A 47,431-nucleotide genomic window follows, 5' to 3' on the forward strand; every position below is an offset into this window, starting at 1 on the left:
GCACCGCCTCGCACCCCGCCAGCACCACCCGCGCCCGAAACCCCCGATCCGTCCCCGGCAGCGGCGAGGCAATCTCCAGCCGCGCGCCCATCTGCCCGGCAATGCTGGCGGCAATCGCCAGCCCCAGCCCGCTGCCGTCGGCGGCGCTCCCGCCGCGCACGAAGGGCTCTGTCAGCCCCGGCAGGATCGCTTCCGGCAAAGCACTGCAATCATTGACGATATCCACCACCCCATTCCGCGAAACCGTCACCGCGATCACGGCATCAGGCGTGCCATGATGGGCCGCATTCTCGATCAGGTTCCGAAACAGGATGCCCGCCGCGTCGATATCCCCGCGCGCGAAGAGCGCCTCCATCCCGTCGCAATCCACCGTGACGACGGGAAAGACCGGCGGCATGTCGGCAAATTCCTCCGCGAGGATCTGCAACACCGCAATCAGGTCGAACCGGTCGTCCCCCATCGCCGCTCCCGACGACGCGCGCGACAATTGCAGCAATTTCTCCGTCATCCGCCCCAGCCGGCGGATCTGCCCGATCATGGCCGCCACCCGCCCCGGCGCCTCGGGTTCATGCAACTGCTCGCGCAGCATCTGCGCCTGCGCCAGCAGCGCGCCGATCGGGTTGCGCAGTTCATGCGCCGCATTGGCCGCAAAGGCCCGTTCGGATGAAAGCGCCTTTTTCAGCCGGTCCAGCAGAAGATTCACCGCCATATGGATGGCCGCCAGTTCCTCGGGCAGGTCCAGCGCGGGAATCGGCGTCAGATTCCCGCCCCCGCGCGCGCGAATTTCCGCCTGCAACGCCGTCAGCGGCCGCAACGCCCGCCGCACGACCCAACGCACCAGCAGCCACACCGCCGGCAGAAACACGATCATCGGCAGGATCGAGATCAGCGTCGCCCGCCGCACCGCCTCGCGCCGATGAAAGGTCGGCTCTCCGACCAGAATATAATGCCCGCCATCCTGTGCCTTGACGACATAGACGCGAAAGCGCGGCCGATCGTAAAACCCGCCCCGCACCACCGGCACGAAGGTTTCGACGGGCGCGTTCTGCGAACGCAACAGCAATGTCCCGTCCGGCATCGCGATCTGATAGGCCAGCGTGCGCGGCCCCACTTCCGGCAGCAGCGCGACCGTCCCCCCGGCGGGGCGCACGGCGTGGGCCGCAATCACGAATTCAAGCCGCTCGGCTACTTCCTGCAACGAATTATCCAGCCGCTCCGTCACCTCGTAGCGCGTAAACCCCGCCACCAGCACACTCAGCAGCGCCAGACAGCCCACCACCACCACCAGCACCCCGGCCATGATCCGGGTGGCCAGGCTCCATCGCCCGTCGCCGCGCCTCATGCCCCGCCCTCGCGCGCCAGCCGATAGCCGCGCCCGCGCACGGTCAGGATCAGCCCCGCCCCCACCTTCTTGCGCACGCGGCTGATAAAGACCTCAATCGCATTGCTCTCGATCTCCTCGCCCAGCCCGTAAAGCGCGTCCTCGATCTGCTCGCGCGAGCAGATCGCCCCGGCCCGGCGGGCCAGCAGCGCGATCACCGCCCATTCCCGCGCCGTCAGGTCCACGTCCTGCCCCTGCCGACGCAGGCTGCGCTGGCCCAGATCGATCTCGACCTCCCCCAGCACCAGCCGGTTGCTGGCCAACGCGCCATAGCGGCGCGACACGGCATCAAGCCGCGCCAGCAATTCATCGAAATCATAGGGTTTGACGATGTAATCGTCCGCCCCGTCCGAAAGGCCGGCAATGCGGTCGCTGATCTGGTCCTGCGCGGTCGCGATCATCACCGCCATCACCGACCCACCCCGCCGGATCTCCCGCAGCAGGTCCCGCCCGCTGCCATCCGGCAACCCCAGATCCAGCAGCAGGAAATCATAGGCAATGGCCCCCAGCGCGGCCCGCGCGTCAGCCAGCGTGGTAAACCAGTCGGCGGCATGCCCGGCGCGGCGCAACCGCTCCTGCACCGCCGACCCCAGCGGCCTCTCATCCTCGACAACCAGGATCCGCACAGCATCCCCTTCCGACACAAACGAACGGGTTTCCAAAGGGCGACTGCCCTGTGGCGGGGTTCGGGGCAGCGCCCCGAGAGCCTACCCCGTCTTCCGCTCCCGCATCACCCGTGCATAGAGCGAAGGCAACACCAGCAGCGTCAGCACGGTAGACGACACCAGCCCCCCGATCACCACCGTCGCCAGCGGCCGCTCGACCTCCGCCCCCGCACTGGCCGAAAACGCCATCGGAAAAAAGCCGAGACTGGCCACCAGCGCGGTGGCGATCACCGGCCGAAACCGCTGTTCCGCCGCCTCGAACGCCGCCCGCGCCACCTCCATGCCGGCGCGGCGCAGATGCTGGATGGCACTGACCAGCACCACCCCGTTCAGGATCGCCACCCCGAACAGCGCGATAAACCCGATCCCGGCCGAGATACTGAACGGCAACCCACGCACCGCCAGCGCCAGAATCCCCCCCGTCGCGGCCATCGGCAGATTGACGAATACCAGCGCCGCCGACACCACCGACCCCAGCGCCAGCACCAGCAGCCCGAAGATCAGCGCCAGCGCGATCGGTACCACGATCTCCAGCCGCGCCATGGCCGATTGCAGGTTGCGGAACTGCCCCTCCCACGTCAGCCGATAGCCGGGCGGCAGATGCACTTTCGCCGCCACCGCCGCCTGCGCCGCCACCACGTAGGAACTCAGATCCCGCCCCCGCACATTGGCCTGCACGATCAGCCGGCGCTGGATGCGGTCGCGGCTGATGCGCGGCGGCCGATCGACCACCGACACACGCGCCACCTGCGACAGCAGCACGGCCCCCGTCCCATCGGCCCGACGCACACGCAGACCCGCGATCTGCTCCACCGAGCCCGCCTGCTCCGGCGCAAAGCGGATCTGCGTATTCACCACCGCATCATCCATGATCACCGGGCGGCCGATATGCCCCCCCACCGCCTCGACGGTGTCCAGAATGTCCGTCATCGCCACATTCAGCCGCGCCGCCCGCTCGCGATCGACATCCACATGAATGAAGGGCACGGTCCCATCCCCCTGCGGCGCCACATCGGCCGCCCCACGCACACTGTTCAGCGCCACCGCCACCTGGTCGCCCAGCCGCGACAGCATCTCCAGATCAGGCCCGTAGATCGACACCGCGATCTGGCTGCGCACGCCAGACAGAAGATCGTCCATGCGCATCTGCACCGGCTGGCTCCACGAGAACCGCGCATCGGGCAACCGCTCGCGCAGGGCGCGGTCAAACGCATCGACCAGCCCTTCCTGCGTGCGGGCGGTATGCCAATCCGCCGGATCCTTCAGGAAGACGAACGTATCGGTCTCGTTCACCCCCATCGGGTCGGTGGGAATCGCCGAGGTGCCGGTATTGCTGACCACAGTGGCAATTTCGGGAAAATCCATCAGAATCCGCTCCTGTTTCTGAACGGATTCCAGCACCGTGGGCAGCGAGGCACTGGGCAGGCGCGTCGCGGTCACGACCAGCGCCCCCTCCCCAAGCTGCGGGATGAACTCTCCCCCCAGCCGGGTCGCCAGCACGATGGCGACCAGAAACACCGCGATCGTCCCACCGAACAGCGGGCCGGGATGGCGCTCCCCCCAGCGCACCGCCGGCCCGTAGCGCCGCCGCAGCACCGCCACCAGCCGCGTATCCCCGTGCGACCGACTGCCACGCATCGCCAGCGCCGCGATCACCGGCACGCAGATCACGCAATAGGCCAGCGAGGCCAGCAGCGCCATGATGACGGTCTGTGCCATCGGGCGGAACATCTTCCCCTCGATCCCCTGCAAGGTCAGGATCGGCAGGTACACCATCACGATCACCAGAATGGCGAAGGTCACCGGCCGCAGCACCTGCGCCGTCGCCGAAACCACCTGCGCCCGCAGGTCGGTCGCCCGGTCGATCTCGCGCATCGCCAGCAGATGCTCCACCACCACCAGCGAACTATCGACGATCATGCCGAAATCGATGGCACCGAGACTCAGCAGATTGGCCGAAATCCCGAACTGCCGCATCCCCGTCATGGCGCAGACCAGCGCAAAGGGAATGACCGAGGCGATGACCAGCGACGCCCGCCAGTCCCCGATCACCACCACCAGCACAACCACGACCAGCGCCGCCCCCATCAGCAGGTTCTCACGCACGGTGGCGATGGTGCGGTTCGTCAGGTCCGACCGGCTGTAATAGGGCTCCAGCGTCACACCCGCCGGCAGCGTGCGGCCAATGCCCGGCAGCGCGGCGCGAATGGCCGCCAACGTGGCGTCCGAACTCGCCCCCTGCCGCATCATCACCACACCGGTCACGATCTCGCCCCGCCCATCGCGCGTCACGGCACCCAGCCGGGTGCGCGGCCCCATCGACACCGCGCCGACATCGCGCAGGCGGATCGCCGTCCCGTCCGCATTGCTGCGCACCGGCAGAGCACCGAAATCCTCCAGGGTACGGATCAGCCCCCGCCCAACCACGATCTGCTGCTCGGCATGATGCTCGATCCATCCCCCGCCCGAAGCCGCGTTGTTGGCATCCACCGCCCGATAGACATCGCCGACCGAAACGCCATAGGCATTCAGCCGCGCCTGATCGAGCGCCACCTGAAACGTCTCCTCGGCCCCGCCATTGACGTTCACGTCCACCACGCCGGGCACCAGCTTCAGTTGCGGCACCACGCTCCAGGTCATCAGCCGGTTCAGGTCCATCAGCGACCGTCCCGCGCCATGGATCTGGACCTGCATGATCTCGCCCATGCCGGTCGTCAGCGGCCCCATATTGATCGAAAGCCCCGGCACCGCGATCAGCGACCGCGCCTGCTGGATACGCTCATTGACCCGCGTACGGTCCAGATCGATGTCGGTCCCGTCATCGAACTGCACATAGACAACCGAAACACCCGACCGCGAGACCGACCGCAGATCCACCATCCCCGGAATCCCCGCCATGCTCGCCTCGACGGGAAAGGTGATCAGCCGCTCGACCTCCTCGGTCGCCAGTCCGGGTGCCACGACCGACACCAGCACCTGCCGGGGCGAGATATCGGGCACCGCCTCGACGGGCAGCCCCACCACCGCCACCATCCCGGCCAGCATCAGCGCAACAGCGGCCCCCAGAACCAGGAAACGGTTCGCCTGGAGCAGGTTCAGCAGGGCAAGCATGTCAGTCGTCCCCGCCCATCCCGGCCAGCAGAACCATGGATTTCAGGGCAAAGCTGCCATGGGCAGCCACATCCTGCCCCGCCGAAAGGCCGGAAAGAACGACCACCCGCCCCTCACTCTCCACACCGACCGTCACCGGCACCGGCCGATAGCTGTCCGCCCCCTCGCGCACGAACACCACGTCCCGGCCCGCGATCTGCTGCACCGCTTCGGCCGGCACCAGCATCCCACTCCGGCTGTCGGCAATCTCCAGTTCCGCATCCAGCATCATGCCCGGCCGCAAAGCGCCATCCGGATTGGGCACGACGCTGATCACGCGCACCAGCCCCGTGGCAGGCGACGCCGCACCGCTGACCGAACTGATCCGGGATTCGATCCGCCGCCCATCCAGCAGCACGCTCTGCCGCCCGCCCACCACCAGCCGCGCGGCATCCTGCGGCGACACGTCGGACACGATCCAGACCGACGACAGGTCGATCAGCGTCACCGCCATCTGCCCGGCCTCGATATCGCCACCGGCCGACACCCCCACATCCTGCACCATGCCGTCGATCGGGGCGAGCAACCACGAGGTCTCGTCCTCGCCGGTGGTCGTCCGCTCGCTGACGGAATTGAATTCCTCCTCGAAGCGATGCGCCATGGTGCCCACATCCGCCTGTCGGGCCGCCACGGTGCTGCGGGCCTCCTGCAACACCGCAAGCCGGCGCCGGACCTCACCCTGCGACACGGTACTGCCCGCCAGCACCTGGGCCCGCTTCCACGCCGCCTCGGCCTCGGCCCGCGCCGCCAGCGCACCCGCCAGTGCCGCCTGCATCTGCACCGCCTGCAAGCGCGCGACATGCAGTGAATGATCCAGGTAATCGACCAGCACGCTATCGCGCGCCACATGCTGCCCGGCCATGACATGCACCCGCAGCACCTTGCCCGCCCCCACGGGCCGCACGCGCACGATCCGCGTCTCGTCCGCCATCACGCTGGCCAGCACCGGCAGCATCCGCGACAGGCTCCCCGGCCGCGCCACGCTGTCGGTCAGCCCCTCGGCCCGCCGCGCCTCAGCCCCGATCGTCACCGGCTCAGGCCGCGCCGGCACGTCGGCTCGGACGGCGGAAGACAGGAGGAGGCACCCCGTCCCGACCACGCACGCCAGGCGTGCCCGCACATCCCTCATGGCGTCATCCCGGTCGCGATGGCAGCGCGCAAGATGGCCGCATGCCAGCCGATTTCGGCTGAATTCAGCGCCAGAATGGCATTATAGGCCCCCAGCCGCGCCCGCAACGCCTCGATCAGCGCCGTTTCCCCCACCTGCCAGGACTGTTCCAGTTCGTCGGCACGCCGGTTCAGCGCGGCGGCCGATGTGCGGGCGCTCTCCAGCGTGGTCCGCGCGGCATCCAGCCGGGCGCGCACCTGCGCCAGTTCCACCCGCACCATGCGCCGCGCCTGCACTTCCTGGCTGCCGGCCGCCGCCAGCCGGTTGCGGGCTTCGGCCATCATCGGCACGTTGCGCGCCTCGCTGGGCAGAGGCACCGAGATCTGCACCCCCACCCGGTTGTCCCACGGGCTGCCATACGACCCTTCATGGATCGCCCCAACCCCAACCTCCGGATTGGGCATGAACGAGGCCCTGGCCAGCCGCACCGCCTCCTGCGCGGCCACCACGTCACGATGGGCGGCCCGCACGCGCGGATCGTTATCCTCCACCACCTGCGGGGTATCGAGCCGCGTACGCGCCAGAAACCGCGCATCGTAAGAAAGGATATCGGGCAGACCGGGCCGGCCGAGCAGCACCGCAAGCGCCGCACCGCTGGTCTCCACCTGCTCGCGCGCCAGTCCGGCCTCAGTCCGCGCCGCAGCCAGCTCGGCCGCCGCCGCCTGCTGGTCCGCAGCGGTCGATTCCCCCGCCCGCCCGGCGCGGTCGATCGCGGTACCGACGCGCTGCATCGCCTGCACCAGCGACAATGCCACCGCCAGCCGGCGCTGGGCGATCACCTGGGCCGAGGCCGCCTCCAGCACCCGCACGGCAACAGCCATATGCGCGACATTCAGCTTTTCCTGCACGCTGGCCGATTCCGCCTGCGCCACCCGTCGCGTCGCCGTACCCTGCCCCGGCAGCCACAGCGGCACCGAAACCGTGCCCTGATAGGTCGTGTAACCGATATTGGTGCCGATGAAATGGTCGTCGAAATACTGCGCCGACACCACGGGTCCACCGGGAAACCACGATTTCGCGGCATCCGCCCGCGCATCGGCCGACTGCCGGTTGGTCGTCAGTTCCGCCCGCGTCGGATCGACTGCCCATGCAGCACTGACCGCCTCGTGAAAGGACAGATCAGCCGCCCGCGCCCCACCGGCCGTCCCGACAACCAATCCGACACCGAGAATCCCGACGCCCAGAATCATGGCCGGCATGGCACCCCGGCCCGGCTTTCCGACATCATGCCGACGCAACAGGCCCCCTGGCATCCATCCGTCCCCGCGCTCCGGATGGCCCGCTGCCATCCCTGCCGAAAGCGCGCTCTAACACACCAAGCTGACAGGACCCTGAACGCGCGGCGGGGGCGCCGAAGCCACGGGAGAATTTACGCGCGACCCGCTGACTTTCGTGGGGTTTTGGCCTATGTCTGCGCCCATGACCGACACACCGCTCTCGCTGATCCGCAATTTCTCGATCATCGCCCATATCGACCACGGCAAGTCGACGCTGGCCGACCGGCTGATTCAGGCCTGCGGCGCGCTGACGGCGCGCGAAATGACCAACCAGGTCCTGGACAATATGGAGCTGGAGCGCGAGCGCGGCATCACCATCAAGGCGCAGACGGTGCGCCTGACCTACCCGGCCAAGGACGGCAAGACCTACGTCCTCAACCTCATGGACACCCCGGGCCATGTCGATTTTGCCTACGAAGTCAGCCGCTCGCTGGCGGCCTGCGAGGGCTCGCTGCTGGTGGTCGACGCCTCACAGGGCGTGGAAGCCCAGACGCTGGCCAACGTCTACCAGGCCATCGACGCCCATCACGAGATCGTGCCGATCCTGAACAAGGTGGACCTGCCCGCCGCCGAGCCCGAGCGCGTCAAGGCGCAGATCGAGGAAGTCATCGGCATCCCGGCCGACGACGCGGTCCAAATCTCGGCCAAGACCGGGCTGAACATCGAAGGCGTGCTGGAAGCCCTGGTCACGCGCCTGCCCCCGCCGGTCGGCGACGACACCAAGCCGTTGCAGGCCCTGCTGGTCGATAGCTGGTACGACCCGTATCTCGGCGTCATCATCCTGGTGCGCGTCAAGGAAGGCCGGCTGAAGCGCGGCATGCGCATCCGCATGATGTCGAACGGCTCGGTCTACAACGTCGATCAGGTCGGCGTCTTCGCCCCGCGCATGACGCAGGTCGACGATCTGGGGCCGGGCGAGATGGGCTACGTCAACGCCGCGATCAAGACGGTGGCCGACTGCAATGTCGGCGACACGCTGACCGACGACCGCCGGCCGGCCGAAACCCCGCTGGCGGGCTTCAAGCCGTCGATCCCGGTGGTCTGGTGCGGCCTGTATCCCGTCGATGCCGACGATTTCGAGAAGCTGCGCGACAGCCTGGCCAAGCTGCGGCTGAACGACGCCTCGTTCCATTACGAGGCCGAGACCTCGGCAGCGCTGGGCTTCGGCTTCCGCTGCGGCTTCCTGGGCCTGCTGCACCTGGAGATCATCCAGGAGCGCCTGAGCCGCGAATTCAACCTGGACCTGATCGCAACCGCGCCGTCCGTGGTCTATCGCCTCTACCGCACGAACGGCGAGATAGAGGAACTCCACAACCCCGCCGACATGCCCGACGGCTCGGTGATCGAGAAGATGGAGGAACCCTGGATCGTCGCCACCATCATGGTGCCCGACGAGTATCTGGGCGCCGTGCTGACCCTGTGCACCGAGCGGCGCGGCATCCAGAAGGACCTCACCTATGTCGGCAACCGGGCGATGGCGGTCTACCGCCTGCCGCTGAACGAGGTGGTGTTCGATTTCTACGACCGCCTCAAATCGGTGTCGCGCGGCTATGCCAGCTTCGACTACCAGATGGACGGCTACGAAGAGAGCGACCTGGTGCGGATCTCGATCCTGGTCAATCTGGAGCCGGTGGACGCCCTGTCCTTCGTCGCCCACCGCTCGGCGGCCGAAAGCCGCGGCCGTTCGATCTGTGCGAAGCTGAAGGAACTGATTCCCCGCCAGCTCTTCAAGATCGCGATCCAGGCCGCCATCGGCAGCCGCGTGATCGCCCGCGAGACGATCGGCGCGATGTCCAAGGACGTGACGGCCAAATGCTATGGCGGCGACATCTCGCGCAAGCGCAAGCTTCTGGAAAAGCAGAAGGAAGGCAAGAAGCGCATGCGCCAGTTCGGCAAGGTCGAAATCCCCCAGAGCGCCTTCCTGGCCGCCCTGAAGATGGACCACTGACGGAACAACTGACGCACTACAGCCCCGACCAGGGCCCCCATCACAGCCCACTCCACCCCCCGTGCGCCGCCGCAGAATCGGCGCACCTTTACCCCCTTGCGCCGGCCGGAATTATTGCTATGTTCCCGCCCCATACCGACGGGCTGGCCGACAAGGCAGTCCCGCCAGTGCGCCGGAGAGATGGCCGAGCGGCTTAAGGCGCACGCTTGGAAAGCGTGTGTGCGTTAATAGCGTACCGTGGGTTCGAATCCCACTCTCTCCGCCATGCCGTCTAAGGCATTGATTTTACAGCGAAAAATTTATGGGTTCCCGCCTTGTGTCACATGTCAGTGTCACATGAGGGACGCCAGATTTGCAGACGCCTTCCATGCTCAGACGGCATCACACGTGGAGGGATCGAAGAACCGTTGATTGATGTGTCTGGCTTATGATTTCAGCCTTTTTTCGTTCTGATTGACGGTTCCCCGGGGTGACCTTCGATCTGTGTTTTGCGCAGATCGGGCGCTGTTGCCATTGGGAATGGCTGAGGATCTGCCACTGATCCGGATTTCGTGCCCTTGTCCACCGTTCGTGCTCTTGATCTCCCCTCGTCCTTGTCGTCTGGTCGTGCGGTCATTGTAGCCGACAGTATGCAGGTCGAGACGAAATCCCGTTCTCATGGAGCAGCCTGTCTGGATTGTGGCACGCTATCGCATCGGCTTCACAGTCATTACGTTCGCAAGCTCGCCGATATGCCGGCGCATGGACGTCGTGTTTCCCTGTCGATGACGGTGCGGCGTTTCCGTTGCACCGATAAAGGATGTCGGCGCCGCACTTTCGTCGAACCATTGGGGGATTCGCGGCTCCCCACGCGCGGCAGACGTCCCGGCTGACAGACCTCCACTTCGACGTGGCCTGCGCACCGGGCGGGAGCGCGGGCGCCCGTATGGCGATGCGCCTGTGCTGCCCGGTCAGCGCCGACACGCTGATACGGCGTATCGTCAGGATGGCCCCGATTACCGAACGGCATGAAACGCCCCGTGTTCTCGGCGTCGACGACTGGGCCTGGCGGCGTGGTCATCATTATGGCACCATTCTCGTGGATCTCGAACGAAACAAGGTGGTCGATCTGCTGGCCGATCGGCAGGGCAGCACACTCGCGGCGTGGCTCCGCGATCATCCCGGCATCGAGATTGTCGCCCGCGATCGCGCAGGCGCCTATGCCGACGGCATTCGGCAGGGTGCCCCAGCAGCCATCCAGGTCGCGGATCGATGGCATCTGATCCGTAATCTCCATGATGCCTTCCTGACCGTCGTCGATCGGCACACCGCCCTGGCCAGACGCATCATGGCCGATATCACGAATGAGGTATCTCCGGTTGAACAGCCGATCGACGCGGAAATAGTGAGCAATCCGGGTGAGGCCGGGCTCGTTGCGTCCAGTCACGCCCGTCATGGAGAGAGAAGAGCAATACCGGCAGGCAGTCGCCATGCGGGCGAAGGGACAGACGATCAGCCGTATCGCGCAGACAATCGGCGCGGAACGCAAGACTGTCCGGCGGTGGTTGCGACAGGGTCACCCCTCGACATGGCAGCGTCGCATCTTTCGGCCCGGTATCATGGTTCCCTATGCCGCCTATCTCGATCAACGCCTGATGGAAGGATGTCACAATGCAGTTCGTCTGCATCGCGAAATCATGGCCATGGGTTTCTCCGGCCGATATGGCAGCGTCAGGGACTGGATTGTATCGAGACGATCCTCGGCTGCTGCATGTCATCCTGTGTCAGCCAAGCCCATGGGCAGAAACCTGGCACGGATGCTTACGACCGAATCCGACAATCGATCGGAAAAAGAGGTCCTGTTTATCCAACGCCTAATGACGGCTGCGCCAATGCTTGCGCAAGCCACAGCTTGGGTAAGAAATATGCAGGATCTTTTTACCAAAAAAACACAAGCATCTCTGGAAAAGCTTCTCGAAGAAGGGAAAAAAACGCCTTTATCCCGTTTTGTAAATGGCTTGCGGCGAGACCTTTCTGCCGTTCAGGCCGCGTTGCACACCCCCTGGACCACCAATCCCGTCGAAGGGCAGATCAGCCGCCTCAAGATGATCAAGCACACCATGTTCGGCAGAGCAGGCTTCAAACTCCTCCGCGCCCGCGTCCTGCACGCAAAGTGCGCATGATCCCCCAAAAGGGGTCAATTCTCAACGCAAATCAACAATCGTGGCGACCACAGCCGACGCGACCAGCTTTGCCGACAGGATCCTGGGGATGGAGGGAAGGATCGGCCTGCCGCGAACCGTCCTCGCCGATACGGGCTTTGCCAGCCGCAAGGCCGTCGAAACATTGCAGGCCAGGGACGTGGACCCGCTGGTTGCCATCGGACGCCCCGTGGATCGGCGCTCTTATGATTTCCGGCCAGAGCCATCACCCAAGGAGCCGCGTCGGATCACCGAGCCCTGGCGCGTGAAAATGAAAGACAGACTGCAACAGGAGCCGGCAAAAACCCTCTACGCCTTAGGCAAGCAGACCGTCGAACCGGTCTTCGGTATCTTCAAAAGCGCCATGGGCTTCACCCGATTCCACCTCCGGGGCCTCGCCAACGTCGCAACAGAATGGACCCTCGTCGCCCTCGCATATAACTGCCGCAGGATCACCCGACTGTCCGCCGCATGAACAACGCTGCATGCGTCACCCATCACTGCCACAGCGCCCAACCCGACAGCTTGCTAGGGGCTACTCAATGCCGTCCCATAAGCCCTGACGGCGGACATATTTATCCAGACATGTTACATGCATGGCTATATACTATAAATTTAATGTAATTATATATTTATAACTATTTATAATCGTATTATGTGGAGTGGAGTCGAGTGCGCGCCCTGCGGAGCACGCCCCCCCCCTCCAGACGCGCCGCCCTTACTGCGTGTTCATCAGTGCCTGCGGAAATTGAATTATGCTAAATATGCATCATCATACATTTTTGATGCGTTTTATGAAAAATACCTTGCGATCGCTGCTCGTGGGGATTATTATATCGAATAAGAAACAACATCGTGCCTTACCGCGGAGGTGAGGAATGGTGATTCTTCTGATATTCTCTTGAGACTTCTCTCGACACCCGCTCGATGCCCGCAAACTAGATTCCCTGTCGGCACCTGACGGTTTTCCCGACCAGGGCGCATTAATGATGCCCATTGCGCATGATTATACGACTTTAATGCGCCATATGAAAAATTAGTTGCGGATGTTCCACGCAGGAGATATCGTCGCTACGAATATGCTCATAATATGGTGTATATTTTGTATTAAGCGATTCCTTTTGTAATTTGAAAGGTCAGCCTGATGCCTGCGACTGTTATCGCCGATAGGACGCGCCCTCCGGCAGGTATGATTACCGCCGTGCGCCATCGCCTCCCCAGCCATGGCTACCGATACGCCTCGCTGCTGCTGCTGGGCTCCACCTTCTTATTGCACGCCGAAGAACCGACTGCCCTTGCCCAGGCGCTGCCCCGCGACAAGGCCGCACACCACAATACGCCCCCGGCGAAGCCCGCCGCGCCAAACACCAAGCCAAGCGCCAAGACGGCAGCGGTCGAAACGGTCGATGTCAGCGCATCGCGCCACGATATCGCAGGAGGGGGACTGCTGCCGCAGCAAACCGTGGCGCGTGCCCAAAGTAGTGTGACGGCGGACTTCATCAACAGACAATCCCCCACCACGAACACGCTCAGCCTGATCGCCACGCTGCCCGGTGCCGTCGTGTCGAATTCCGACCCGTTGGGCATTTCCGACCGCAGTTCGATCAGCATCCGCGGTATGAACGGCAACGAGATCGGCTTCCTGTTCGAAGGCATGCCTGCCGCCGATGCCTTCTACAACTTGCCCGATACGTCCGAATGGGCTGATTCGGAGAATATCGGCCGCATCGACGTCGCTCAGGGCAGCGCGGCGCTGGCTGCCCCGGTCTACAATTCCGTCGGCGGCACTGTGACGCAGGAATTGATCGAACCGTCGGACAAGATGGGTGGCCATTTTGATTTCTCGCTGGGAAATCATATGACGAACAAGGATTTCCTGCGCTTCGACAGTGGCACTCTGGGCAAGACCGGCATCCGCACCTTCACGTCATTTTCCTATACCACCAACAATAACTGGCGTGGTCCGGGAACGAACAATCGCTATCACGTCGATTTCAAGGCGGTAAAGGAATGGGGTGCCGGAAACTCGGCCCACGTCGTCGTGACCTATAACCGTGCCTTCGCCAACAAGGTGACCAATCCGTCGCTGACCCAGTGGAAGAAGAACGGGATTTCCTACAATTATTCCGGTACATACACGCCCGGCGCGACCAACTATTACGGCCTGTTCGGACAGCTACGATCGACCATGCGTATCTCGGCGCCGATTCACTTGGTCGCCACCAGGAATGTCTCCTTCGATATCACTCCGTATTACATGTGGATGAGCGGCGCGGTCGACAGCGGCACGCAATTGTCCGACACCGGCAGCTACAACGGCACGCAAGCGGCCGGTGCGCTGGGACTGGACAACCTCATCGGCGGCAAGGCGACGGTCGCTTCGGTCGCCGGTTACGCGCAATACACGACGGGTGTCTATTCCGCGCTGAACTACAATACGAAATACAACGATTTTTCAGTCGGGTACTGGTACAGTAACCTGACACAGAACTCGCTGACCTCCTACGTGCCCCTCAGCGCGGACGGCACCCCCTCCAGCATGACCGGCAAGGACCCGATCACCACCGCCAACGGCAATGTCCTGGCCAGCAAGGACCTGCATTTCTGGCAGAATCTGCATAGCTTCTTCATTCGCGATACGGTCAAGCTGCTGCATGACAGGCTGGAACTGACCGGCGGCTTCAAGCTGGTCTATCTCGACCGGACGGGCACCAATGAGCTGCCTGGGGCACCTTACAAGATCAGCAGCGCCACCACGACCTATCTGCCGCGTTTCGAAGCGCTGTTTCATGTCGACAGACAGAACGACGTCTTCTTCGACGCGAACACAAATTTTTCGGCGCCGACGTCGGATGCAGCCTATTTCAATTCATATAATATCTCCACCGGAAAAGTCGCCGTTACCGGCACATCGAACCTCAAGAACGAATATGCGATCTCGGAAGAACTGGGGTTCCGTCACCGAGGATTCGTCAATGCGTCGATTTCTCTGTTCAACTATAATTTCACCAACAAGCAGATTTCGACCAGCACCTACATCTCCGGCGCGCTGACCACGGCGTATCTCAATGCCGGCGGCCAGACCACGCGCGGCGTCTCGGCCGAGGTCGCGCTGCGTCCTTGGCATCATATCGCCCCCTACCTGTCGGGGCAGTATCTGCACGCCCGGCTGGACAACGACATCAATGTCGGCGGCTATCCGCTGCCGACCAGCGGCAAAGTCGCGCCGCTCAGCCCGAAATTCGTCGCCGCGATCGGTCTGGCCTATGATGACGGCCGCTATTTCGGCGATTTCAATTTCTCCTATATCGACTCGCAATATTCCACGTTCATGGATGACGAGAGCATTGCCGCCCGCAAGACCGCGAATGTCTCGCTGGGATACAGGTTCAAGGACTATGGCCGCATGCACGACACCAAGCTTCAGCTCAACCTGATCAATATCGGCGACAGCAAGTACCTGTCTGGCGTTTTCAGCATGCCGACCAACGCCAAGGCCGTGACTGTGCAGGGTCACACAATCACGGGTTCCACCCCGACCTATTATGTCGGAGGCGCCTTCGCCGTGGTCGGGGGCTTCTCGACCGGTTTCTGAGCGGGCGCACGATGTCTCGGATCACACGGAAGATATTTTTGAACAGGAGAATGTTCATGACGGGTTCGGCAGCGATCACAGCGATGGCGGCACATGGCGTGACCAGGGCCACCGTGCCGTGGAAGGCCGAACAGTCGGTCGTCACGATCAACGGCGCCCGGCTTGCGATGAGCATGATCGGGCCGGCCGACGGCATTCCCCTGATCGTCCTTCACGGTGGCCGTGGCTTCGGCACGCATGACGGTGTCTTCGCAACCTATACGCCGCTGGCAGGCCGATATCGTGTCATCGGATTCGACATGCGGGGTCATGGCTGGTCCGAGGACGTGGCGCCCTTCACCTTTGCCCAGATGGTCGCGGATATCGAGACGATCCGCCAGACCCTGTGCGGCGGCCGGCGGATCGTGCTGTTGGGCGGTTCGTTCGGCGGCATGATCGCGCTCACCTACGCCGTCGCTCATCCCGATGCGTTGCTGGCGCTGATCCTGCGCGGTACAGCGCCGAGTTGGCATCACGAAGCCGGCGCCCTGGCCAGTTTCAGGGCCAGGGCCGCGCGCGCCGATGGCGACGGAGGGGATGCTGGAAAAGCTGTTCACGCCCACGATCGAAAGCGACGAGGAATTCCGCCTGATCATGTTCGCACTGGCGCCGATGTACGCGGAAGACCCCAAGACACTCGATTACGACAAGATCCTGCTCCACACGGCAAAGACCCGTTACAATGCCCGCGTCCATAACGACCTGTTCGCGGATCATTTCTATGACGTGGTGGGGCGGCTTTCATCGATCCATTGCCCGACGCTGGTCTTCTGCGGCGCGGAGGACTGGATCTGCCCGCCCGACCAGTCGCGGCTGATCGCGGACAGGATTCCTGGCGCCACGCTGGAAATCATTGTCGACAGCAACCATGGCGTGCCCGGCACAGTCGCCCTGCAACACGTCTCGCGCTTTCTGAACGACAAGCTTCCCAAGCCATAAGGGGCGGTGTCAGTCTTCGACGGTGCCCGAACCGTTGAAAGAATCGCCTTCCAGCATGACGGCGCAATCATCATCATGAAGCCTGAGGCCGGGCATCATCTCCGGCGCCTCGCGCCGCAGGATCCGCGAGAGTTCGGCCACGGTCGAGGACATCGCGCCCCCCCCCGGCGTAACGGCCGAGAAGAAATATGGGATACCGACATTCACCGGCCTGACGACAAGATCCGGATGCAGAAAGGTGCGTGCCGTCACCGGGTCGAGGATCGCCACGCCGAGCCCGCGGCTGGCGAGGGTGAACATGACCATCGCCATGTTCGAATCGACAATGGCGGCGGGCTCCACCCCCGCATTGGACAGAGCGTATTCGATGCGGCTGCGAATGCGGAAGGGGTCGGCCATCGTCAGCATCCGGCGCCCGGACAGCGAGGCGATATCGATCACGTCATGCGATGCCAGCGGATCGTCACGATGAATGGCGGCAACGCAGTCCGCCTCGCCCACCCAGGCCAGGTCGACGCCCGGATTGTTGAACGGAAAGCTGACCAGCCCGAATTCCGCTTCCTTGCGCGCAACCATATGGACGACTTCCTGCGCCGAAGCGGACTGGACGTGCAGCCGCCCCGGCAGGGCATGGTCGGACATGCATCCGATGCCCCGCGCGAGCAGCCCGGCGGCCAGGGCAGGCGTCGCCGCCACCACGAGAGAGCTTTCGGCATTACGTGCGATCGCACGGACATTTTCCTGCAGGCGGTTCAGGCTACCCAGCAGCCCCTGCGCCTCGCGATAGAAACGAACCCCCTGATCGGTCGGCGTGATGCGGGGGCCGTTACGGTGAAACAGCGGGAACCCGACCGATATCTCCAGGTCCCGGATCAGGCGGGTCACCATGGATTGCGATCGGCCGAGCAGCTTGGCCCCTCCCGTCATGCTGCCCGCCGTCATGACGGCACAGAAGGCCTCGATCTGCCTCAGGTCGGGAAATTCGTCTGTCATGGCTCGAGGATAATCCTGAAGGCGCGTCAGCGTAAATGGCGGGATCGGCTTCGCGCCGGTGAACCAGAAAGGCGGAGCGGACCAAAATGTCATCATAATGCGCAAAATGCATTATTTATCTTTTAATATTCTTATTATGCATCATAATGACCGAATGACACGGAGAGAAGCATCCAGTGCCGGCCCCCGACGCCCCGACACGGATCCCGCTGTCTATCAAGCTGGATGTTTTGACGAAGGACCGGAGATGTCGATCTGCATGCCTGGGGAAATTCCCGACGGACTGGACCTGCTGAGGCAACGGGTTCGTCAGGATCTGAAATGGCTCGACCAGCCCTCCAGGCCATGGGTACCCGAGCGCTCCGTCGACGGTCAGCCGGTGACCGACGTCGTTATCGTTGGCGGAGGCATGGCCGGCCTGACGGTCTCGGGCTATCTTCGCCGCTACGGCGTGGACAATCATGTCGTCCTCGATCGCGCACCCGCCGGGCATGAGGGCCCCTGGGCGACCTATGCCCGGATGGTGACGCTTCGCTCGCCCAAATCGCTCTCCGGTCCCTGTATGGGCCTGCCCAGCCTGACCTTCCATGCGTGGTACGAGGCCCGTTTCGGGCAGGAGGCCTGGGCCGCGCTGGATAAGATTCCGACCGGTCTGTGGATGGAGTACCTTGTCTGGCTGCGCGACGTGCTCGACCTGCCGGTACGCAACGACGTCACGCTGCGCGGCATTGCCTTCCGCCCGGACGGGATGCTGGACCTGACGGTGCAATCAGGCACGCAGATGCGGACCATGGTCTGCCGGCGCCTGGTCCTGGCCACCGGGCGCGACGGCCTGGGCGGCAGCCATGTGCCGGAGGTGATCCGCGCGCTGCCGCGCCATCTGTGGGCCCATTCGGCCGATATGATCGATTTCGCCGCGCTGAAGGGCCGCCGCGTCGTGGTCGTCGGCGCCGGGGCCTCCGCCATGGACAACGCCGCCGTGGCGCTGGAGGCCGGGGCGGAGCGTGTAGACATTCTGGTGCGACGCAACGACCTGCCGCGCGTCAACAAATTCACCGGGATCGGTAGCATGGGCGTGGTCCAAGGCTTTCAAGGCCTGCCCGACGGATGGAAATGGCGCTTCATGGATTGCGTCCTGTCCGCCCAGACGCCCCCGCCCCGCGCCAGCGTCCTGCGGGTCTCGCGCGAGCCCAATGCCTTCTTCCATCTGGGCTGCGCGCTGCTGTCCCTGGTACCCTGGGGAGATGGCACGCTAATTGAAACCTCCCGCGGCGCGATGGAGGCGGATTTCGTCATCGCCGCGACGGGCTTTTCAGTAGATCTGAGCCAACGGCCGGAACTGGCGGCTATTGCCCCCCATGTGCGCTTCTGGAAGGACAGGTTCACGCCCACGCCCGCCGACATGCCGTCGGGCACGCTCAATGCGGAACTGCGCTATTCCCCCGACCTGGGCCAGGGCTTCGAATTTCTGGAAAAAACGCCAGGGGCGTGTCCGTCCCTGCAATTCGTCCACTGCTTCTGCTTTCCCGCCACCCTATCGCACGGCAAGGTCAGCGGGGACATTCCCGCGATCAGCGACGGGGGCGACCGGCTAGCTCGTCATATCGTCCGGTCGCTCTTTGTCGAGGACCGCGCCATTCACTACAACAATCTGGTGGCGTTCAACGAACCAGAGCTGTCCGGGGACGAATGGACCGATTCGCCACTTCCGATCGTCTGACCCTTATCCTGAGTCTGGGGGACTGAATGGGCCGTTTCCTTGCCAGAAGGACGGGAGAATCCCTCTTCACGATCTGGGGCGTTGTGACGACCGTCTTCTTCATCACCCGGGTCCTGGGGGACCCGGCGACGCTGTTCGTACCCGTCGGCGCGACGGATGCCCAGATCGCGGCTCTCAATCACAGCTTCGGCCTGGACCTGCCGCTGTGGCGGCAATATCTCCACTATCTCGCCCATGTGGTGCGGGGGGATTTCGGCAGGAGCTTCGTCTTCGGGCGCCCCGCCATAGACGTGGTCATGGAACGGCTGCCCGCGACCGCCCTGCTGGCGGCCACCGCCATGGCGCTGGGTTGCGTGCTGGGCTGCACCAGCGGGGCGATCGCCGCCATGCGCAAGGGAAGCCTTGGCGAACTCGTGATCATGACGGTCGCGCTTCTTGGCCAGGCGACGCCTGTCTTCTGGCTGGGGCTGATGCTTATCCTGTGGTTTGCCGTCGACCTGCACTGGCTGCCGGCCGGCGGATATGGCCGCCCGGCCAATCTGGTGCTGCCCGCCGTCACCCTTGCCGTCTTCGTCGCCGCCGCGATCGCCCGCCTGACACGATCGTCGATTCTGGACATCCTGCGCGAAGACCATGTCCGCACGGCCCGGGCCAAGGGCCTGTATCCCGCGACCGTGTTCTTCTGGCATATCGCCCGCAACGCGCTGGTGCCGGTCACAACCATGGTCGGCCTGCTGGGGGGCGAACTGCTGGGCGGATCCGTGGTGACGGAGACGGTCTTCGGATGGCCGGGCATGGGCCGCCTGACCGTCCAGGCGATCGAAAGCCTCGATTTCCCGGTCATTCAGGCGGCCGTCTTCGTGGCGGCGACTCTGGTCGTGCTCATCAACCTCGCCGTCGATCTGCTGTACCAGGCGCTCGACCCGCGCATCCGCGCGCAATGACGGGGCCGACATGACCCGATTCTGCTCCACACTTCTGCATTCGCGCGCCGGACTGGCCGGTTTCGTGCTGCTGGCCGTCTTCGTCGCCGGCGCGGCGCTCGCCCCATGGCTTCATCTACCCGATCCCACTGCCATTGGGCTGCGCACGCGCCTGTCCCCGCCCGACTGGATCGGCTTCCATCCGCTGGGCACCGACCCGCTGGGCCGCGACGTGCTGTCCCGCCTGGCCTTCGGCGGCCGGACGACGCTGGCCGTCGCGCTGACTGCCGTCGTCCTGGGCGCCGTTCTGGGCACCGCGATCGGGATCATTGCGGGTTTCCTGGGCGGTGGAATCGATCGCGTGCTGATGCGCGTCGTCGACATCCAGCTTGCCTTTCCGCTAATGATGCTGGCGCTGCTGGTCGTCGCCGTGCTGGGCCCCTCGATCGGCAATGTCATCGTCGTCCTGGCCGTGACGTCCTGGAACCGCTACGCGCGGATCATCCGCGCCCAGGTGCTCAGCCTGCGCGAACGCGAATTCGTCCTGTCCGCACGAGCCATCGGCGCCTCGTCGCCATGGATCATGGTCCATCACATCCTGCCCAACGTCGCCACGCCCGCCCTGGTCGTCGCCACGCTGGAACTGGCGCGCATCATCGTCATGATCGCAGCCCTGTCGTTTCTGGGCCTGGGCGTGCAGCCGCCGGACCCGGACTGGGGGCAGATGCTGGCCGAAGGACGCCTCTATATCTCCAGCGCCTGGTGGGTGGTCACCTTTCCCGGCCTGGCGATCGTGCTGACGGTACTGGGCGTAAATCTCTTCGGCGACTGGCTGCGCGACTATCTCGATCCCAAGACACGGAGCAACCGATGACCGCCCAGCACTCCCGCATCGTCCGCATGAAGGCAGCAATGGCCCGTCAGGGCATCGACGTCCTGATTTGCTTCAAGCCGGAGAACAGCTTCCTGCTGACCGGCTTCAACCCGATCATCTATTCCCACCCCGTGGTCGCCATCCTGCCGCTGGACGGCGAGCCGGCCCTGCTGCTGCACGCGCTGCGCGACGACCATGGCCGCAGCGAGAGCTTCGTGTCCGACATCCGCCTCTACGGCGCCTGGTCGACCAAAGTGACGATGGGCCCGACCTGGATGGACGGACTGCGCGCCATCCTGGCCGAGAAGACGCTGGACCGCGCCCGGATCGGCATCGAGGAGGACCACATGCCGGTCGCCCGCTATCGGGTGATGACCGACCTGCTGCCCGACGCGACCCTGACGGGTGCCAGCGCGCTGATCGATCGCGTGCGGCTGGTGAAGGACCCCGACGAGATCGTCGATGCCCGCCTTGCCGCCGCCCTGGCCGACGAAGGCATGCGCGCCGCCGTGGACACCCTGGCCGAACGCCGCAGCGAACGCGAGGTCGCGACCCTGTCCATGGCGGCGATGAACCGGGCATGGTGCGCCATGCCCGACATCGAGGCCGCCGATTTCGGCACGCTAGAGGGCGGCGTCCAGAACGGACTATGGACATGGGCCCTGTATGGCGACCGCATGTTCCGGAACTGCGACAATCCGACCCTGCGCCTGCCCGCCGAGGGCGAGGCAGCCTCCATCTTCATCTGGGCCGTCGCCAACGGCATGCATGCCGAAATCGAACGCACCGTGGCGATCGGCCCGCTGCCCGACGCCAACCGCCGCGCGATCGACACCATCCTGGAGATCCGCGCGGCCCAGGCACCGCTGATGCGTCCGGGCACGGCGCTGGCCGAATTGTTCCACCTCACCCGCCGCATGCTCGAGGCAGCGGGATATGCCGCCAACATTCCCGGACGTATCGGCCATACGATCGGCCTGGGGGCGCACGAACATACGTCGCTCGACGGCAGGACGGACGTGGTACTGGAAGAAGGCATGCTCTTTACGCTGGAGCCGAACCTGCGCGTTCCGGCCCATGGCGTCGCAACCCAGATTTCCGACACGATCCTGATCACGTCGGCGGGACATGAATATCTGACGCGCTATCGCGGCGGGTATCTGGAGGTCTGACGCCCGATGGTAGAACCCGTCTTGGATATCCGCAACCTAACGGTGGTCTTCGACACACCGGCTGGCACGCTGCATGCGGTCAACGACCTGTCGTACACGCTGATGCCCGGCGAGACGCTGGGCATCGTCGGCGAAAGCGGGTCCGGCAAGAGCGTGCATGTGCTGACCATGCTGGGCCTGCTGCCCTGCCCGCCGGCGCGGATCGTCTCCGGCGAAGTGCTGTTTCGTGGGCGTGACCTGCTGGCACTGTCCGAACGGGAACTGTGCGATATCAGGGGCGCCGAGATCGGCATGGTGTTCCAGGACCCGATGTCGAGCCTGAACCCGGTCCTGACCATCGGCCGGCAGTTACGCGAGGTCATCCAGCGCCATGCTGGCCTGGACCACGCCCAGGCCAGCGCGCGGGCGGTGGAACTACTGGGGCTAGTCGGCATTCCCGACCCGGCCGCGCGCCTGGCGCAATACCCGCACCAGCTCTCGGGCGGGATGCGGCAGCGGGTAATGATCGCGATCGGCCTGGCCTGCGATCCGACTCTGCTGATCGCCGACGAAGCGACCACCGCGCTGGATGTCACCGTGCAGGCCCAGGTCATCGACCTGATACGTGATCTGAAGAACCGACTGGGCACAACCATCATCTGGATCACGCATGACATGGGCGTGGTGGCGGAACTAGCCGACACGATCCAGGTGATGTACGCGGGACGGATCATGGAACGCGGGCCGATCGCGCCCGTCTTTCACCAGCCCCGTTCGGCCTATAGCTGGAGCCTGCTGCGATCACTGCCCAGCATGGCGCGGCACCGGCGGCTGTACCAGATTCCCGGCAGCCCGCCGAACATGATCCATCCGCCGCCGGGCGACCCGTTCGCACCGCGCAATCCCTTCGCGACCCCGCGTTGCCACCGCGACGTGCCGCCGCTGCGTCAGGTCGCCGACAGCGTGCCGGGTCACCAGGTCGCCGCTTGGTACGACCTGCCTGCCGCCGTGGCCGCGCATCCGGAGATCGCCGATGCCTGAGCCCCACCCTGCTCCCCTGATCGAGGTACGCGACCTGGTCCGCCGGTACGGGCAGGGACGGCTCGGCGGCCACCGGTTGACCGCCGTCAACGGCGTTTCCTTTTCCGTCATGCCGGCCGAAACGCTGGGTCTGGTCGGCGAGAGCGGATCGGGCAAGAGCACGACGGGGCGCATGCTACTGGGCCTGGAACCCCTGGACGAAGGCGAAGTCTTCTTCAACGGCACGCGGATTTCCGGCCTGTCGCCGCGCGCCATGAAACCATGGCGGCGGCAGATGCAGGTTATTTTCCAGGACCCCTACGGCGCGCTGAACCCGCGCCAGCGAGTGGGCGATTTCGTGGCCGAGCCGCTGCGAGTTCACAAGCTCGCCCCCAGCCGGTCCGAACGCGCGGACCGGGTCGCCGCCCTGTTCCGGCAGGTCGGGCTGGATCCCGCGTTCATGCACCGCTATCCGCACGAATTCTCCGGCGGCCAGCGGCAGCGCATCTGCATCGCCCGCGCACTGGCCCTCAAGCCCGCCTTCATCGTCGCCGACGAGCCGATTACCGCCCTGGACGTGTCCATCCAGGCCCAGATCGTCAATCTGTTCCAAGATCTGAGCGAGACGATGGGGCTGGCCTATCTGTTCATCTCGCACGACCTGGCGATGATCCGCTATCTCTGCCACCGCGTGGCGGTAATGCTGCGCGGACGCATCGTCGAACTGGCCCCCGTCGAAACCCTGTTCGATGATCCGCGCCATCCCTACACGCAGTCCCTGCTGCGGGCGATCCCCAACCCCGACCCCGACCATCGACCGCCGGCGCATCCGCGCTTCGACGTCGATGCCCACATTCCGGAGCGGGACATGGAAATGGTCGAAGTCTCGCCCGGGCATTTTGTGCTCCGGCACTGATCGCGCGCATCAAGGATCTCCCCATGCCCGGATATTTCGCGCGCCCTGCCCGCCTGCTCAAGACGCTTCTGCTCGGCACGGCCCTGATCCACACGCCCGCGCTCGCGCGCACCGTGACGATCGCCCTGCCCGGCGACATCAACACGCTCGATCCCGACCAGACAAATTCGATCGGCACCGACCTGTCCGTTCTGAGCAATCTCTATCCCGCCTTGGTCCTGCGCGCGCCGGATGGGGCGCTGGTGCCGGCGCTGGCCACCGAATGGCATGCAGTGGACGCGCGGACCTGGGATTTTACCCTGACGCCGGGCGCCCGTTTCATCGATGGCGAGCCGATCGACGCTGGGACCGTGCAATGGAATGTCGCGCGGGTCCTGAACCGCAGCAAGGTCACGCCCGTCGCCTCGTGGTACGCACAGATCACCGATGTGATCGCCCTGTCGCCCACGCATCTGCGCATCGTCACCTCGACACCCTATCCGGCGCTGCCCGCCCAGCTTTCGATGCTGTTCCTGCTGCCGCCGAAATGGAGCCGGACTCATAATCCGGCCCATGAGGCATCGTCCGGCGGACCCTATATCGTCGACCAGATCGTGCCGGGCGATCATGTCTCGATGCATGCAAATCCCGACTATTTCGGCCCGAAGCCCGCCTTCGACAGGGCCGTCTATCGCATTATTCCCGAGAGCAATACGGCCATCTATGCCTTGGAGGCCGGAGAGGTCGACTATATCGCGCGCCTGCCGACCGACCAGATCGCGCGGATCAACCGGCAGGGCACCGCCATCGCGGGTGCCGTGCCGTCGATCCGATCGGTCTTCATCAAGTTCAATACCGAAAAACCTCCTTTCAACAACAGGATGTTCCGGCAGGCGCTGAACTACGCCATCGACCATCGCGCCATCACCGATGCGCTGTTCGACGGGCAGGCCCTGCCGTCGGCCTGCCAAGTGCTCACCCCGGATTATGTCGGCTACACGCCCGACCTGGCAGGGTACCCGTACGACCCCGACCGGGCGCGCGACCTGATCCGCCGCAGCGGGGTCGATCTGTCGCGGCCGTTCGAATTCGACATTCCGCGCGGCAGCTATCTGCAAGGCGAGGAGGTGGGGCTGGCGGTACAGCAGATGTTCCGTGCCGTCGGCGTGCGGACAACGATCCATCTGATCGATTTCGGCCAGTATATCGCGCGCTATCGCAAAGCCCACGATCTGGCGCCGCTCTCGGTACTCGGCCAGGCGTGGGTCACGCTCGATGCCGACGGGCTTCTGAAACTGTTCCGGACCGGCAATCCCTATTCCTATTGGAGTAACCCCGATTTCGACGCCGCGCTGGATGCCGCCGCCGGCACGATCGACCCCGCCCGGCGCCAGAGCGCCTATGCGACCGCAACGAAAATCATGTGCGCCGAGGCACCAGTCGCCTTTCTTTATATCGAGCCCGCCACCTATGCCTATTCTAGGCGCCTCGCGCTGCGTCCCCGGGGCGATACCTGGATCCGCGCCTTCGACATGCGGCCCGCGAAATGACCGGAGCTGGCACATACGCAATAGCTGAGCAGGGAGGATTTATGACCGACGCCATCGACGAGGCGACAGGGCTGGTTCCGGGCGATGCGCTGTTCGCCCTGCGCCGCCAGCGGCCGGACTTCGTCACCGGGGCCGAACTGTGCCGGCACGCCTTACTGACACCCGCCGATGACCAGGGCCTGGCGCCGCCTCTGCGCCTGGCCCTAGCACGGCGCATGGCGGCACTGAATGCCGACGGCCCGCTGACGGCGACCTATGACGCGGCATTGGACACGGCGGGCGCACGCGACGACCTGACACAGCTGGCCGCCGGGAAAATCCCGTTGCCCGGCCCGTTGCGCGCCATGGCGCTGCACTGCGACCGCGTGACACGGGACAACCGTTCGGCGAGCGAGGCGGATATCGCCGCCCTTGCCGCCGCCAGTCTGTCGACGCCGCAGATCATCGCGCTGTCGGAGTTGATCGCCTTCGTGAATTATCAGTGCCGCGTTACGGCGGGGCTTCGTCTTCTGAAAGATTAAGCGATGCTACCGAAAATCCGCATCCGGACACTGGTCTGGCACCCTTATGTCACACCGATCGATCTGGCCAGGGCAACCCCGGCCCAACTCGAGGCGATGAAGGTCACGCCGTCATCGACCAAGGTCTCGCCCTACGTCCGCACCTTGGCGCACGATCCGGAAAGCTATGTCACCCGCACAGTCCTGTTCAACGCGATCATGTATGCGCAGGGCGGCCTGCCGCGCTGCGACCGGGAGCTGGGCGCCCTGGGGGCCTCGGTCGTCAACGGGTGCGCCTATTGCGCCATGATCCACGGGCAGCGCCTAGCCCAGTTGACGCACAGCGACGATGCCCTCTCGGCATTGTGGTATAGGCGCTACGATCTTCTGTCCGCCCGCGACGCAGCGATCTGGCATTTCGCGCGCGCCCTGTCAGCCGCGCCGCCCGCCGCGGGGCCCCACCATGTCGCTGCCCTGCGGCAGGCCGGCCTGAGCGACGCCGAGATCGTGGACCTGATCCATGCCATCGCGATTTTCGGCTGGGCCAACCGACTGATGCACACGCTGGGCCATTCCGAGCCCACCTCCGGCGCCCCGCCGGCCAGGACATCCGGCCAGGGTAGGAAGGAGCGGTAGCATGCGGATCGCGATCGGCGGCATCGGGCACGAAACCAACAGTTTCTGCCCGGGCGTCACCCCGCTGGAGAAATTTCTTGACGGCGGCGAGATGCCTCCGGCGCTGGAAGGCGCAGCGCTGGTGCCGACACTCGCCACACTTAATTTCGGCGCATCGGGCTTTATTCGTGCCATGCCAACGGCCCATTTCGTGCCGCTGGCATGGGGCCAGGGCGGCGCCGGCGCCCCGGTGGCCGACGCAGCTTTCGAATGGTTCGCCACCCGCATGACCGCGCGCCTGCGCGACGCGAGGCCGGTCGATGCCGTCTATCTGGACCTGCACGGCGCCATGATGACGGAGAGCTTGGCCGACGCCGAGGGCGAATTGCTGCGGCGCATCCGCCCGGTCGTGGGGCCGGACGTACCCATCGTCGCCAGCATGGATTATCACGGCAATCTGACGGTCGCGATGCTGGAGCAACTCGACGCGCTGTCATCCTACCGCACGTATCCGCATGTCGACCGGCATGATGCCGGCGCGCGTGTCGCCAGAATGCTGGAAGAGATCATGCGGCGAGGACGGCCCACGGCAAAACGGATCGCGCGCGGCCCCTTCCTGATCCCGCTGCCATTCGAAAATACCGACCGCGATCCATCCCGTTCGCTGGTCCGGCATGTCGAATCCGGTCCGCCGGGCGTCCTGTCGTTCGAATACGTGCCGGGCTTCGCCGCCTCCGACTTTCCCGAGGCCGGCCCGTCGGTCTTTGCCATAGGCTACGACCAGGACAGGGTCGATGCCGCCGTCACCACGCTGCACGGCCATCTGGTCGCCGCCGAGGACGCTTTCGCCGAGCCGATTCTCGACGCGGATCAGGCGCTGGCCGAGGCCGCGACCATCCGGCTGCAAGGCGCGCGGGGGCCCGTCATCCTGGCCGACACGCAGGACAATCCGGGCGGCGGCGGCACCGGCAACACGACCGGCCTGCTGCGCGCGATGCTGTCGGCGGGGGTGCGAAAGGCCGCGCTGGCCATCCTATACGATCCGCGCGCCGCCCAGGTGGCGCACGCCGCAGGCGTGGGGGCGGAGATCGAAATCGCCCTTGGCGGTCAGGACGGTCCTGTCGGCAGCGCGCCGCTGCATGGCCGCTTCACAGTCATGGCCCTGTCGGATGGCGGTTTCACGGCCACCGGGCGTACCGTGGGCGGCCGTCGTATCGCCCTGGGACTGACCGCCGTGCTGCGGATTGCCGGAATCGACGTCATCGTCGCCTCGATCGCCATGCAGCCTTACGACATCATGGTGTTTCGCCATCTCGGCCTGGAGCCGACCGGCTACGACCTGCTGGCGTTAAAGAGCACTGTGCATTTCCGGGCCGATTTCGCGCCGCTGGCAGCGGCGGTGCTGCTGGTCAAATCCCCCGGCCGGCACCTGGTCGACCTGCCGGACCATCCCTTCACCGCCCTCCGCCCCGGGATCCGACTGGGGCCGGGCGGCCCGGCCTTCGTGGCCCGTGGAGACAGATCTCCGTTGTGATCAGGCGACTTGCAATCATGGTCGGCCGAGTCATGGCGCCGTCAGACCAGGACGTCCCCGGCAGGCGGTTCGCGCCCCTGCGCGATACAGCGCAGATTATGCAGCATCCTTTGCACCGTCGCCGGATAGGTATCGGCTGAGACGGCCGAGATATGAGGCGTGAGAATCGCGCCCTCGGTCCCGATCAGGCGGTGGTCGGAAGCGATGGGCTCGGCCGCATAGACATCGACGGCCGCGCCGCGTAGCGAACCGATGGCCAGGGCCTGGGCTAGGTCCTGCTCGTTTACCAGTCCGCCGCGCGCCGTGTTGACGAGGATCGCCCCTGGCTTCATGCGCGCCAGGACGCCGGCATCGATCAGCCCCCTGGTCTGCGGCGTCAAGGCGCAATGCAGGGAGACGATATCGGCCGCGTCGATCAGCGCGTCGAACGTGGCGAAGCGGGCGCCCAGATCCCGCTCCTCGAGCGCCGGCAGGGGCGTGCGCTTGGTATAGAGGACGGTGCATTGGAAGCCGCGCAGCAGGCGCGCCAGTTGCTGGCCGATGAAACCGAAACCGATCAGGCCCACCGTCTTGCCTGTCAGGAGCATGGAGCGCGCGCCGAGCGGGCCCTTGAGCCACTGGCCGTTCTGCACCCCCACATGGCCGGCCACGATATTGCGTTGCAGGGCGAGGATCAGGCCCAGCGTCGTCTCGGCCACGGCGACGGCGTTGCTACCGGTTGTGCGTAGGACCCGCACGCCGGCGGCCCGCGCCGCGTCGATATCGATATTATCGTATCCCACGCCCCATTTATGGATGGCCCGAAGCCCTTCGGCAGCGCCGGCCGCGATCATTTCAGCCGTGACGGGGACGTCGGCAGTGATGACGGCATCGGCATGCCGCATGGCATCGATCTGATCAACGGGATCGCGGCTGCGGGCGGTCGAGAGCGTGAAATCCGGCGGCAAATGCTCCGCAAAACGCCGCAGGCCCGCCTCCGTCAACGGATCGAGAATGGTCAGGCGGACTGGCATGGTCTTTTCCTCGGGAGTGTCAGGACGGGCGGCCAACGGGGGCGGCGGTCTCGTCGGCGGCTGAAATGTCGGGTGCGCGGTCGGGCCAGAAACGAATGCCGGGCCTGGTGGGGCCACCCCCGAACGCCATGACCGTTCCGTCGGCCCGCCAGCAGGCGGAGCTTTCCATCATGCCGTCGGGGTGAAAAGAAATGACGCTCATACCGCCACCGATATGGGGCTTGCGGCGCACATCGTACCCGCGCGCCGCCAGGGCATCGCGCGCGCCGTCATAGGCGGGTTCCAGTTCGACCTCCTGCCCCTGGGTCCATAGGCGCGGGGCCTCCACGGCGTCCTGCGCGCACATGCCGTGGTCGATCAGGTTGACGATCGCCTGGAACACGGAAGGAAAGATCCGCAATCCGCCGGGCATGCCCAGCGCGAAGCGGGGGATCCCTCCCGCGCAGACGATCATCGGTGCCATCGAGGTGGGCACGCGCTTGCCGGGCACAATCGACAGGGCGCGGCCCGGATGGGGGTCGAAATTGCTCATGTAGTTGTTCGGAATGATCCCGGTTTCAGGGTCCATGAACCGTGCCCCGAACAGGCCGTTGATCGTATGCGTGGCGGCCACGATATTGCCGTCGCCATCGGCGATCGTGATATGGGTGGTATCCGCGCTTTCATGCCCCAGTGGCGGCAGCATCGCCGGCAGGGCACTGCGGGCGCAGCGCCCCAGGCAGTCCATCGCATAGGATTTGGAGATGAGGCGCGCGACCGGAACATCGACAAAGTCGGGGTCGCCGCTGTAGCGACGCCGGTCCTCGAAGGTCACGCGCATGATCTCGGCCAGCAAGCCCAGCCGTTCCGGACTGTCGAACCCCAACCCCGCAACGTCGAAATGCTCCAGCATGTTCAGCATCTGCACGACATGCACGCCCGACGATGCCGGCGGCGGCGGCCCCACGATCTCGAACCCGCGATAGGATCCGACGATCGGGGCACGATCGACCGGGCGGTAGGCGCGCAGATCGTCTTCTGACAGCCAGCCCGGATCGACGGAGCGGGCGACAGCCCGGACCAGCGACTGCCCCAGAGCCCCCCCATGAAGGGCCGCGGCCCCCTCGCGGACAATCAGCTCCAGGGAGTCGCCATAAATGGGCTGTGCTAGGCGGGCCCCCGTCGCAAGCGGCCTGTCATCGGGCAGGAATACCGCGCGCATCGCGGCATCGGCGGCAAGATCGGCGGCATGTTCGGCAATGGCGCCGGACAGATAGGGCGTGACAGCGAAACCGCGTTTCGCGAGCCTGATGGCCGGGGCCACGACATCGCCCAGCGGCAGACGCCCGAAGCGCGCATGCATGCCGCACCAGCCGGACAGATTGCCCGGCACCGCCACCGATGTCGGGCCGACCAGGTTGCGGCGCCCCTTTGCCTCCATGTAACGATCGGGCGCGTCCGAGACCGGTTCATACTGCCCGGGCGTCATCGACGCGGCCGCACAGGACAGCGCGTCGATGACGACATGCTCGCCGGATGCGAGCCGCAGATGCGACAAGCCGCCGCCCGCGATGCCGACCATCATCGGCTCGACAACGGTCAGCGCCAGCAGCGCCGCCACGGCAGCATCGATCGCATTCCCGCCGTCCGCCAGCATCTCCATCCCGGCTGCGGTGCCGAGCGGGTGGTTGGTGGCCACAACCCCCTTCTTGCCGATGACCGGTGTTTTCTGACTGATGAAAATATCCGAAAAATCCGTCACGATTCCAATACCTCCATGCCACGGAACGGTAAGACCCGATTGCTCCGTCAGGGGAAGATGTCGGACACGTCCATCGGCTCGGCGAGAATGTTCTGGACATGCAGTTCGGCGAGGAAATCCGCGATCATAGTCCGGTTGATCTCCACCCCGCCATCATCCCACTCCGGCCTGAGGTTCCGGGCGATCGTCGCAAAATCATCCAGGACCCACGGCGTGGTATCGGCATATTTGAACCGCTTGGCCAGCCAAAGCGCCTTGGCACGCGCGAGCAGGCAGCACAGTTCCGCCGGCAGGTCTGGATGGCGGCTGACGATATCAGGACTCAGGACAAGCAGATGCATGCCCGGCACATAGCCGACCTCGCGATAATAGGTCAGTTCGTGCGTCCTGTAATCGGGCAAGAGATGCCGGAAAGCCGACCCGGAGTCATAGAATCCCGCCGGAAGGAAGGGGGTGAAGACAGCATCCAGGAACCCGTCGGCAAGAAGGGACATCAGGGACCGTTCGTCAGGAGCGGCCTCCAACCAGCCGGGGCGGCCGAAGCCGGACAGGCGGTCGACGACCGGATGCGCGTCGGTCAGTCTTCCTGCGTACCAAGATACCTGCTCCAGGTCGACACCCTCGCGCCGAAGCAGGGCGCGTGTCCAGCTATTGCCGGAATCGGGCCAGCCGGTCACGCCGATGCGCCGCCCAGCCAGATCTGCAATACGGCCGAGCGTGGCGTCCTGCCGGACCAGGATGCAACGATGGCGAAATCCCCGCATCAGGAAATACGGTACGCCATACTCGCCACGGTTGCCACGCGCGCGACGTCGTACATAGCCGCTGAAGGAGAGTTCGGCGCCGTCGAACGCATGCTGTCCCTCAACCGAAGGCAGCAATGTGCCGACCCGCGTGATTTGGACGTCGAATCGTTCCGAACGGACCTCGCCCAGCAGAAGCGGCGTCAGGTAGTCCCAGTCGCGCAGTGCAAGCCTGATCGTTACCGATGCACCCATCATTCCATTCCCTAGCCTCTGTCCGTCGCGCGCCAGCGCGATGCCTTCGTTCCTGCAATGAACGTCACGCGACGTCCGCCCCCTTGCGCACGGGCACACCATCAAGGCGGTCGACGGCACGGGCATGCCGATGCGCCAGTTGCCACACGACTGCCCCCAGCCCCCCCAAAATAGCCACCACCAGGGAAACAGACCGCCAGCCGCCGAAATACTGGAAAGCCATCTCGTATCCCACGGGTGCTGCGGACGATGTCAGGTTTCCCGCCAGAGCGACGACGCCAGCAGCAACCGCCGCGCCCCATTCGAACCGCTGCACCTGGGTCCAGGTCAGCACTTGGCAAAGACCGATGGATAGCATGCATATGGCGAACATCCCGATACACAGGACGAGATCGTCGCACAGGATGCCACCGCCCAGCCCGAATGCAGCGATAACGATGGCGATGCAGCCCATGCGGGTCTGCTGGCGTACCCCGAAGGTCGGATACGCTTTTTTCAGGCTTCTGATTCCTGCCCCCCAACCGATGGCCGCGACGTAAAGCATCAGCCAGGGCAGTGAAAATACATGCCCCGCCGTCGTCGCACTCAGCCCGAATCTGCTCATGACGAAATGAGAGAAGGTGACGTGAAAGAAGCTCTGCATGCAGCAGACGATGCCATAGAACAGTGCGACCGGCGTGACGCTGAGGATCTTCCCCGCGTCGATGCGCGTTCGCGGCTTCACATCCGTCCCTGCTCTGTCGAACGAGGCAGCCCCATACAGCAGCAGGACAAGGATGCTCAGACATACACCCACGGAGCCGAAAATTTCAAAACTGCCACGCCATCCGAAAAGGTTCATGAGCCACGACGTGAGCCATCCGCTGGCGGAGTAGCCGATATAGAGCGATCCCAGCAGCACAGAATTCGCCGCCTCGCGATCCTTTTCGGAAAAAAGGATCTTGAGCGCCAGAATGGACGCCACCCAATCTGGCGCCTGCCCGACGCCCAGGGCGATGCGCGCGGCGGCAAACGTCCAGACGGAGTTCGGCAGCCCGGTTGCTAATGTCGCGAGCGACCATAGGAGGCAGGCGCAGAAGATCGCCCGACGGACACCGATCCTGTGAACCAGCCACCCCGCCGGTACTTGCAGCAGAGCATAGATGGCCGTGGCAGTCGTGATCAGTGCGGCCATGACCACCCCCCCGATCTGCAGGTCACTGCGCACGAGAGGCGAGCATACGGTCAGCGCATTCCTGTCCACCCCCAGCAGGAAGTTGAGCGGCGCGATGATCAGGAACAGAATGGCCCATCGGTTCCTGAGAAGTCCCGACCGTAGCAGCTTCATACAGATCCTCCAGCGGAGTGACGCAACAGATGTCCAGGTTCAGAAATCCGACGACACGTTCATCATGACCCCAAGCGGGGCCGCCATGTAATAGGCAGGCGTACTGGCCGCGATCGCCGTACCGTTCACACCCTTCATGGCCGTGGCCGTGCCCACCACGGTCGCCACTGAACTGAGGTAGCGGACATTGGTAAGGTTCGTGAAATTCAGGCTCAAGGTCGAATTGTGCAGTGGCCCGTATGAGGGGAAATGGTAACCGAATCCCAGATCGACCGTCTTGTAGGCCGGCATGCTCTGGTTATTCATGAACGTGGAATACTGGGAATCTACCCATTTGAACGAGAGGTTGGCGTAAAATGGCCCCTTCTGGTAATTCAATCCAATATTGGCCATGAATTTGGGCGACTGCACGGCGATCTTGCCAGCCGTCGGCAGGGCGTCGTTTCCTACCCTGAAGTTATTATCCATCGTGGCATGCAGGAACTGCCCGTTCACATAGGGGGCAAGTCCCAGATACCGGTTGCCGGCGATTTCCGCCGTCACCCCACGCGCGGTCTCTCCACCCATCGAGATCGCCTGACTGACCTGCGCGCCATTGACCGACACCAGTGTCGAAACCTGATGATTCGTAATGTTCATATTAAACAGGGCAAGCGAGAAATTAACCAGGCCATGATAACGAAAGCCAAGCTCCTCGCTGATCGCGTATTCAGGCTGCTGGGCCTCGTTACCCACCTGCGACAGCTTACCGGTCGAGATCGAATAGAGGTTGGGATACGTATTCGCCGGCATCGGCACGCGGGTATTGGTCGTAGCGTTGAAATAGACCTGCATCTCCCGGTTGGGCATGTAGGATACGCTCATTCGCGGCATCGGCCGGCTGAAGCTGGTATCATAGTGATATTGTGGACCCGGCGCCTGGTTCGTGCCCGAGAGATTGAACAGCATCTCCTTGAACCCCGCGGCAACCTTCAGTCTATGGTCAAGGAAATCCTGCGAATCCGTCACATACAGCGAATGGAGGTTATAGGATTGCTGGTAGTGCGACCCGGCGATCACATCTCCATCTACGGTTCTCAGAACATATTTTCCGAAATCGTTCTCGGTCTCGCCATTCTGATCCATCGGGGCGAGGCCGCCCAGAGTGGAGATATTCCAATGCTCGTACCAATACCCGACCGTCAGCCGGTTATTCCGTGTAATATCATAATCGGCATAGAGATTGACGCCCGTGGTGTAGATATTCTGCAACGTGTTGGTCATGGCGGAAAATTTTGTCTTCGCGGCGTCCGTGAAATAGACGCCGTTCGTATCGGCCGTGACCTTTTCCGTACCGTTGTAGATGCTGTTCGTGGATAACGACGTCTGACCGGCGGCGTCACTCTTCTCCCAGCGCATATAAGGGGTCAAATGCAGACGCAGATTGTTCGTAACCTGCCACCAGTTCTGGAAGGATGCCATGGCATCCTGATATTTGTAGATGTTGGGCTTCCAGTAATCGGTCGTCGTTCCGGGCGTATACGTGCTCGAATAATTCAGGGCGGAGAAACCATCGCCCAGATCGTTCGCCTTCTCCCAGCCGGACAGGGTCACGGGTTTCGAGCGCGCGATATACCAGTCGTCAAAAGAGAAAAACAGGGAGCTTCGCGCCTTGTCTCCCCAGCCCTTGACTGCCTTGTAATCGATATGCGTCCGGTGGCTTCGACCGCTGCCCGAGAAATTATCGGAACCGACATAGGAATAGGACCCGAACATCTTGATGCCGGTATTGCCGATATAGCCTGAATCCAGCCGTATGAACCCACGCTGAGCTCGGTACGACCCCGCCGCGTACCCGACATGGCCGCCCATCTTGTCGGAGGGATCGCGAATGGTCTCAATAACCTCGCCGCCCGTCGCGGTGGCGACCGGGTCGTAGATGCGCGAAGTCCCTTGTAGGACCGTGATATCCGAGACATTTTCGTTATCGGCCCAAGTCTCGATATAGGGCTGGTAATACACCATATCAATGCCGGGCATGCCTTCGATGGTCCAGCCGATCTCGGTCTGGTTCAACCCTCGGATATTGAAATTCTGCCGGTTGGACAGGCCAAATGTGTCGGATGTTCCGTAATTGACGCCTGGAATGTTCTGGATGACTTGCAGCGGACTAGCCGCCGCAGCCTGCTGGGAGATATATTCCGCGCTAACTGAACTGCGAGATTCCGGCGCGACCTGCCTCTTGAAACGTCCGCCGGCGAAGCGCGCCACCGCGCGCACTTCCACAGCCTCGGCATCCCCTGGCGCCGCAACACCAGAGGCCGCCGAAGAAGACTGTTGTTTCGGCGTCTCTGCCGCGGACACGGGCTGCGCCACCTTGCTTTTTCCGTGCATCTTCTGCGCGACCTCATCTTCCGCCATGGCGCGGGACAGGGGGTTCAGCATCGAACAGCCGAGCAGCGCAAACGACAGACAAAGACGAGAACGTAAGAGATCATTCGATCGCAACATCAGTCTTTACTCCGATTCATCCGTTTATTTATAACTATACCGAAACAATATAGGCAAAGCACAGTCTTCTATTATTGTTTGGCTACACGTCCATATCGTCCGCGACCTTCAGAACGTCTCCGTAATCTTTGGCGGCGGCTTCACGCGTCACCACGCCATTCTTCAGATCCCGCGCCAGGGCCGCCGCCGCGCGGGTATGCGAGGGACCGAAGCCACCGCCCCCTGGCGTAGCAAAACGCACCACCGTCCCGGCCGACAGTGCCATGGCATCGACTTTGGACGGCATCGTCCGGATATTTCCGTTCTCGTGCAGGGTCAGTGCGCCACCGGCCCCCATACCCCCTCCATGCACGCCGTCGGCACCGAATTTGTGGGAGTCTGACCGCACGGACAGCACCGTGTCGTCACACAGGATGCGCAATTGCCGCACGATTCCCAGGCCGCCGCGATGGCGCCCGCTGCCGCCGGAATCCACCGCCAGCCCATATTCCTCGACCAGAAGCGGGAATTCGATCTCGAGCACTTCGCTTGGTAGGTTCAGGCTATTCGTGACATGGACCTGCACGGCGTCCATGCCGTCATGGTGCCCGGTGGCGCCAGCACCGCCGCCGACGGCTTCGGCATAGACGTAATACGCCCCACTGTCGGGGTGGCTGCCGGACAACGAGATGACGGGCAACACGTCGTTGCTGGACGCAATCACATGCTCGGCCGGCAACAAGCCGCGAAACGCCCCGAACACGGCGCGAGCCACCTTCTGGCAGGTGATGCTGCGCGCCCCGCATGCCGCGGGGAAATGCGGGGACACGACGCTTCGCGGTGGCACCATAACCCGCACCGCGTCGAACAATCCGCTGTTCGGCATCAGGTCCGGGTCCAGCAGTGCCTTGACGCAGTAATAGACCGAAGCCCTCAGGGCATTTTCGCTGACATTCATGGCCCCAGCTACCTGCCCGTCCGTGCCCGCAAAATCCACGTTCAGCACGCCGCCGTCATGCCAGACTGTCGCCACGATCTTGACCGGCGCCCCGCCGATACCGTCATCGTCCAGCCAGCTTTCGAAGGTGCAGCGGTCCCGCGGCAGCGCCGCCACATGGCGGATCAGCCGGTGCGTGGTGTAGGCTAGCAGATCCTGCACCGCCGCCTGGGCGTTCGCGACCCCCATCCGCTCGAACAGCGCCCGCGTCTGTTCGCATCCCAGCCGGTTGACGGTAACCTGCACCCGCAGGTCGAGCGCGCGTTCGTCCTGCAGGCGCGAATTCGCCGCGATCACCGCCAGCAGATTGGGATCCACCTCCCAGTCCTGTGCTATGCGCACTACAGGCAGGCGGATGCCTTCCTCGAAGATGCTTTTCGCCCCCGCGGCGATAGAGCCGGGCACGACGCCGCCGACATCGGTATGGTGGCCGATATTGGCGACGAAGGCCACGATGGCACCCGCGTGGAAAACCGGGGTGACGATGGCGATATCAGGAAGATGCGTGCCGCCGGCTAGATAGGGGTCGTTGCAGATGAAGCTGTCCCCGTCGCGCATTTCCGAGAGCGCCACGCGCGCCAGCGTCGTTTCCACCGCGCCGAGCAGTGATCCGAGATGGAGGGGAATATGCGTTCCCTGTGCCAGCAGGCGGCCCTCCGCATCGAAGATGCCGACGGAGAAATCGCGCCTTTCCTTGATCTGCGCGGAAAATGACGATTTCATCATATGAATCGCCATGACTTCGGTAATGGACAGCAGGCGGTTGCTGAACACTTCCATTCCGACACTGTCGGCGGGTCTCGCGGCGTCGCTCATTTCGTCTTGTTCCCCTGTGGCCGGCGTCAGAATGCGTCGTCGATGATGATGTTGCCGTACTCGTCGATCCTGCCCGTCTGGCCTTCGAGCAGAATCGTTGTCGAACTCATCTCCTCGACGATGGCCGGCCCGTGCACGGCCTCGCCCACCGCCAGGAGGTCGCGCCGGTAGATGTCCAGCGACTGCCATCCGCCATCGCCCAGATAGACCTCGCGCCGTTCTTTGAGCGCGTCCGCCAGGGGGCCGCCGCCGGTCAGCAGTGCCGGGCTGTCCTTGGGGATGCGCCCCACCGCCTGCACCCCGGCGCTGACGATCGCGATCGGCCGGTCTTCGAAGCAGGTGCCGTAGGCGACCATGTGCGCGCGATGGAAGTCCGCGCGGAACGTCTCCACCGACGCCATCGGCGACAGGCTGACGCTGACCGGGATTTCGTGATTCTGGCCGACATAATAGGCATTGATGGTGGCGTTGAAGACCCGGTCCGCCTTTGCGATGGTCTCGCTTTCCAGCCAGGCGTCGCCTTTCCGGGTCAGGGCCCGCAGGGCGTCGGTCGTCACCCCCCATCCGGCATCGTCGGCGCGTTCCAGCAAGGTCTGCGAGAAATCGAGGCTGATATCGGACATCAGCGTGCCGCGCGCGCACATCGTGCCGGGTTCGCGCGGGATGATGATGCGCCTGATCTCGGCCTCACGCGCGACTTCCGTCGCATGAAGCGGACCGCCGCCGCCGAAGGCGAACAGCGCGAGCGTGCGGATGTCGTACCCCTGCTCGACCGTCACGGCGCGAATGGCGCGCGCCATGTTCGCCGCCGCGATGCGGATGATCCCGTACGCGGCTTCCTCGGTCGAGATGCCGAGCTTGTCCGCCACATGCCGGTCGATGCTGCGGCAGGCCGCCGCCCGGTCGACGGGCAGGCGCCCGTCGAGCAGCGCTACCGGATTGAGGCGGTTGAGCACGATATTGGCGTCGGTGAGCGTCGGATACTCTCCGCCCTTGCCATAGGCGGCGGGGCCGGGCACGGCACCGGCGCTGGTCGGCCCGACCTTGAGCCCGCCGCTGGCATCGACATGGGCGATGCTGCCGCCGCCCGCGCCGATCACAGTGATGTCCACCATCGGCAGGCGGACAGGATGGCCCGCGACCTCGCGGCTGCGCGTGAAGCGCGGCTGGCCGCCCGACACCAGCGAGACGTCGGTGCTTGTGCCGCCGACATCGAACGTGACGATATCCGGCACTCCGGCCAGCGAGGAGACGATGGCCGCGCCGATCACCCCGGCCGCCGGCCCCGACAGGCAGGTGGCGACGGGGAAGCGCCGGGCCGCCTCCACGGGCAGCAGGCCGCCATTCGAATGGATCGTCATCGGCTCGACTGCGATGCCCAGCGTGCGCGTATCAGCACAGAGATGGTCGAGATAGTGGGCCATTTTTGGTCCGACATGGGCGTTGAGCGCGGTCGTCGACGTGCGCTCGAATTCACGAAATTCGGGCAGAACCGTCGACGAGCGGGAGACATACAATTCCGGCCAGCGCGCGCGGATGAAACGCTCGGCCTCTTCCTCGTGCCGTGGGGCACGATAGCTGTGCAGAAACGAAATGGCGACGGCCTGCACGCCGTCCTTCAGCAGCGCCTCGACCGCCTGCTCCAGTTCGCCGCGGTCCAGCGGGCTCAGACACTCGCCCGACGCCGTGACGCGCTCGCCGATCTCGATACGATGCCGCCGCTCCACGATCGGCTCGGGCTTCTGCTTCAGGAAATCGTAGAGATAGGGCCGCGTCTGGCGGCCGATCGCCAGGACGTCGCGGAACCCCCGGGTGGTGACCAGCCCGGTCTTCACGCCCTTGCCCTCGATGATCATGTTCGTCGCCACCGTGGTGCCGTGGCCCAGATACGACACCCTGTCGGCGGCGATGCCGCGCGTTTCCAGAATGGTGCGAATGCCCGTCAGGATCGCTTCCGACGGATCGTGGGGCGTCGATGGCGTCTTGAAATAGAACAGCGCGCCGCCTGCGGATTCGGAGACGGTGAAATCCGTGAAGGTTCCGCCGACATCTATTCCTATTCTGACCATAGAGGCCTCCGTTGAAAGACTGTTTTCGGCTTGCGGGTTCGGGACGGACATCAAGCGCGCTTCACAGAGAAAGACGGGCGACATCGAAGGCACCGATGTCGTGGGACGACCGGCCGCGCGTGATCCAGTCGGCCACGATCTCCCCCACAACGGGCACGAGTTCGAATCCATGCCCGGAAAATCCGAACATATGAAAAATTCCGGGTGCCCGGACCGAGGGCCCGATGACCGGGAGCAGATCGGCCGGCGCGCCCTCCAGCCCGGCCCAGGCGCGTACGACCTGCACGGTGCCAATCGCGGGAAACAGCGCCCGGGCCGATTGCGCGCCCTTGGCCAAGGCGTGAAAATCGACCTGTGTCACGCCCGTTTTCAGATCGGCGGAGCCCTGGAGGCCGCCGCCGATCACCAGCGTACCCTGCGACGACTGCTTGAAGGACAAGGTGCGCCCGGCCGCGCTGACGACGGGCCGGATCATCGGGGTCAGCCGCTCGGTGACGAACACCATCGACGCCTTGTAGCCGAAGCGGATGGGCTCGCCGATCATCCGGCAGACATGCCCGCCCCAGGCCCCTGCCGCGTTGACGACGTGGCGGACCTGCCACGTACCGGCATCGGTGACGACACGCCATCCGCCGGCATCGGGTTCCAACGCCGTCACGGCGATGCCCTCGCGGATGGTGACGCCGCACCCCTCGGCCGTCCGGCGAAAGGCGGCGATGGTGCGATGCGGGTCCGCCGCGCCATCGCGCCGCGCGACCAGGCCGCCCACGCAATGCGGACTGATCATCGGCACCAGCCGGCGCAGTTCGGCCGCATCGATCAGTTCCTCATGATCGAAGCCCATATCCCGCGTCAGGCGAGCTCGTTCGGCCAGACTTTCCATTTCCGCTGGATTCTCGGCGACCTTGATCTGCCCCGATCCATGGAATCCGCAATCGTCGCCGACCAGATCTGCAATCCGGTGCCATCGTTCCAGCGCCACCAGCGACAGCGCGATCTCCGCGGGGTCGCGCCCCAGCGTGCGCACGCCGGCGGCCGTCGCGCCGGATGCCCGCCGCCCGACCCAGGACCGTTCGAACACCACCACATCCTGGCCGCGAACCGCCAGCGCAAGAGCGCAGGCCAGGCCATGCAGTCCGCCCCCGATCACCGCCGTCGTCGCCTGGCTTGCCATCATGGCGGCGCAGCCTCCTCCGCCAGGCTCGCCACGTCGCACAGCCTGACCGGCTTGAGCGGCGGCCGGACCCGGAACGGTTCCACATCGCCCATCGGCCGGGCTTCCACGTTGGCGATCAGCGACGCTACGGTGTAGGCGCATTGCCGTCCCTGGCAGGGGCCCATGCCTGCCCGCGTAAAGGCCTTGAGTTGGTTCGCGCCGACGCTGCACGACAGGGCTCCACGCAGGTCGCGCACCCGCAATTCCTCGCAGCGGCAGACGATGGTGTCGTCGTCGGGCAGGAACACGTTCTCCCGCGGCATGAAGATCCGGTCGAGGAAGGCGCGCGGGGCCAGCGCCCTCGCCAGAGCCTTGCGGCATGCCGCCTCGGCCCCTTCCTGGCCGGCGGGCAACCTGCCCAGCCGGGACAGGATGCGCAGGGCGGCCAGCCTGCCCCGCTGAATCGCAGCCTCGGCCCCGCCGATTCCCGCCGCGTCGCCGGCGACCAGGATCCCGGGTACGCTGCTCTCGCCCCATTCGTTCAGCACCGGGACATAGGCGGCCTGCCCCGCATGCCACCGGGTCTGGCAGCCCAGGCTGCGGGCGGTGTGCAATTCGGGCACCACCCCTTCGTGAATCAGCAGCAGCGAGGTTTCCACCTCCTCGACCCGTCCGTCCGCCGTCCGGTAGCGCACGCCCTCCACACGGTCCGTCCCCAGCGCCTGTAGATCGACCACGCCCCGCACATAGCGCCCCGCGCGGCGGTGCAGGTCGGCGTACCAATAGGCCCCTTTGGCAAGTTCCCGCCCACTGCGCAGGACGGCGCCGGCCGCCAGCCGCGCCGCCCCCGCCAGCGGGGCAGGCATCCTGGTGTCGAGGAAGCCGGCCACCGCCCCCCCCAGCCTGACGAGCTGATGCGCGTAGAGCAGCGCCAGCGGACCGCATCCCGCGATCCAGACCGGCGCCGCAGGCACAGTGCCGGGGGCCTTGAGCAGGATCTGCGCCGCGCCCACGGTCATGACGCCGGGCAGCGTCCATCCCCGGAACGGGGCCGGCCGTTCTTGCGCGCCGGTGGCGATCAGGATTGCGGACGGCTGGATCATCAGGGTGCCGTCGGGGCCGGTCACATACGTCCTGAGCGTCGGCTCGATCTGCCAGACACGGGTGGACGGCCAATAGACAGCACCGCTCTCGCGGAACGCGCGCACCGTCGCCAGACCGGACAGGTACGGCGCGCCCAGCGCTCGGCCGCGCGCCGTGCCGGCATTGGCCTCGATGCCGCGCCAGATCTGGCCGCCCGGCGTCGGCTGCTCGTCGACGACCATGACCGACAGCCCGGCGCGCGCCGCCACCACGGCGGCACTCATGCCCGCCGGGCCGGCGCCGACGATCAGCAGGTCCGGCTTCAGCATGACGGCACCACGTGGCGCGCGCCGATCTGGCGGCGAATCTTCATGCCGTCGCGCACATAGGTCTGACACGCGCGCAGCAGGCCTTCGCCCTCGACCAGCATCAGGCAGTCGAAACAGACGCCCATCATGCAGTACGGCGCCCTGCGGGCCTGCGAAACAGGCGTGGCGCGGCACCAGGCCTCCGCCTCGCGCATCAGCACCGAGGCCACCGTTTCTCCGGCACGGGCGCGCACCGGCTGACCATCGAGATCGATCGTCACCGCGTCCTCCCCGCTCCGCCCCTGTTCAAGCAGCCTGAACATCGAATCTCCTGGCGCTGAATTTTTCCATTTCGTGCCAACTTCCGCGCCCGGCGATGCGCTGCGCCAGCGTGCGCGCGTGGTACGCGGCAAGCGTCACGCCCGAATGGCAGACGCAGGCATAGGCGCCGGGAAATGCGGCGCTGCGTTCGTAAAGCGGCGCGATGTCGGGCGTGATGACGCGGCGGCCGCTCCATTGGCGGACGAGCGAGACCTGCGCCAGATCGGGGAAGACCCTGATGGCGCGCGCCGTCAGACCGGCGGCGGCGGCGGCGGTGGTGCCGGGGTCGAAACCCACATCCTCCTTCGTCGCGCCGATCATGACGGTGCCGCAGGCCGTCTGGCGGATTCTGTCCGACGGATAGGCCAGAAAAGGCGCCATACGTTCGGTCACGATGATCTGCCCGCGCTGCAACGTGAATGGCAGCGTCATGCCCAGCGGCTCTGCCAGCACGCGGCTGGCTTCTCCACACGCGATCACCACGCGCGCGGCATCCACGTCTCCGGTTTTCAGGCGAATGCGGAATTGCCCGCGCCCGGTCTCGATCGCCTGGACGGACTCGCTCCGGCGGATCGTGCCGCCGCGATGCGCGAAGGCACGCTGGAGGGCCAGCAGCAGACGCAGCGGATTGACATGCGCGTCCAGGGTCGAAAAGGCGGCTCCCGTCACCTCGGGCCCCAGGCGGATACCGGGATGCAGCCGCTCCACCGCGCCACGCGAGAGCATCTCGATCCCCGTGTCCGCCATCTGGGAGGCGAGACGGGACAGAATCGCCTGGCGGGCTTCAAACTCCTCATCCCCCAGGCAATAGGCCAGCCCTCCGCGCCCGACGAATTCGACGGGGACGCCGCTCATGTCCTCGATTTCCTTATGGAAACTCCGCCATTCCTGAACAGATTCGCGGGACAGGCGCTGGTAGGCGGGCATGCCCACGCCCTTGCTCTGATACCAGACTAGGCCGAAATTGGCTTGCGCGGCACGCGGGTCGCCATCGCTGCCATCGAGCAGCAGGACATCGTCCAGACAGCCGGCCAGCCCATAGGCAATGGCCGAGCCAACGATCCCCCCCCCGATGACCACGCAATCGACGACCATGCCAAATCCTTTCGATATGAAAACATTGCTGGGAAAGACATAAATTGTCTAAGACCGTTTTTGACCAAAACCATTCCAAAAGGTTATAAGCTTGACGAAGCCATTGAATTTTCGACAGATCGAGCTCTTCACGGCGCTGATCGAACAGAAAACGGTCAGTGCCGCAGCGGCCCATCTGAACATCTCACAGCCGGCGGCGAGCAAGCTGCTGCGTCACCTCGAAATCGACACGGGACTGGACCTGTTCGAGCGGACCAAGGGCCGCCTGTGGCCGACGGCCGAGGCCATGACACTCTATGAAGAGGTCTGTTTCCTGCATCGCGGGCTCAACAAGGTCGAAGACATTGTCCGCGCGATCCGCCGCAGAAAGAACAGGGAACTTGTCATCGGCGTTCTGCCTGCGCTGTCGACGGGCTTCATCGGCCGCGCCGCGGCGCTCTATCTGGAGAGAAACGCAAATGTTCTTCTCAATATCATCTCGCTACCGTCGATCGACATCGTGCGCGGCATCATGAACAGAACCATTGATGTCGGACTGATCGGCGCCCAGGGCCATGAGGCCGGGATCACATCCGTTCCTCTGATGGAACGTCCGATGGTATGCATCATGCCCCGCGACCACCCGCTTGCGGCCAGGACGGTTATCATGCCGCACCACCTGGCGGATGTGCCCTTCATTTCATTCAATCTGGAATCCTCGACATCCCGGCTGGTGCGCGATGTCTTCGCGCAGGAGGACGTGACGCTGAATGTCGCGCATGTCGTCAATACCGCGACACTTCTTCTCTCGCTGGTGTCGGCGGGCTTGGGCGTATCGATCGTTCATCCCTTCTATATTCCGCCGGATGAGCCGAATATCGTCATCCGCGAATTCTCCCCGAATATGCAGTTCATGTTCCGGGTATGCTATCTGGCCGAAAGAAGGCCACACAGCCTCACGCGCCGCTTCGCCGATATCGTCCGGCTTCTGGACTAGGGTCAGTACACGCTCCAGTTGCATGCCGTATGCAATCGCCCACTACCCGCGCACAGATCTCATGATGGGCCGCTCCGACGTGCATGAACGTCGGCAAGCCTACAATGTCCAGGCCGTGGTTTGTGCCGAGGGCTGCCAGTTGATCTTGGACCATGGGGTCGTCACGACCACGGCGGACGCGCCCAGTTTCGCCGCCACCATCCTGGGCGTAGGGGAGAAGAGAGGAGAGGAGAGGAGAGGATCGGCCCGCCACAAATCGTCTTCGCCGACACGGGCTGCGCCAGCGGCAAAGCCCTCAAAACGTTGCAGGCTAGGGGCGTGGATCGGCGCCTGAAGCGTCCCAGGTTTCCCGGAGGCTATTTGGTTTGAGTGATGCAGCTCTATCGATCATCTCAAGTGCTGCATAGTAATTGGCTTCGGCCTCGGCGGCCGGGATATAGCCGATGGGACCGGAGAGGCGGCGGTTATTGAGCCAATCGACCCAGCGCAATGTTGCCATTTCTACGGCCGACACGCCGGGCCAAGAGGACAGGCGCCAGATGACTTCGGCTAGGCGTTGGGTGTAGGTGAAATCGACCACCCACAGGGCATTCGGCCGGCTCACTCGGAATTCACGGTTCACCTTGTCCTGCGGACATGAGGTCTTAGGATTGCTGATGGTCGTAACCGTCTTCTTCCCGCGCCGAATGCCGGCCAAACCCATGGCGCGCATCAGGCGCTCCACGGTGCATTTGGCCTCCTGGATACCTTCACGGCGCATCTGATGCCAGATTTTGCGCGTCCCGTAGGAGCCTCCGGAAAGCCCGGGACGCTTCAGTCATGGTCGTCGCCGAACGCCGCGGGCTCATTACGAGTTGGCCCGGGCCCTGCGTCTGCTGCGCGAAGAGGGGATCCTGATCATCGGCACCGGCAACATCGTGCATAATCTGGGACGCATGAATTGGGCGCGGCAGGATTGCCCGCCCCATGACTGGGCCGCCCGGTTCGAGGACCGGATCGTCCAGGCCGTGATGGCGGGCGATGTCCAGCAGGTGATCGAGTACGAACAACTGGGCGACGCGGCGCTTCTGTCGGTTCCCACCCCGGATCATGACTGGCCGCTGCTCTATACGGTGGGCGTCGCGCGTGACACCGATCGTGTGGTCTGCGCGCCGAGCCATATCGAGCATGGCTCGTTGAGCATGACCAGCATCGCGTGGTGGCCCGAATAGGGCCTATATCCGACCGGTCATTGTCCAGAATCGCAGGTCATGTGGTGCAGGAAGCGGGTCGTGTAGAGGGTCGAGAAATCCATGTGCGGCGGATAGAGGCCCGTTGGCTGCATCTGCTGGAAATAGGCGTTCCAGCGCGCGGCGGTCATGATGCCGATGCCTTGGGTCCGGGCGTCGCCGCCTTCTATAAGCTGGTATTGCCGCATGGCGGCGACGGCGTCGCTGGCGTTCTGCTCGGTATAGTCTGGATTGCCGGCCATAATCAGGCGGTCGGTGCCGGTGCGGTCGCCGTGCAGATACAGGCACCAGCCCTGAAGGGTCGCGTCCAGAAAACGCTGGACGATCTCGGGATGCTGATCGACCAAGGCACGGCGGGCGACGATGATCGGGCCGTAGGAACTGTAGCCGGCATCGGCCAGGGGAAAGACGCGGATCGGCACGCCGGCGGCATGGAGGCGGGCGACGTCGTTGGTCAGGTAGCCTTGCTGGGCGATATGCGGCGTGGCGATGAACAGCGTGCTGTCGCCCGTATAGCGCCGCACCTGACTGCTGGTGTAACCGAAACGGCCGACCAGAAAAGCCCAGTAATTATCTAGCGCCTCAGGGCTGATCATGATCGGATAGCCGCGCAGATCGACCAGCGAGCGTGGAGCGTCCGGCCCGTCATGCACGATGATGGCGGTCGGCTCTTTCTGGTAGATGGCGGCGATCGCGATATATGGCAGATGGACGTTCGCCATATCCAGCGCGACGCCGCTGTTGAAGACATTCACGAAATCATATGCGCCGGTGGCCAGCATCATGACCGCCCCGTTGCGAGCGTTGCCCGGAACGATCTCGACATCCAGCCCGGCCCGGTCATACAGGCCGTTGGCCTGGGCCGCGAAGAAGCCGGCGAAATCGGCCTGCGGCAGCCAGCCCAGCGCCACGCGCAGATGTGGTCGTGGCGCCGCCATGGCGGATGTCGCGGCCAGTGCCAGGGCCGCGACGATCGCCCGCAGATACAGACTAGAACGAATAGGAGACCGTCCCGAAGATCTGGCGCGGCGGAACATATTGCTCAACCGTCTGGCCGCTTCCGTATGGGTCGGTGTAGCGCGAATTGACTCCGGCGAAATTGCTGAGATTCGAGCAGGTGACCGCGAACAGCCAATGCATGTGATCGGGCTTGTACGACGCATAGAAATTCCACAGATTATAGGCCGGTGTGTGGTCATACAGCGGATTATTGTAGACCCGCGACTGCAACGGTCCGCGATAGATATACTGGATCCGCGTCAGCAGCTTGCCGTAGGGAACGTCCCAGGTATAGGCGGCGGAAATCGATCCCTGCACGTGCGGCATCTGTCGCGGCCAGTGCCAGGGCCGCGACGATCGCCCGCAGATACAGACTAGAACGAATAGGAGACCGTCCCGAAGATCTGGCGCGGCGGAACATATTGCTCAACCGTCTGGCCGCTTCCGTATGGGTCGGTGTAGCGCGAATTGACTCCGGCGAAATTGCTGAGATTCGAGCAGGTGACCGCGAACAGCCAATGCATGTGATCGGGCTTGTACGACGCATAGAAATTCCACAGATTATAGGCCGGTGTGTGGTCATACAGCGGATTATTGTAGACCCGCGACTGCAACGGTCCGCGATAGATATACTGGATCCGCGTCAGCAGCTTGCCGTAGGGAACGTCCCAGGTATAGGCGGCGGAAATCGATCCCTGCACGTGCGGCATCTGCGGC

General features: G+C 64.4%; 33 protein-coding genes, 1 tRNA gene and 9 pseudogenes (1 of these 43 only partly in view). 22 read left to right on the forward strand and 21 right to left on the reverse strand.

Annotated features, from left to right (window positions below):
- From C7453_RS13895 to C7453_RS13915, 5 genes are all read right to left on the reverse strand, one after another.
- Positions 1-1,342 carry the 5' portion of a sensor histidine kinase gene (locus C7453_RS13895; RefSeq protein WP_114728154.1) on the reverse strand. 41 nt of this gene lie to the left of the window's left edge, so 1,342 of the gene's 1,383 nt are visible here — the first part of the coding sequence; the start codon lies at positions 1,340-1,342; its stop codon lies beyond the left edge, outside the window.
- Positions 1,339-2,007 carry a response regulator transcription factor gene (locus C7453_RS13900; RefSeq protein WP_114728219.1) on the reverse strand — a complete coding sequence of 223 codons (669 nt, stop codon included), beginning with the start codon at positions 2,005-2,007 and terminating at the stop codon, positions 1,339-1,341. Before C7453_RS13900 ends, C7453_RS13895 begins: the two co-directional genes overlap by 4 nt.
- 81 nt (positions 2,008-2,088) lie before the next feature.
- Entirely contained in the window at positions 2,089-5,157 is a 3,069-nt protein-coding gene (locus C7453_RS13905; RefSeq protein WP_114728155.1) for an efflux RND transporter permease subunit, read from the reverse strand.
- 1 nt (position 5,158) lies between these two features.
- Complete coding sequence (locus C7453_RS13910) at positions 5,159-6,325, reverse strand: efflux RND transporter periplasmic adaptor subunit (RefSeq protein WP_114728156.1); 1,167 nt, start codon at positions 6,323-6,325, stop codon at positions 5,159-5,161.
- Positions 6,322-7,617, reverse strand: a complete 1,296-nt coding sequence (locus C7453_RS13915) for a TolC family protein (RefSeq protein WP_114728157.1) — start codon at positions 7,615-7,617, stop codon at positions 6,322-6,324. The genes C7453_RS13910 and C7453_RS13915 overlap by 4 nt, the downstream gene beginning before the upstream one ends.
- 166 nt (positions 7,618-7,783) lie before the next feature.
- Here C7453_RS13915 and lepA point away from each other — a divergent pair, with 166 nt between their 5' ends.
- From lepA to C7453_RS18735, 9 genes and pseudogenes are all read left to right on the forward strand, one after another.
- Positions 7,784-9,589 (forward strand): translation elongation factor 4, encoded by a 1,806-nt coding sequence (gene lepA / locus C7453_RS13920; RefSeq protein WP_114728158.1) that lies wholly within the window; start codon positions 7,784-7,786, stop codon positions 9,587-9,589.
- A gap of 174 nt (positions 9,590-9,763) precedes the next feature.
- Positions 9,764-9,854, forward strand: a tRNA-Ser gene (locus C7453_RS13925).
- A 364-nt stretch (positions 9,855-10,218) separates the two neighbouring features.
- Positions 10,219-10,461, forward strand: coding sequence for a transposase family protein (locus C7453_RS19430; protein ID WP_114728159.1), 243 nt, complete (start codon positions 10,219-10,221; stop codon positions 10,459-10,461).
- Between the two features lie 113 nt (positions 10,462-10,574).
- Positions 10,575-10,838: pseudogene (locus C7453_RS19435) on the forward strand (ISL3 family transposase); the annotation flags it as partial.
- A gap of 547 nt (positions 10,839-11,385) precedes the next feature.
- Positions 11,386-11,670: pseudogene (locus tag C7453_RS19810) on the forward strand (ISL3 family transposase); the annotation flags it as partial.
- Positions 11,646-12,244 (forward strand): annotated as a pseudogene (locus C7453_RS13940) (transposase); the annotation flags it as partial. The pseudogenes C7453_RS19810 and C7453_RS13940, both read left to right, overlap by 25 nt.
- A gap of 726 nt (positions 12,245-12,970) precedes the next feature.
- On the forward strand, positions 12,971-15,364 hold the full coding sequence (locus C7453_RS13945) for a TonB-dependent receptor (protein ID WP_245949047.1): 2,394 nt from the start codon (positions 12,971-12,973) through the stop codon (positions 15,362-15,364).
- A 173-nt stretch (positions 15,365-15,537) separates the two neighbouring features.
- Positions 15,538-15,870: pseudogene (locus tag C7453_RS19815) on the forward strand (alpha/beta fold hydrolase); the annotation flags it as partial.
- A 55-nt stretch (positions 15,871-15,925) separates the two neighbouring features.
- On the forward strand, positions 15,926-16,342 hold the full coding sequence (locus C7453_RS18735) for an alpha/beta fold hydrolase (protein WP_245949048.1): 417 nt from the start codon (positions 15,926-15,928) through the stop codon (positions 16,340-16,342).
- Positions 16,343-16,351: 9 nt separating this feature from the next.
- On the opposite strand, the gene C7453_RS13960 is transcribed toward C7453_RS18735, so the two are convergent.
- Positions 16,352-17,335 carry a LysR family transcriptional regulator gene (locus C7453_RS13960; protein ID WP_170143231.1) on the reverse strand — a complete coding sequence of 328 codons (984 nt, stop codon included), beginning with the start codon at positions 17,333-17,335 and terminating at the stop codon, positions 16,352-16,354.
- Positions 17,336-17,594: 259 nt separating this feature from the next.
- On the opposite strand from C7453_RS13960, the gene C7453_RS13965 reads away from it, so the two are divergent.
- The 10 genes from C7453_RS13965 to C7453_RS14010 are packed head-to-tail and all read left to right on the forward strand — an operon-like array spanning position 17,595 to position 28,117.
- Complete coding sequence (locus tag C7453_RS13965) at positions 17,595-19,055, forward strand: NAD(P)-binding domain-containing protein (RefSeq protein ID WP_245949049.1); 1,461 nt, start codon at positions 17,595-17,597, stop codon at positions 19,053-19,055.
- Between the two features lie 26 nt (positions 19,056-19,081).
- Positions 19,082-19,999 (forward strand): ABC transporter permease, encoded by a 918-nt coding sequence (locus C7453_RS13970; protein ID WP_114728164.1) that lies wholly within the window; start codon positions 19,082-19,084, stop codon positions 19,997-19,999.
- A gap of 10 nt (positions 20,000-20,009) precedes the next feature.
- Positions 20,010-20,852 (forward strand): ABC transporter permease, encoded by an 843-nt coding sequence (locus tag C7453_RS13975; protein ID WP_114728165.1) that lies wholly within the window; start codon positions 20,010-20,012, stop codon positions 20,850-20,852.
- Complete coding sequence (locus C7453_RS13980; protein ID WP_114728166.1) at positions 20,849-22,024, forward strand: M24 family metallopeptidase; 1,176 nt, start codon at positions 20,849-20,851, stop codon at positions 22,022-22,024. The genes C7453_RS13975 and C7453_RS13980 overlap by 4 nt, the downstream gene beginning before the upstream one ends.
- A 6-nt stretch (positions 22,025-22,030) precedes the next feature.
- Positions 22,031-23,044, forward strand: coding sequence for an ABC transporter ATP-binding protein (locus C7453_RS13985; RefSeq protein ID WP_114728167.1), 1,014 nt, complete (start codon positions 22,031-22,033; stop codon positions 23,042-23,044).
- Positions 23,037-23,939 carry an ABC transporter ATP-binding protein gene (locus C7453_RS13990; protein WP_114728168.1) on the forward strand — a complete coding sequence of 301 codons (903 nt, stop codon included), beginning with the start codon at positions 23,037-23,039 and terminating at the stop codon, positions 23,937-23,939. The genes C7453_RS13985 and C7453_RS13990 overlap by 8 nt, the downstream gene beginning before the upstream one ends.
- A gap of 23 nt (positions 23,940-23,962) precedes the next feature.
- Positions 23,963-25,468 carry an ABC transporter substrate-binding protein gene (locus C7453_RS13995; RefSeq protein WP_114728169.1) on the forward strand — a complete coding sequence of 502 codons (1,506 nt, stop codon included), beginning with the start codon at positions 23,963-23,965 and terminating at the stop codon, positions 25,466-25,468.
- Between the two features lie 41 nt (positions 25,469-25,509).
- Positions 25,510-25,989, forward strand: coding sequence for a carboxymuconolactone decarboxylase family protein (locus tag C7453_RS14000; RefSeq protein ID WP_114728170.1), 480 nt, complete (start codon positions 25,510-25,512; stop codon positions 25,987-25,989).
- A 3-nt stretch (positions 25,990-25,992) separates the two neighbouring features.
- Entirely contained in the window at positions 25,993-26,604 is a 612-nt protein-coding gene (locus C7453_RS14005; RefSeq protein ID WP_114728171.1) for a peroxidase-related enzyme, read from the forward strand.
- A 1-nt stretch (position 26,605) separates the two neighbouring features.
- A complete protein-coding gene (locus tag C7453_RS14010) occupies positions 26,606-28,117 on the forward strand; it encodes a M81 family metallopeptidase (RefSeq protein ID WP_114728172.1) in 1,512 nt (503 codons plus the stop codon).
- Between the two features lie 41 nt (positions 28,118-28,158).
- Here C7453_RS14010 and C7453_RS14015 read toward each other — a convergent pair whose 3' ends face one another.
- From C7453_RS14015 to C7453_RS14065, 11 genes and pseudogenes are all read right to left on the reverse strand, one after another.
- The gene (locus tag C7453_RS14015) at positions 28,159-29,130 is read right to left on the reverse strand and encodes a 2-hydroxyacid dehydrogenase (RefSeq protein ID WP_114728173.1); all 972 of its coding nucleotides are present in this window, start codon (positions 29,128-29,130) and stop codon (positions 28,159-28,161) included.
- A gap of 19 nt (positions 29,131-29,149) precedes the next feature.
- Positions 29,150-30,871 carry a gamma-glutamyltransferase gene (gene ggt / locus C7453_RS14020; RefSeq protein ID WP_255318212.1) on the reverse strand — a complete coding sequence of 574 codons (1,722 nt, stop codon included), beginning with the start codon at positions 30,869-30,871 and terminating at the stop codon, positions 29,150-29,152.
- Positions 30,872-30,918: 47 nt separating this feature from the next.
- The gene (locus C7453_RS14025) at positions 30,919-31,872 is read right to left on the reverse strand and encodes a type 2 periplasmic-binding domain-containing protein (protein WP_211311072.1); all 954 of its coding nucleotides are present in this window, start codon (positions 31,870-31,872) and stop codon (positions 30,919-30,921) included.
- A gap of 61 nt (positions 31,873-31,933) precedes the next feature.
- Positions 31,934-33,196: an MFS transporter gene (locus C7453_RS14030; protein ID WP_114728175.1), complete on the reverse strand. Its 1,263-nt coding sequence runs from the start codon at positions 33,194-33,196 to the stop codon at positions 31,934-31,936.
- Positions 33,197-33,235: 39 nt separating this feature from the next.
- The gene (locus tag C7453_RS14035) at positions 33,236-35,620 is read right to left on the reverse strand and encodes a TonB-dependent receptor (protein WP_170143232.1); all 2,385 of its coding nucleotides are present in this window, start codon (positions 35,618-35,620) and stop codon (positions 33,236-33,238) included.
- A 148-nt stretch (positions 35,621-35,768) separates the two neighbouring features.
- The gene (locus C7453_RS14040; RefSeq protein WP_114728177.1) at positions 35,769-37,478 is read right to left on the reverse strand and encodes a hydantoinase B/oxoprolinase family protein; all 1,710 of its coding nucleotides are present in this window, start codon (positions 37,476-37,478) and stop codon (positions 35,769-35,771) included.
- A gap of 26 nt (positions 37,479-37,504) precedes the next feature.
- Positions 37,505-39,547, reverse strand: a complete 2,043-nt coding sequence (locus C7453_RS14045; RefSeq protein WP_114728178.1) for a hydantoinase/oxoprolinase family protein — start codon at positions 39,545-39,547, stop codon at positions 37,505-37,507.
- Positions 39,548-39,608: 61 nt separating this feature from the next.
- Positions 39,609-40,787 (reverse strand): annotated as a pseudogene (locus C7453_RS14050) (NAD(P)/FAD-dependent oxidoreductase); the annotation flags it as partial.
- Positions 40,721-42,115, reverse strand: coding sequence for an FAD/NAD(P)-dependent oxidoreductase (locus C7453_RS14055; protein WP_114728180.1), 1,395 nt, complete (start codon positions 42,113-42,115; stop codon positions 40,721-40,723). The gene C7453_RS14055 and the pseudogene C7453_RS14050, both read right to left, overlap by 67 nt.
- Positions 42,109-42,417 (reverse strand): (2Fe-2S)-binding protein, encoded by a 309-nt coding sequence (locus C7453_RS14060; RefSeq protein WP_114728181.1) that lies wholly within the window; start codon positions 42,415-42,417, stop codon positions 42,109-42,111. The genes C7453_RS14055 and C7453_RS14060 overlap by 7 nt, the downstream gene beginning before the upstream one ends.
- Entirely contained in the window at positions 42,401-43,510 is a 1,110-nt protein-coding gene (locus C7453_RS14065; RefSeq protein ID WP_114728182.1) for an NAD(P)/FAD-dependent oxidoreductase, read from the reverse strand. The genes C7453_RS14060 and C7453_RS14065 overlap by 17 nt, the downstream gene beginning before the upstream one ends.
- Before the next feature lie 91 nt (positions 43,511-43,601).
- Between C7453_RS14065 and C7453_RS14070 the strand changes: the two genes are divergently transcribed.
- Both C7453_RS14070 and C7453_RS14075 read left to right on the forward strand, forming a co-directional pair.
- Complete coding sequence (locus C7453_RS14070) at positions 43,602-44,486, forward strand: LysR family transcriptional regulator (protein ID WP_114728183.1); 885 nt, start codon at positions 43,602-43,604, stop codon at positions 44,484-44,486.
- Between the two features lie 61 nt (positions 44,487-44,547).
- A pseudogene (locus C7453_RS14075) lies at positions 44,548-44,810 on the forward strand (IS5/IS1182 family transposase); the annotation flags it as partial.
- Here the strand turns inward: C7453_RS14075 and C7453_RS14080 are convergent.
- Positions 44,797-45,273: pseudogene (locus C7453_RS14080) on the reverse strand (IS3 family transposase); the annotation flags it as partial. The pseudogenes C7453_RS14075 and C7453_RS14080 sit on opposite strands and share 14 nt — an antisense overlap.
- Before the next feature lie 58 nt (positions 45,274-45,331).
- Here C7453_RS14080 and C7453_RS14085 point away from each other — a divergent pair.
- Positions 45,332-45,697: pseudogene (locus C7453_RS14085) on the forward strand (dioxygenase family protein); the annotation flags it as partial.
- Between the two features lie 17 nt (positions 45,698-45,714).
- Here C7453_RS14085 and C7453_RS14090 read toward each other — a convergent pair.
- The 3 genes and pseudogenes from C7453_RS14090 to C7453_RS18980 form a co-directional block, all read right to left on the reverse strand.
- Positions 45,715-46,752: an ABC transporter substrate-binding protein gene (locus C7453_RS14090; RefSeq protein WP_114728185.1), complete on the reverse strand. Its 1,038-nt coding sequence runs from the start codon at positions 46,750-46,752 to the stop codon at positions 45,715-45,717.
- Positions 46,706-47,032 carry a TonB-dependent receptor gene (locus C7453_RS14095; protein WP_245949050.1) on the reverse strand — a complete coding sequence of 109 codons (327 nt, stop codon included), beginning with the start codon at positions 47,030-47,032 and terminating at the stop codon, positions 46,706-46,708. Before C7453_RS14095 ends, C7453_RS14090 begins: the two co-directional genes overlap by 47 nt.
- A gap of 56 nt (positions 47,033-47,088) precedes the next feature.
- A pseudogene (locus C7453_RS18980) lies at positions 47,089-47,431 on the reverse strand (TonB-dependent receptor); the annotation flags it as partial.

This window comes from Gluconacetobacter liquefaciens (assembly GCF_003350405.1).
GTDB lineage: Bacteria > Pseudomonadota > Alphaproteobacteria > Acetobacterales > Acetobacteraceae > Gluconacetobacter > Gluconacetobacter liquefaciens.

Bases quoted from the DNA above. Each gene is read 5' to 3' on its own strand.
- C7453_RS14040 (WP_114728177.1), bottom strand. From the start codon at position 37,478: ATGAGCGACGCCGCGAGACCCGCCGACAGTGTCGGAATGGAAGTGTTC.
- C7453_RS13985 (WP_114728167.1), top strand. From the start codon at position 22,031: ATGGTAGAACCCGTCTTGGATATCCGCAACCTAACGGTGGTCTTCGAC.
- lepA (WP_114728158.1), top strand. From the start codon at position 7,784: ATGACCGACACACCGCTCTCGCTGATCCGCAATTTCTCGATCATCGCC.
- C7453_RS18735 (WP_245949048.1), top strand. From the start codon at position 15,926: ATGGCGACGGAGGGGATGCTGGAAAAGCTGTTCACGCCCACGATCGAA.
- C7453_RS14000 (WP_114728170.1), top strand. From the start codon at position 25,510: ATGACCGACGCCATCGACGAGGCGACAGGGCTGGTTCCGGGCGATGCG.
- C7453_RS14090 (WP_114728185.1), bottom strand. From the start codon at position 46,752: ATGTTCCGCCGCGCCAGATCTTCGGGACGGTCTCCTATTCGTTCTAGT.
- C7453_RS14060 (WP_114728181.1), bottom strand. From the start codon at position 42,417: ATGTTCAGGCTGCTTGAACAGGGGCGGAGCGGGGAGGACGCGGTGACG.
- C7453_RS14035 (WP_170143232.1), bottom strand. From the start codon at position 35,620: ATGCTGAACCCCCTGTCCCGCGCCATGGCGGAAGATGAGGTCGCGCAG.
- C7453_RS13995 (WP_114728169.1), top strand. From the start codon at position 23,963: ATGCCCGGATATTTCGCGCGCCCTGCCCGCCTGCTCAAGACGCTTCTG.
- C7453_RS14025 (WP_211311072.1), bottom strand. From the start codon at position 31,872: ATGATGGGTGCATCGGTAACGATCAGGCTTGCACTGCGCGACTGGGAC.
- C7453_RS13970 (WP_114728164.1), top strand. From the start codon at position 19,082: ATGGGCCGTTTCCTTGCCAGAAGGACGGGAGAATCCCTCTTCACGATC.
- C7453_RS13990 (WP_114728168.1), top strand. From the start codon at position 23,037: ATGCCTGAGCCCCACCCTGCTCCCCTGATCGAGGTACGCGACCTGGTC.
- C7453_RS14065 (WP_114728182.1), bottom strand. From the start codon at position 43,510: ATGGTCGTCGATTGCGTGGTCATCGGGGGGGGGATCGTTGGCTCGGCC.
- C7453_RS19430 (WP_114728159.1), top strand. From the start codon at position 10,219: ATGCAGGTCGAGACGAAATCCCGTTCTCATGGAGCAGCCTGTCTGGAT.
- C7453_RS13975 (WP_114728165.1), top strand. From the start codon at position 20,010: ATGACCCGATTCTGCTCCACACTTCTGCATTCGCGCGCCGGACTGGCC.
- C7453_RS13905 (WP_114728155.1), bottom strand. From the start codon at position 5,157: ATGCTTGCCCTGCTGAACCTGCTCCAGGCGAACCGTTTCCTGGTTCTG.
- C7453_RS13960 (WP_170143231.1), bottom strand. From the start codon at position 17,335: ATGACAGACGAATTTCCCGACCTGAGGCAGATCGAGGCCTTCTGTGCC.
- C7453_RS14045 (WP_114728178.1), bottom strand. From the start codon at position 39,547: ATGGTCAGAATAGGAATAGATGTCGGCGGAACCTTCACGGATTTCACC.
- C7453_RS14010 (WP_114728172.1), top strand. From the start codon at position 26,606: ATGCGGATCGCGATCGGCGGCATCGGGCACGAAACCAACAGTTTCTGC.
- C7453_RS14030 (WP_114728175.1), bottom strand. From the start codon at position 33,196: ATGAAGCTGCTACGGTCGGGACTTCTCAGGAACCGATGGGCCATTCTG.
- C7453_RS13980 (WP_114728166.1), top strand. From the start codon at position 20,849: ATGACCGCCCAGCACTCCCGCATCGTCCGCATGAAGGCAGCAATGGCC.
- C7453_RS13965 (WP_245949049.1), top strand. From the start codon at position 17,595: ATGCCTGGGGAAATTCCCGACGGACTGGACCTGCTGAGGCAACGGGTT.
- C7453_RS14015 (WP_114728173.1), bottom strand. From the start codon at position 29,130: ATGCCAGTCCGCCTGACCATTCTCGATCCGTTGACGGAGGCGGGCCTG.
- C7453_RS13915 (WP_114728157.1), bottom strand. From the start codon at position 7,617: ATGCCAGGGGGCCTGTTGCGTCGGCATGATGTCGGAAAGCCGGGCCGG.
- C7453_RS14055 (WP_114728180.1), bottom strand. From the start codon at position 42,115: ATGCTGAAGCCGGACCTGCTGATCGTCGGCGCCGGCCCGGCGGGCATG.
- C7453_RS13910 (WP_114728156.1), bottom strand. From the start codon at position 6,325: ATGAGGGATGTGCGGGCACGCCTGGCGTGCGTGGTCGGGACGGGGTGC.
- C7453_RS14005 (WP_114728171.1), top strand. From the start codon at position 25,993: ATGCTACCGAAAATCCGCATCCGGACACTGGTCTGGCACCCTTATGTC.